Origin of the sequence: Streptomyces olivochromogenes, assembly GCF_001514115.1 — a bacterium.
GTDB classification, from domain to species: domain Bacteria; phylum Actinomycetota; class Actinomycetes; order Streptomycetales; family Streptomycetaceae; genus Streptomyces; species Streptomyces olivochromogenes.
This window is the reverse complement of the sequence record NZ_KQ948483.1, coordinates 28,831-78,091: the sequence shown is the minus strand read 5'-3', so window position 1 is coordinate 78,091 and position 49,261 is coordinate 28,831. Positions and strand designations below refer to the sequence as shown.

General features: G+C 66.6%; 47 protein-coding genes and 6 pseudogenes. 25 read left to right on the top strand and 28 right to left on the bottom strand.

Annotated elements, in window-relative coordinates:
• Window positions 1–134 precede the first annotated feature (134 nt).
• Window positions 135–647, bottom strand: coding sequence for a hypothetical protein (locus tag AQJ27_RS57660; protein WP_162489374.1), 513 nt, complete (start codon window positions 645–647; stop codon window positions 135–137).
• A 121-nt stretch (window positions 648–768) separates the two neighbouring features.
• Between AQJ27_RS57660 and AQJ27_RS46715 the strand changes: the two genes are divergently transcribed.
• Window positions 769–1,728, top strand: a complete 960-nt coding sequence (locus tag AQJ27_RS46715) for a DUF1152 domain-containing protein (RefSeq protein ID WP_067383953.1) — start codon at window positions 769–771, stop codon at window positions 1,726–1,728.
• A 286-nt stretch (window positions 1,729–2,014) separates the two neighbouring features.
• On the opposite strand, the gene AQJ27_RS57035 is transcribed toward AQJ27_RS46715, so the two are convergent.
• Both AQJ27_RS57035 and AQJ27_RS46710 read right to left on the bottom strand, forming a co-directional pair.
• Complete coding sequence (locus AQJ27_RS57035; RefSeq protein WP_159064612.1) at window positions 2,015–2,167, bottom strand: hypothetical protein; 153 nt, start codon at window positions 2,165–2,167, stop codon at window positions 2,015–2,017.
• Window positions 2,168–2,204: 37 nt separating this feature from the next.
• A complete protein-coding gene (locus tag AQJ27_RS46710; protein WP_067383927.1) occupies window positions 2,205–2,825 on the bottom strand; it encodes an SMI1/KNR4 family protein in 621 nt (206 codons plus the stop codon).
• Between the two features lie 95 nt (window positions 2,826–2,920).
• Here AQJ27_RS46710 and AQJ27_RS59655 point away from each other — a divergent pair.
• Window positions 2,921–3,031, top strand: a pseudogene (locus AQJ27_RS59655) (IS5 family transposase); the annotation flags it as partial.
• Window positions 3,032–3,801: 770 nt separating this feature from the next.
• On the opposite strand, the gene AQJ27_RS60395 reads toward AQJ27_RS59655, so the two are convergent.
• Complete coding sequence (locus AQJ27_RS60395; protein ID WP_268814644.1) at window positions 3,802–3,996, bottom strand: HNH endonuclease; 195 nt, start codon at window positions 3,994–3,996, stop codon at window positions 3,802–3,804.
• 98 nt (window positions 3,997–4,094) lie between these two features.
• On the opposite strand from AQJ27_RS60395, the gene AQJ27_RS60390 reads away from it, so the two are divergent.
• The 3 genes and pseudogenes from AQJ27_RS60390 (at window position 4,095) to AQJ27_RS46690 (ending at window position 6,663) form a co-directional block, all read left to right on the top strand.
• Window positions 4,095–4,223, top strand: a complete 129-nt coding sequence (locus AQJ27_RS60390; RefSeq protein ID WP_268814643.1) for a hypothetical protein — start codon at window positions 4,095–4,097, stop codon at window positions 4,221–4,223.
• 642 nt (window positions 4,224–4,865) lie between these two features.
• Window positions 4,866–5,318: a hypothetical protein gene (locus tag AQJ27_RS46695; protein ID WP_067383921.1), complete on the top strand. Its 453-nt coding sequence runs from the start codon at window positions 4,866–4,868 to the stop codon at window positions 5,316–5,318.
• Between the two features lie 105 nt (window positions 5,319–5,423).
• Window positions 5,424–6,663: pseudogene (locus tag AQJ27_RS46690) on the top strand (IS701 family transposase).
• A 3-nt stretch (window positions 6,664–6,666) separates the two neighbouring features.
• On the opposite strand, the gene AQJ27_RS57030 reads toward AQJ27_RS46690, so the two are convergent.
• Complete coding sequence (locus AQJ27_RS57030; protein WP_159064611.1) at window positions 6,667–6,957, bottom strand: hypothetical protein; 291 nt, start codon at window positions 6,955–6,957, stop codon at window positions 6,667–6,669.
• A gap of 115 nt (window positions 6,958–7,072) precedes the next feature.
• Between AQJ27_RS57030 and AQJ27_RS59645 the strand changes: the two are divergent.
• The 3 genes and pseudogenes from AQJ27_RS59645 to AQJ27_RS57020 all read left to right on the top strand — a co-directional run.
• A pseudogene (locus tag AQJ27_RS59645) lies at window positions 7,073–7,266 on the top strand (hypothetical protein); the annotation flags it as partial.
• Between the two features lie 132 nt (window positions 7,267–7,398).
• The gene (locus AQJ27_RS57025) at window positions 7,399–7,632 is read left to right on the top strand and encodes a hypothetical protein (RefSeq protein ID WP_159064610.1); all 234 of its coding nucleotides are present in this window, start codon (window positions 7,399–7,401) and stop codon (window positions 7,630–7,632) included.
• Entirely contained in the window at window positions 7,629–7,928 is a 300-nt protein-coding gene (locus AQJ27_RS57020; protein ID WP_159064609.1) for a hypothetical protein, read from the top strand. The genes AQJ27_RS57025 and AQJ27_RS57020 overlap by 4 nt, the downstream gene beginning before the upstream one ends.
• Window positions 7,929–8,414: 486 nt before the next feature.
• On the opposite strand, the gene AQJ27_RS46670 is transcribed toward AQJ27_RS57020, so the two are convergent.
• The 9 genes from AQJ27_RS46670 to AQJ27_RS46630 form a co-directional block, all read right to left on the bottom strand.
• Window positions 8,415–9,329: an RNA polymerase subunit sigma-70 gene (locus AQJ27_RS46670; RefSeq protein WP_067383950.1), complete on the bottom strand. Its 915-nt coding sequence runs from the start codon at window positions 9,327–9,329 to the stop codon at window positions 8,415–8,417.
• Window positions 9,330–9,340: 11 nt separating this feature from the next.
• Complete coding sequence (locus tag AQJ27_RS46665) at window positions 9,341–9,895, bottom strand: dihydrofolate reductase family protein (RefSeq protein WP_067383910.1); 555 nt, start codon at window positions 9,893–9,895, stop codon at window positions 9,341–9,343.
• A gap of 164 nt (window positions 9,896–10,059) precedes the next feature.
• Entirely contained in the window at window positions 10,060–10,377 is a 318-nt protein-coding gene (locus AQJ27_RS46660; RefSeq protein WP_067383907.1) for a DUF4387 domain-containing protein, read from the bottom strand.
• A gap of 2 nt (window positions 10,378–10,379) precedes the next feature.
• Window positions 10,380–11,741, bottom strand: coding sequence for an acyclic terpene utilization AtuA family protein (locus AQJ27_RS46655; protein ID WP_067383904.1), 1,362 nt, complete (start codon window positions 11,739–11,741; stop codon window positions 10,380–10,382).
• 31 nt (window positions 11,742–11,772) lie between these two features.
• Window positions 11,773–13,089: an MFS transporter gene (locus tag AQJ27_RS46650; protein WP_079065813.1), complete on the bottom strand. Its 1,317-nt coding sequence runs from the start codon at window positions 13,087–13,089 to the stop codon at window positions 11,773–11,775.
• Window positions 13,090–13,183: 94 nt separating this feature from the next.
• A complete protein-coding gene (locus AQJ27_RS46645; protein ID WP_067383901.1) occupies window positions 13,184–13,900 on the bottom strand; it encodes a GntR family transcriptional regulator in 717 nt (238 codons plus the stop codon).
• Window positions 13,901–14,006: 106 nt separating this feature from the next.
• Window positions 14,007–15,434 (bottom strand): sensor histidine kinase, encoded by a 1,428-nt coding sequence (locus tag AQJ27_RS46640; protein ID WP_067383898.1) that lies wholly within the window; start codon window positions 15,432–15,434, stop codon window positions 14,007–14,009.
• Entirely contained in the window at window positions 15,431–16,132 is a 702-nt protein-coding gene (locus AQJ27_RS46635; RefSeq protein ID WP_067383896.1) for a response regulator transcription factor, read from the bottom strand. The genes AQJ27_RS46640 and AQJ27_RS46635 overlap by 4 nt, the downstream gene beginning before the upstream one ends.
• A complete protein-coding gene (locus AQJ27_RS46630; protein ID WP_067383944.1) occupies window positions 16,129–18,354 on the bottom strand; it encodes an MMPL family transporter in 2,226 nt (741 codons plus the stop codon). Before AQJ27_RS46630 ends, AQJ27_RS46635 begins: the two co-directional genes overlap by 4 nt.
• A 427-nt stretch (window positions 18,355–18,781) precedes the next feature.
• Here AQJ27_RS46630 and AQJ27_RS46625 point away from each other — a divergent pair, with 427 nt between their 5' ends.
• From AQJ27_RS46625 to AQJ27_RS59640, 3 genes are all read left to right on the top strand, one after another.
• On the top strand, window positions 18,782–19,147 hold the full coding sequence (locus tag AQJ27_RS46625; protein WP_235613928.1) for a hypothetical protein: 366 nt from the start codon (window positions 18,782–18,784) through the stop codon (window positions 19,145–19,147).
• A gap of 311 nt (window positions 19,148–19,458) precedes the next feature.
• Window positions 19,459–20,649, top strand: a complete 1,191-nt coding sequence (locus tag AQJ27_RS46620) for an IS110 family RNA-guided transposase (protein ID WP_067383941.1) — start codon at window positions 19,459–19,461, stop codon at window positions 20,647–20,649.
• Between the two features lie 356 nt (window positions 20,650–21,005).
• Window positions 21,006–21,194 carry a hypothetical protein gene (locus AQJ27_RS59640; RefSeq protein ID WP_067383890.1) on the top strand — a complete coding sequence of 63 codons (189 nt, stop codon included), beginning with the start codon at window positions 21,006–21,008 and terminating at the stop codon, window positions 21,192–21,194.
• 212 nt (window positions 21,195–21,406) lie between these two features.
• Here AQJ27_RS59640 and AQJ27_RS46610 read toward each other — a convergent pair whose 3' ends face one another.
• On the bottom strand, window positions 21,407–21,835 hold the full coding sequence (locus tag AQJ27_RS46610; protein WP_067383938.1) for a VOC family protein: 429 nt from the start codon (window positions 21,833–21,835) through the stop codon (window positions 21,407–21,409).
• 194 nt (window positions 21,836–22,029) lie between these two features.
• On the opposite strand from AQJ27_RS46610, the gene AQJ27_RS46605 reads away from it, so the two are divergent.
• A complete protein-coding gene (locus AQJ27_RS46605) occupies window positions 22,030–22,746 on the top strand; it encodes a transposase family protein (RefSeq protein WP_235613927.1) in 717 nt (238 codons plus the stop codon).
• A gap of 76 nt (window positions 22,747–22,822) precedes the next feature.
• Window positions 22,823–23,203: an Imm32 family immunity protein gene (locus AQJ27_RS46600; RefSeq protein ID WP_067383887.1), complete on the top strand. Its 381-nt coding sequence runs from the start codon at window positions 22,823–22,825 to the stop codon at window positions 23,201–23,203.
• Here AQJ27_RS46600 and AQJ27_RS46595 read toward each other — a convergent pair.
• Window positions 23,193–24,129, bottom strand: a pseudogene (locus AQJ27_RS46595) (IS5 family transposase). The gene AQJ27_RS46600 and the pseudogene AQJ27_RS46595 sit on opposite strands and share 11 nt — an antisense overlap.
• Window positions 24,130–24,166: 37 nt before the next feature.
• Window positions 24,167–24,340: a hypothetical protein gene (locus AQJ27_RS57010; protein ID WP_159064608.1), complete on the bottom strand. Its 174-nt coding sequence runs from the start codon at window positions 24,338–24,340 to the stop codon at window positions 24,167–24,169.
• A gap of 272 nt (window positions 24,341–24,612) precedes the next feature.
• Here AQJ27_RS57010 and AQJ27_RS46585 point away from each other — a divergent pair, with 272 nt between their 5' ends.
• From AQJ27_RS46585 to AQJ27_RS46580, 3 genes are all read left to right on the top strand, one after another.
• The gene (locus tag AQJ27_RS46585; RefSeq protein ID WP_067383935.1) at window positions 24,613–25,362 is read left to right on the top strand and encodes an SDR family NAD(P)-dependent oxidoreductase; all 750 of its coding nucleotides are present in this window, start codon (window positions 24,613–24,615) and stop codon (window positions 25,360–25,362) included.
• A 588-nt stretch (window positions 25,363–25,950) separates the two neighbouring features.
• A complete protein-coding gene (locus AQJ27_RS53810) occupies window positions 25,951–27,633 on the top strand; it encodes an FAD-dependent oxidoreductase (RefSeq protein ID WP_079065816.1) in 1,683 nt (560 codons plus the stop codon).
• Between the two features lie 123 nt (window positions 27,634–27,756).
• Complete coding sequence (locus tag AQJ27_RS46580; RefSeq protein WP_067383882.1) at window positions 27,757–28,392, top strand: TetR/AcrR family transcriptional regulator; 636 nt, start codon at window positions 27,757–27,759, stop codon at window positions 28,390–28,392.
• 151 nt (window positions 28,393–28,543) lie between these two features.
• Here the strand turns inward: AQJ27_RS46580 and AQJ27_RS57005 are convergent, their stop codons facing one another.
• From AQJ27_RS57005 to AQJ27_RS46555, 6 genes are all read right to left on the bottom strand, one after another.
• On the bottom strand, window positions 28,544–28,687 hold the full coding sequence (locus AQJ27_RS57005; protein WP_159064607.1) for a hypothetical protein: 144 nt from the start codon (window positions 28,685–28,687) through the stop codon (window positions 28,544–28,546).
• Between the two features lie 61 nt (window positions 28,688–28,748).
• A complete protein-coding gene (locus tag AQJ27_RS46575) occupies window positions 28,749–29,075 on the bottom strand; it encodes an MmcQ/YjbR family DNA-binding protein (RefSeq protein ID WP_067383880.1) in 327 nt (108 codons plus the stop codon).
• 57 nt (window positions 29,076–29,132) lie between these two features.
• On the bottom strand, window positions 29,133–30,137 hold the full coding sequence (locus AQJ27_RS46570; RefSeq protein ID WP_067383878.1) for a zinc-binding dehydrogenase: 1,005 nt from the start codon (window positions 30,135–30,137) through the stop codon (window positions 29,133–29,135).
• A gap of 45 nt (window positions 30,138–30,182) precedes the next feature.
• Entirely contained in the window at window positions 30,183–30,887 is a 705-nt protein-coding gene (locus tag AQJ27_RS46565; RefSeq protein WP_341866161.1) for an NADPH-dependent F420 reductase, read from the bottom strand.
• 32 nt (window positions 30,888–30,919) lie between these two features.
• Window positions 30,920–31,894: a zinc-dependent alcohol dehydrogenase family protein gene (locus tag AQJ27_RS46560; protein ID WP_067383871.1), complete on the bottom strand. Its 975-nt coding sequence runs from the start codon at window positions 31,892–31,894 to the stop codon at window positions 30,920–30,922.
• Between the two features lie 1,430 nt (window positions 31,895–33,324).
• Entirely contained in the window at window positions 33,325–34,497 is a 1,173-nt protein-coding gene (locus AQJ27_RS46555) for an IS4 family transposase (protein ID WP_235613926.1), read from the bottom strand.
• 294 nt (window positions 34,498–34,791) lie between these two features.
• On the opposite strand from AQJ27_RS46555, the gene AQJ27_RS46550 reads away from it, so the two are divergent.
• From AQJ27_RS46550 to AQJ27_RS46540, 3 genes are read left to right on the top strand one after another with little or no spacing between them, the layout of a single operon-like run.
• Window positions 34,792–35,190 carry an RICIN domain-containing protein gene (locus AQJ27_RS46550; RefSeq protein ID WP_067383866.1) on the top strand — a complete coding sequence of 133 codons (399 nt, stop codon included), beginning with the start codon at window positions 34,792–34,794 and terminating at the stop codon, window positions 35,188–35,190.
• A gap of 40 nt (window positions 35,191–35,230) precedes the next feature.
• Complete coding sequence (locus tag AQJ27_RS46545; protein WP_067383863.1) at window positions 35,231–35,809, top strand: IS607 family transposase; 579 nt, start codon at window positions 35,231–35,233, stop codon at window positions 35,807–35,809.
• Entirely contained in the window at window positions 35,802–37,442 is a 1,641-nt protein-coding gene (locus tag AQJ27_RS46540) for an IS200/IS605 family element transposase accessory protein TnpB (protein ID WP_067383855.1), read from the top strand. The genes AQJ27_RS46545 and AQJ27_RS46540 overlap by 8 nt, the downstream gene beginning before the upstream one ends.
• 1,097 nt (window positions 37,443–38,539) lie before the next feature.
• On the opposite strand, the gene AQJ27_RS46530 is transcribed toward AQJ27_RS46540, so the two are convergent.
• Window positions 38,540–39,043, bottom strand: coding sequence for a hypothetical protein (locus tag AQJ27_RS46530; RefSeq protein WP_159064606.1), 504 nt, complete (start codon window positions 39,041–39,043; stop codon window positions 38,540–38,542).
• Window positions 39,044–39,170: 127 nt separating this feature from the next.
• On the opposite strand from AQJ27_RS46530, the pseudogene AQJ27_RS53805 reads away from it, so the two are divergent.
• From AQJ27_RS53805 to AQJ27_RS46515, 4 genes and pseudogenes are all read left to right on the top strand, one after another.
• Window positions 39,171–39,314: pseudogene (locus AQJ27_RS53805) on the top strand (ATP-binding protein); the annotation flags it as partial.
• Between the two features lie 145 nt (window positions 39,315–39,459).
• Window positions 39,460–40,215 carry an AAA family ATPase gene (locus AQJ27_RS46525; protein ID WP_067383845.1) on the top strand — a complete coding sequence of 252 codons (756 nt, stop codon included), beginning with the start codon at window positions 39,460–39,462 and terminating at the stop codon, window positions 40,213–40,215.
• Window positions 40,216–40,422: 207 nt separating this feature from the next.
• Window positions 40,423–40,913: pseudogene (locus AQJ27_RS46520) on the top strand (transposase); the annotation flags it as partial.
• Between the two features lie 551 nt (window positions 40,914–41,464).
• Window positions 41,465–42,064 carry a hypothetical protein gene (locus AQJ27_RS46515; protein WP_067383842.1) on the top strand — a complete coding sequence of 200 codons (600 nt, stop codon included), beginning with the start codon at window positions 41,465–41,467 and terminating at the stop codon, window positions 42,062–42,064.
• Between the two features lie 332 nt (window positions 42,065–42,396).
• On the opposite strand, the gene AQJ27_RS57000 is transcribed toward AQJ27_RS46515, so the two are convergent.
• Together AQJ27_RS57000 and ltrA are read right to left on the bottom strand one after the other, a co-directional pair.
• Window positions 42,397–42,552 carry a hypothetical protein gene (locus AQJ27_RS57000; RefSeq protein ID WP_159064605.1) on the bottom strand — a complete coding sequence of 52 codons (156 nt, stop codon included), beginning with the start codon at window positions 42,550–42,552 and terminating at the stop codon, window positions 42,397–42,399.
• Between the two features lie 840 nt (window positions 42,553–43,392).
• Window positions 43,393–45,132, bottom strand: a complete 1,740-nt coding sequence (gene ltrA, locus AQJ27_RS46505; protein WP_235613925.1) for a group II intron reverse transcriptase/maturase — start codon at window positions 45,130–45,132, stop codon at window positions 43,393–43,395.
• A 943-nt stretch (window positions 45,133–46,075) separates the two neighbouring features.
• Here ltrA and AQJ27_RS46500 point away from each other — a divergent pair.
• Window positions 46,076–46,426 (top strand): hypothetical protein, encoded by a 351-nt coding sequence (locus AQJ27_RS46500; RefSeq protein WP_067383834.1) that lies wholly within the window; start codon window positions 46,076–46,078, stop codon window positions 46,424–46,426.
• A gap of 415 nt (window positions 46,427–46,841) precedes the next feature.
• The gene (locus AQJ27_RS56995) at window positions 46,842–47,123 is read left to right on the top strand and encodes a hypothetical protein (protein ID WP_159064604.1); all 282 of its coding nucleotides are present in this window, start codon (window positions 46,842–46,844) and stop codon (window positions 47,121–47,123) included.
• Here AQJ27_RS56995 and AQJ27_RS46495 read toward each other — a convergent pair.
• Both AQJ27_RS46495 and AQJ27_RS46490 read right to left on the bottom strand, forming a co-directional pair.
• Entirely contained in the window at window positions 47,041–47,871 is an 831-nt protein-coding gene (locus tag AQJ27_RS46495; protein ID WP_067383831.1) for an IS5 family transposase, read from the bottom strand. The two genes, AQJ27_RS56995 and AQJ27_RS46495, sit on opposite strands and share 83 nt — an antisense overlap.
• A gap of 389 nt (window positions 47,872–48,260) precedes the next feature.
• The coding region (locus AQJ27_RS46490) for a PP2C family protein-serine/threonine phosphatase (protein WP_079065808.1) at window positions 48,261–49,261 on the bottom strand (1,001 nt) is incomplete at its 5' end.

The following is a 49,261-nucleotide window of genomic DNA, read 5'->3' as shown; positions in this document are numbered from 1 at the left end:
AAAAGCCGATACAGCGGGCTCACCCTCTACCAGATCCTCGACGCCATCCAAGACCTGCTGAACTGCTGGACCGGCAGCTGCACCACCTGCCACCAACCCCTGCCCAGCAGGACAACACCAAGATCAAGAACGACCTAACGGAGTCCTACTAGCTCGGGTCGCACCAGCGTGAGGTTCAGCGTCTCCCTGGTGTCCCACCCGGCGGAGAAAGACCAGCCCGTCCAGGGATGGCCGCGCTGGGCCGGAGCGAGAGATCCGCCCACCGCAGCACCCGTTGCCCGGGCGAGAGTGGTGGTGCGGCCGACGTACTGAAGGCGGCCCTGGTCGTCGTACCTGCCGAGCAGCAGCGCGCGGGGAGCTGCCGGGGAACCGGAGACGGCGCCGACGATCGCCTCGCTCGTCTCGAGGACCTTGTATTTCTGCCAGCCCCTCACCGAGGGCCGGTAGGCGTCGTCCAGCCTCTTGAAGACCACGTCCTCCATCCCGACCGACGCCCACGTCAGGCACTCGCGCACGACATCAGCCTCGGTGGTCGACGGGCACAGCGCCCACGGCGTCGACAGTCGGCGGCCGGCGAACACAGACTCCAGCGCGGCCCTGCGCCGCCGGTACGGCCACCCGGTCGTGTCCGTAGTCAGGGCCGTCACCGCAACAGGTTGACTCTGGGCGGTCGAGGGTCGGAGGTCTTGATTCCGGTTACTCCGTGGCTACGTCGTCGCGTAGAGAACTCGGGAGCGCCCGGGGCCGGATCCCCGGACAATGATCGTCATGACGTCCCTCCACTCCAACCCACTCTTCACCCGGCTCGCCGATGCCGAACGGATCCTCGTCGCGGGCGCGGGCGGCGGCTTCGACATCTACTCCGGCCTGCCGTTGGCTCTCTCCCTCCTGCATCAGGGCAAGCAGGTATATCTCGCGAACCTCTCCTTCAGCGCACTCGACGGACTTCCGATCGATGACTGGGTCGCCCCCGACCTGGCCGCCGTCACTCCCGACTCCGCTTTGCACCAGAGCTACTTCCCCGAGCGGACCCTCGCTCAGTGGCTGCGCCAGCACGGCTACCCGTCCACCGTGTACGCCTTCCCCCAGACCGGGGTGCGCCCGCTGCGAGCCGCCTACCAAGCACTGATCGAGCTGCGCTGCGTCGACGCTGTGGTGCTGGTCGACGGCGGTACGGACATTCTGATGCGCGGCGATGAAGCCGGGCTCGGCACTCCAGAGGAAGACCTGACGAGCGTGGCGGCGCTGGCCGCGCTGGACGGCATACCGACGCGGCTCGTCGTGTCAGTCGGCTTCGGTGTAGACGCCTACCACGGCGTAAACCATACGCAGGTATTGGAGAATATCGCCGCGCTTGAGCGCGACGGCGCGTACCTCGGTGCGTTCTCGATACCGCGCGCCACCCGTGAGGGCGCTCTCTACCTTGACGCCGTGACGCACGCTCAGCTCCACACCCCCGAGTACCCCAGCATCGTGAACGGTTCAATCGCGGCAGCCGTGCGCGGCTCGTTCGGCGATGTCCGGTTCACTGACCGCACCCGGGGCAGCGAGTTGTTCGTGAACCCGCTGATGTCCCTGTATTTCGCCTTCGACCTTCCGGGCCTGGCAGCCCGCTGCCTCTACCTGGATCGTATCGAGGACACGCACCTGATGCGCCAAGTCCACTCGCGGATTGCCGAGTTCCGCGAATCCATAGTCACTCGCCCACCCCGCCGCTTCCCGCACTAGTGACCAGGCCGACTGTGCCCTGCCCGGTGCCCTCGCCGCGTCCGCCAGGAACGACGCCACGGTCAGCGGGAATTCAGGGGCACCACCGGTTCTCGGTCGGCTGTGAATCATCTACCCATGCGACCGACAGTGCGGACTCCGCGCGCATACGCGACGTTTCAACATGCGTGTCCGCCGGTACCAAGACTGGAGACCGCGCCCCTTCAACTGGCACTCCGCGGCGTCGCCGATTGACGAAGAAGCCGCACCACGGTGAGACACCAGATGCTTGAGACAACCCGACAGGTCACATAACGCCGTCCAGCGCGGTCGTGTCCGGCAGTTGCGCGGCCCCGGACACCACCTCCGGAAGCGCCGGCGCCATCTCGGTGCCCGCGTCGACGGAGAGCAGGGACCGGAACCCGTCGTTCTCCAGACTTCGCCATGTCTCATGAGACAAGGGCGCTGTGAGGATCTCGGGTCCGAGTCCCGTCGCCTCAACACTCTGCCGCTTGCGACCACAGAGTTTTCCAGGCCCTGGCCCGGGGGCCCCAGGGGGCGCTTGCGACGGTCGCCGGGGAGGTGAGCCCCAGAGCGTCGTTGTCCTTGCCGTCCCGCATGTGGTCCAGCCAGCGTTCGTACCAGGAGAGGAAGTCCTGGACCGAGGAGACGTTCGGGGGCCAGAAGCCGTCCGCGTTACCGGTGAGCATGCGGCCGGCGAGGGGGCCAGTCACGCTGATGAGGCATAGGTCGGTGCAGCCCATCTCGATGATGTGGAGGAACAGGTCTCCTTGCAGCGCGTCCGGGTGGTTCACGTGATGGAATCCCCGCGGGGTGCCGTCCGGCGGCTGCCGGTCCATGGTGAACAGCCTGCACTCCCCAAGCGGAAGCAGACCGTAGAAGGGGCCGGCACCGCTGCCCCCAAGTTCGACAAGGAACTTTCGGTAGGCCGACGGCAATTCGATGTGATGTTCGCCCTCGAAGACGTCCGCCTGCGCGGAACTGATGCGCGGGCCAACGCGAAACGCGTGACGCTCGGCGCCCATCGAGTGGCTGCGCCGCACCTGGTACGGGACCTTCGCCAGCTTGGAGCGTATGCGCGATATGCGGGAGTCCATCGGAGGATCTCTTCTCTCGTCCGCCGCCACTTTACCGGCCCGCCCGGATGAGACATCTCCGAATGTTTTGAGAACCGTCCAGTTTCAGCTCGTAGCTCCAGTTCGACGTCGAGGTCGTGCAGCGTCCGCAAGCAAAGGGGTTCCAGTCGTTGCCCAAGCGGTGGGTCATCGAGCGGACCTTCGGCTGGCTGATGCCGCACCGCCGCACGGGGGGCGGGGCTTGCACGGCATGGGGGATCACCTCCGCAACGGTGGCTGTACGCCCCCTCGTAAGAACGTGGGCTCCCCGTGGGCCCTCCCGCACCAACTCATGAGCTGATCGGATGGCACGAGAGGGCCCCAGCAGCCACAACTATCAAGGTTGATTGTCCATCACTGTGTGTAATAGCCCCTGTTAGGGCGGCCCTTCTGTTGCCTCACCACACGGGGGTTCACAGCGGTGAGCTGCGCCTGCCGTTTCCCTGCTGTCCTTTGCATCAGTCCACGAGAGGCGTAGAGATGTCGAAGAACCACGAGCACCGCCCCGGCTGCGAACTCCGCTGCGGCGGGCTGTACTTGGCGATTCAGTACATCCCCCGATGGCTGGTGGCGGCTCTCGCCGCGGCCTCGGGGCGCGGGCTCGCGGCTTGGCTCACGTCCCGATGATGTCCCGCCGGGCAGTTGGAGACAGAACACGGGCGCGGCGGTCTACGAGGCCAGCGAGGGTACAGGGAGAGGGGGAGGGATATGGCGTCCCTTTCGTTTTTGATCGTTTGGACGCCTTGGTATCTGTAATTCCGACAGTAGATTTGACGGATTCTCGAAGAGGCTGTTTTCATGCCCAAGAACACGAGCGGCAGCGCCGCACCCCCCAGTTCAGCCTCTCCCTTCGAAGTCCGGGGTGACGGCTTCCACTTGAAGGTGGATCACATCCCCGACCGATTCCAGGATCGGGTCACCCTGATTCTTCGGATCGTTGGGAATCTGGCAGTGAACGTCATGTGGCCGGGCTCGGAAATGGGAAGTCCTCAGCGGTCTTGACCAAGTGGCAGTCACGGCACAACGGCTGAACGTTGCCGTCCGTGTCCTCGCTCCCAAGCGCGAGCGGCTGCACATGGTCCACGTCCACCACATTCGCCAGGACAAGCGACCCGCACCGTGCACACCGGGCACCACCACGGGCACCGACCAGAGCACGGAGCCGAGCGGCCCCCTGCTGCCACCCCAGAACATCCGGGCAACAGGTAGCGGGCAGCAGGGACTTATGCCGTGTCGTGGTCGTCTGGAGGGATGAGCGCCCGGCACTGGATCGGCTGCCTCGCCCAACACGTCAACCAGCTCGAAAGCCCCGACCTGGCATGGTGGCGCCTGGGCACCACCATGAACCGTTTCTCCGCATGGCTGTGGTCGGGCTCCTGATCGCTGTGGTTGTCGGGGTTGCAACCGGGCTCGGGAACATCGCCGTGGCCTTGATCGCGACGTCGCATGGGGTCGGGTACGTCCTCAAGCGTGGACTCATGGTCGGGCTGTCGCTCGGGCTTGTGACCGGGTTCGGCTCCGGCATCGTCTGTGGGGCGGTCGGTGGTCGGAGAGCGGCAGTGCCAAGGCGTCTACGCGTCCGAATCTTCGGCAGCCCCCGAGCTGTTCACGCGAGGTTCCTGGCCAGCTTCCTGCTCGGACTCGTCCTCGGGCTCCTGGCCGCTCTGGTGCTGCACTCCTGGATCAGCTCGCGCTCACGGGGCTTGTACTAGACAGCGCGCTCGTGTTCGTGCCGGGGGTGGGGCTTGGGACCGGGCTGATATTCGGGCTCATTGCCTGGCTGGAGGCCCCGATCAATATCGAGTCTGCCGTCAGCCCCGCCGACCTGTTGAACGCAGACCGTCGGCACGTGGTCTTCTCTCTACTCGCCTGGGGGCCTGTGTTCGGGCTCGTGGCCGGACTGATTAACATGTTCACGAGTGGGTCTGGGTTCGGACTCACGGCCGGGCTTCAGAGTGCCTTTTACTCCAGCCGTAGATCGTGATCATGGATGCCGAGGCCGCTCGTCGGTAGCCTGCGCGTGTGGCTGAGACCTGGGATGAAGTGCAGCTGATCGCTGACGGCTTCGAGCGTGTGTACGTCGAGTTGGAGTGGTACAGCGGGCCGCGCGCCGGCCTCGCCGATGTCGATGGCAAGCCCCACTACTTCCAGGGCCTCGACTGGGATGACGCCGACGAGGCCGACGAGTACAGCGTCTGGCCCGCGAGCGACGCGGCGGTGGAGCTTGAGCGCGAGCAGTGGGCGATCTTCGCCAGGTGGAACGAGCGCCATGAGGCAGGGACGGTGGGTCCGGAGACCCACCCGGGCCAGGGCGGGATCGACGCCCGTTACGACGAGCTGGCCCTGCTACTGGCGCCATACCGTCAGGCGCCAGACAACGCGAAGCTACTGGTGGGCGAGGTGCGATTTGACGCCGGTGCCCGCTACCGGGCCGAGGGTCTGGACTACTGGTTCCGGTGGCGTCCGAGCAGGTGAGGCCGCCGGTGATCATTAGGTGTTGTGTGGACAATCAATGATCACGCGGCGACCTCGGACGCCAGCGAAGTGCCTGCCCACTGGCAGGATGCATTCGAGGGCCTGATGAACCGGATCGCGGGCCGGTTCGCCCGAGTTGAACCCCGCCGCCGGGTGCGGCGGTTCGTCCTTGGGCTGTTGTCAGACCTGCCGCGCAAGAACTGCTGGACCCTGGCCGAGCACGCGGGGGACGCCACTCCGGACGGCATGCAGCACCTGCTCCACCGGGCGAAATGGGACGCCGAAGCGATCCGAGACGACATACGTGGCTACGTGGTCGAGCACCTGCACGACACGGAGGCCGTGCTCGTGGTCGACGAGACAGGCGATCTGAAGAAGGGTACGGCAACCGTCGGCGTGCAGCGCCAGTACACCGGCACGGCCGGCCGCATAGAGAACGCCCAGGTCGCCGTATATCTTGTGTACTCAGCCGCCCGCGGACACGCTGCCATCGACCGAGCCCTGTACGTGCCGCGCTCATGGACGGAGGACCCGGACCGCTGCCGGAGCGCGGGTATCCCCGGCGGTCTGTCCTTCGCCGCCAAGCCCCAGCTCGCGGCACGCATGGTCGAGCGGGCCTTGGACGCGGGAACACCGGCCCGCTGGGTCGCGGGAGACGAGGTCTACGGCGACAACCCGCACCTTCGGACCGCCCTGGAACACCGCCGGACCGGCTACGTCCTGGCCATCTCCAGCACCCACCCTGTCGTCACGCACGCCGGGAAGTTCCAGGCGAAGACCTTGGCCGCGCGGATCCCGAAGCGGGCCTGGCAGCGGCTGTCGGCCGGGGTGGGGGCGAAGGGCGATCGATACTACGACTGGGCACAGGTCGAGGTTCAAGGTCCGGCCGGTCGGCTCGGACAGTGGTGCCTGATGGTCCGCCGCAACCGGCGCACCGGCGAACTCGCCTTCTATCGTTGCTTCTCACCCGCCCGGTGCCGATGTCCGAGCTGGTGCGGGTCGCCGGCCGGCGCTGGACGGTCGAGGAGACGTTCCAGGCCAGCAAGGGCCTGACCGGCCTGGACGAGCACAGGTCCGCCGCTGGACCTCGTGGCACCGCTGGGTCACCCTCGCCATGCTCGCTCACGCCTTCCTCGCCGTCACCGCAGCTACCGAACGCCGCGACCGACCCACCCCGAATGGCTTGATCCCCTTGACCGGCAATGAGATCCAGCACCTGTTCGCCGCACTGATCAGCCCCGTCCACGACCTCGCACACCGCCTGCGTTGGTCACACTGGCGACGCTGGCACCAAGCCCGCGCACGCCTGTGTCATTACCGCAGGCAAGCCGCCACCCGGCCGTGAAAACTAGCTCGTCAGGCCTTCGCGCCATCGTCGAGCGGCTTCAGGCTGGTCTTCACGCGCATGAGGAGCCGTCTCGATGAGATGCAGGAGAACCCAGCCCACGCCGAAGCACTCGTCCTCGCCGAAGCACTCCGCCAGAGCGTGCGCCTCCTCATCGCTCACGGGGCGTGCGATGCGATCCAGAAGATCTGCGGCATGGTCGATGGCAGCTTCAAGAGCTTCGTCCGGCCCATCATCGTCCTCGGACGGGAGTTTACCCAGAGCAATGAAGTCGGCAAGCTCCGGACGGATCACGACGCACCCTTTCTGCTATCGGGGTGAAGCCGACGTGGCGGCCTCACCCCAGGCTAGCGGGATGGGAGACCTTCCCATCTGTGATCACGATCTACGGCTGGAGTACTTTGCCCTTGCGCTCGGTTCTTGGCTCAGCTTGACGGCCTGGGGGCAGTGGGTTGCCCCGGCACGTGTCTGGTTGCCGCTCACGGGGCGTTTGCCCTGGGCGCTGATCGAATTTCTTGACGATGCCCAGCGCCGAGGCGCCTGCGCCAGTCCGGTGCGGTCTACCAATTCCGTGATGCTCGACTCCAACACCACCTTGGCCGACGCGAGCCAGATGTCCTAACCGTCTCCGGTGACGTCCTCTCGAACTCTTCTGTTGGATCCGTTCCGTCGAGGGGCGAGGGAGCCCGTGATGTGCGGGCCCTTGATGATCTCCTTGCTTCTCACGCTGCCCTTGTGGCCCGGATCATGGACGATGCTGCAAACGAGTTTGAAGAGGTTGATCTGACTTCCTTGAGCCAGAGTGGCACCTTGGATCCAGATGAGGCGCAACACCTCGCGCGCGAGGCGCGGGAGGCCGTCAACAACGACCTCATCGCACTGTTCCTGAAGCTTGGGCCGCCTCCGGAAGCGGCTGGTAGGGATGACTACGAGCCCAGCAACAGTGGCGGTGCAGGGACCCGGGAGTGAGTACGGACGATGCAGAGTTCCTCCCTGATCCGCTCGAAATCTCCATGACAGCCGAGGCACATCGGCTTGCTGCGCAATGGGCTGATGTACCTTCAGACGTACTCCGGTCGGCTCTCTCCGCAGCGAAGGCTGAGCGGGCTCTGATATCGGACGAGACCAGGCTCCGGCTGCAACTGCAGCACGAGCGTGAGATGCAGCGCATCGAGCAGGAAGCCGCCACGCAGGTGGAGAGGTTGCGTCATCGTCGACATTTCGTGAACGTGAGCGTCGGCGCAGTCATTCCATCACCCTTCTGACCGCGGGCGTTGCTGTCGTTGACTCAACGCCTCGGTTGTCTGTCATCCTGTGTGGCCCGAGTCTGCTCGCGCTCGCGAAGGTCTTCGTGCTGCACCGGAGCGACCCAAACGACATGAAGCTTCTGCCACGCGCCTCGAACAACGCAACAAGCGCCGCCTCTCAGCCTCAGCCGCAACAGCCGCCTCCCGCACCCTAACCGGCTGGTAAAAACGGCTGAGCAGGACTCACGAACAGGCGTGCGCCTGGATGGTGGATGTGGTGCCGTGACCGCATTGGTTTGCCGTGGTGGTGGTCCTAACTTGTATGGGCCGACGAGGAAGGTCATTGACGGTGACGGCACTGGACTTTGGGTTTCGTGTGTCTGAAAGCTGTGGCACGATGCCGCGATGATCTCCAGCTCGCTCCCGGTGGTCCAGTACTCCAGCGGTAGATCATGATCTTTCGGCGTGGTGGTCCAACCCCGAAAGACCTGCGGGTCTTCGCGCTCACACGGACGTAGGAAAGCCGAACCGCTTGACAAGCCCCGGATCCCCGAACGCGTTGATTCTCGCGATGCCCGCCGAGGTCACGGTGAGCAGGAGGATGCCGTAGGCCTGACCACCGTGGTAGCCGACCGCCGCCGGCTGACCGTTCGCGCTGGTCGGCAGCAACCGCCACGTGCCCGGCGAGCCCAGGACCTGCTGCACGAGATAGGGCACGCAGGCGGCACGGCCGGAGAACCACGTACGCCAAGGCGTCGCCTCGACCCTGGCATCGACACGCAGCAACTGTTCAAGCGCCGCGCCGTCGGCCTCCTCGACTGCCGCGATGTAGTGGGCGAGGACGGCGCTCAGCTCGCCGGGCTCGACCGCTTGCTCGACGTCAGGAGGCGCCTGTTCCAACCGCGCACGCGCGCGCTGCAGCGTGCTCTTGACCGCTGCCGTGCTGCTGCCCATCACCTGCGCGACGTCCGACGCCGGCCACGCCAGGACGTCGCGCAAGATGAACACCGCCCGCTGGCGGCCCGGCAACTCCTGGAGCGTGGCGATCAGCGCGATCCGCAGGCTGTCGCGCGACGCGACGATCGCCGCCGGGTCGAGCATCGAGTCGGGAATGGGCTGAACCCACTGCGCTCCCGCCGCCAGCGGCGGAGTCATGGGGTCGTCGGCGGGTCCGCCGAGTCCCGACGGCAGGAAACGTCTACTGCGGTGCGACAACGCGGAAAGGCATGCGTTGGTGGCGATCCGGTGGAGCCAGGTGCGCACCGACGACCTGCCCTGGAACGCCTCATACGAACGCCACGCACGCAGGTAAGTCTCCTGGACCACGTCCTCGGCGTCGTCCACCGATCCCAGCATGCGATAGCAGTGCGCCAGCAGCTCACGCCGGTAGGGTTCCGTGTCTGTCGTGAAATCTCCCATCCCGATCGACACTACGGGGCGTAGGTGAGCGTGACGACTCCTGTCGCACTCGGCGTCGCGGCCACGAACCGCAGCGAGCCCGGCAGCGCACTGTCGAAGAGCCGCTTTCCCTCGCCGACGACAAGGGGGTGGACGCCGAGGTTCAGCTCGTCGATCAGATTGTGCTGGAGCAGAGTTCGCATCAGCGTGGAGCTGCCGTACATGACGATGTTGCCGCCGGGCTCCTGCTTGAGCTTCGCAACCGTCTGCGCCGCTTCGCCGGTGAGGGCGATGGCGTTCCAGGGCAACGGGCCGCGCAGCGTCCTCGTCACGACGAGCTTGGGAATGTTGTTCATCGCCTCGGCATACGGCCCGGTGTTGCCCGACCAGGCCTTCTCGATGATCTCAAAGGTCGCCCGCCCCAGCAGAAAGGTGTCGCTCGCCAAGAGAACGCTGGTGGCCCGCTGGCGCGAGGTGTCGTCGAAATAGTCCAGTGCCCAGCCGCCGCGTTCGATCTCGCTGAATCCGCCCGGATCCTGGACCACGCCGTCAAGCGTGACGAATGCCCCCGCGATGAGCTTGCGCATGATGGTCTCCGTCCTCGGGGTCGGACGTTCCGGCCCTCGAATATGAAGACTCGGGTCAGCTCCGAAAGGAATCGGTCGGTGTGTCGGGACCGGTCGGGGATTCGCAGCAGCTGCCGTCAGGCTGCCTGCTCGCTCGCACGCGCCTGTTCGCACGATGCACAGGCTCACGGGAGTTCTGGCAGTTGGAGTTCCATCAGTGGGGCGTACTGCTGGCCGGCGTAGCAGTCGCTGTCGTGCAGGTCCCCCTGGATTGAGGGGCGTGGCAGGGAGACTTTGACCGCGAGGGCGCGGGGGTGGTTGACCACCAGGATCTCGTTCTCGGTGGTGTTGAACAGTCCGGCGAACAGGGTCCTGTTGAGGATTCCGGTGTTGGTGAGTGCCTGATAGGTGTGCTGGTCGTGGCACATGAAGTCGAAGGTGAGGGTGAAGGGTCCGGCGTTCTTGGATCGGACGAGGGAGCAGTAGTCGAGCAGGGTGGCCATGGTCAGACCTCTTCGGTGGTGGTGCGGAACAGTTCGGTGGGGGTGATGCCGGTGGCGACGTGGTTGAGGGTGAAGCGGTAGAGCGGGCCGCGGTCCATTTCGGGCGGCGAGTAGGGGTAGGCGAGGGTGGAGACCAGGCCGTCGTACTCGGGGATGGGCAGGTGCGAGGAGGCGTGGGCGACGAACGTGGAGATGGCGTGGGCGGTTGCCTGGTCGGGCGCGGTGATGGTGATCAGTACGCCGAGTTCCTGGGGTTGCAGGGGGGTGGGTTCGGGGCTGGCCAGGATCGTCCCGGTGCCGTAGAGGCGGTAGTTGATGTCGATGGTGTCCGGGTCGACCTGGCCGTCGAACACGTCGAGGATCTTGGTGTCGAAGTACTTCTTGGCCATGGGCAGGAGCTCGGGGAGGCGCTCGATGACGACCTTGTCGCGGACTCCGCCGATGATGACGGTCTGGTAGCCGACGAGTTCGGCGCCTTCGAGTTTATTGGTGTAGCCGTCGGCCTTGATGTAGCGGGAGCCGCGGACGCGCACGGTCCGTTCGTCGACAGCCTCGTAGGTGGCGTGGGTGGTGTCGAGGGTGCCGGAGGGCTCGGTGATGTGGAACGGGTCGGCGTTCTCGTACAGCGTGTGGGCGGCGACTGAGCGCGGGGTGAGGCGGCTGCCTTCGGCGAGCGTGGTGACGTCGAAGTGGTCGTCGTGCAGGGTTACCAGGAGTCCGTTGGCCTCGGGCGGGATGGCGCAGGCGGCGCCGCATTCGATGGTCTTGGCCATGTGCCAGGTGAGGCCGGGGTCGGCGCCGTTCAGGTGGGGCAGGGCGGCGAACAGGGCGGTGTCGCTGGCCCGTCCGGCCAGGATGACGTCGCAGCCGTCGCGCAGGAGTTCCTGGATGGGTTCGACGCCCATCATGGCGACGGTGTGGCTGCGTTCGAACAACTTCCGTTCGATGACGGGGGCGTTGGCGAGCGGTCGGATGCGGCCCTGGTCGTACAGGTGCTGGAGTCGCTCGGCCGGTTGGTCGCTGTAGATGAGGCCGAATTTGAAGTGCAGGTTGTCCTCGGCGGCGATGGTTCGGGCCAGGCCGGCGACCCAGTCGACGCCGTCGTCGCGTCCGCTGGTGCCGCAGGAGCCGATGATCAGTGGCACTTGGAGGGTTTCGCGGGCCTGGAGGAGCAGGCGCAGATCGCGCGTGACGGCCTGGGCGGAGAGCTTGGGGGTGCCGGAGCCCAGCGCTGCGGGGCCGGAGTCGGTGGAGCCGGCGTCGCAGGCGATCACGTGCGGGCCGGCGGCGACACCGCGATCCAGGGCGGCGGTGTCGAATCCGGCGCCGAGCGCTCCGGTCGGGGCGAGGATACGCATGTCCATGAGGGCGGCTTTCTTGTTGTACGGGTGAGGGTCAGGAAGCAGTTGTGCGAGGCCGCTTGGCACGGCGGGCCACGAGGGTGAAGACGGCGAAGGTGACGGCGCCGAAGGCGGCGGCGTTCAAGAGCATGTAGCGCCAGCCGGTGAGGTCGACGGTGGCGCCGAGCAGAGCGGGGCCCAGTGCCATGCCGGAGGCGGAGGCCACTGTGTACAGGCCCGTGTAGGCGCCCAGGACACGGTTGTTGGGGGCCAGGCTCCACAGGGCGACCAGGCCGTTGACGGAGAAGACGGCGTAGCCGATCGAGGCGATGGCCACGGAGACGGCGGTGAAGGCCGGGGTGGGATCGGCGAAGCCGACGAGCAACCCCGCGACGAACAGGGCGATGCCGTAACGGATCATGCGGAGTTCGCCGAGCCGGTGCGAGAGGTAGGCCAGCGGAACGACGCAGATGAGGAAGGCGATCGCGCCGGGCAGCGCGATGCCGCCGGCCGCGCCCCGGGACATGCCCAGGACCTCGGTGCCGTACGGAGTGGTCAGCGAGCGCAGCGCCGCCCACATGCCGGCGAAGCAGAAGATGCCGGCCATGAGCAGCAGCCGGGTCCGGCTGGGTTCCCGTATCAGGTCGTTGAGGACCGCCCATGGCGAGGAGAACGTGTCAGTTTCTTCGTCGCCGGTGTCTTCGCGGCGCAGCGCTGCGGGGTGGCGCCGGCCCAGGAAGCGGTAGGACAGGGCCACCATGACGATCATCAGGATGGGTGGGATGGCGAAGGCGGCTTTGAGGCTGTGGTCCACCACCAGCAGGCTGATGAGGGCCGAGACGATGATGGTGAGACTGACGCCGGCCTTGATGAACCCCTGGGCCTTGCCGCGCTGCCCGGGCACGACGTAGTCGGAGACCAGGGTCTCGGTGACGCCTTTGAAGGAGTTGGCGGTCAGGCCGAACGCGAAGATGCAGAGCATGAGCATCGGCAGGCTGGTGGCCCACGGGATCAGTGCGAAGGGCACGGCCGCCACGCACGCCCCGGCCACCACGATGGGCCAGCGTCCCAGGCGCCGGCGGGCCAGCCGGTCGGAGATCAGGCCCATCCAGGGCTGGATGATGACACCGAGCCCGGTGTCCAGGCCCATGATCAGGCCGATCACGGTGGCGGACGACACGAAGTGGCGTAGCTGGGCGGGGACTTGGGCGTCGTAGAAGTTCCACACCGACTCCTGGGCGAAGATCGCGAGGGCGACCCACAGAACGGCGCTGCCGCTCATGCGCTCCGGCCGTACGGCCGCGGGGGCGGATTCGAACGCGGCAGGTGGCGCGGGTGTGGCGGAGGGCTGGGGTGGTTTGGCGTGCAGCATGGCGGCTCCTATGCCATATGCTATAGCAAAAAGGTGATGTCTGCGCGTCGGCGACCTCCCGAGGGGCCGACGCGCAGACACTGAAGGAAGGGGGTCAGGTGGTGGACAGCTCGACGAGTGCGGCGCGGTGGTGGGCGGCGGCGAGCTGTTCGGCGCGGTCCTCGTCGCGCTCCAGCAGGGCGTCGAGCAGCGCGCGGTGCTCGCGGTAGCGGGCGCGGAAGCTCTCGGCGCGGTCCGGGGCCAGCTTCATGGTGAGGTCGAGACGTTCCTCGTCGCTGAACGCACGGGCCTGGGTCAGCAGGCCCTCCAGTACCGGGTTGGCCACGCAGGCTTCGATGTGGTGGTGGAATTCGCGCAGCAGCCGGAACACGGCGGTGACCTGGTCGGCCACCGGAGCGTTGACCCCCTGGTCGGCCAGCGTCCGCTCGATCCCGGCAACCAGATGGTCGGCGCGGTCCAGGAGGCCGACGAGCTCGGTCAGCTGGGCGGCTGTGGCGTGGCGGGCCGCGAGGCGGGCCATCAGGGCGGACAGGCGCACCTCGGCCTCGACGATCTCGCTGCGGGCGGCAGCAGAGTGGTCGGCGATCCGCAGCGAGCGCGGGCCGACCCGCTCGACGACCTTCTCGTGGACCAGTTGGCGCAGCGCTTCCCGGATCGGGGTGGGGCTCACTCCCAAGCGAGCCGCGAGGTCCCGCTCGGTGATCTTCTCGCCCGGCCGCAGGGCGCCCTCGCGGATCGCCTCGCGCAGCCGCCGGTAGGCCTGGTCGGCCAGCGACGTCGTCTCCATGGGGCCGAGGGTGTCCTTCGTCATGCCGCCCAGACTGACTCCTGCTATAGCAAACAGTCAATGGGTTGATTGCTGATTCCTTTCCGGAGGTTGCCTCGACGCGTCCCTGGCCACCCTGTGCTCCACGTGGTCAGCGTGGTGGTGGCAGGGCGGGGAGCGTGACGGTGACGGTGGTCCCTGAGCGGGTGTGCGAGGTGATGCGCACGGTGCCGTGGTGGGCGTGGACAACCGCCTGGACGATGGCCAGGCCGAGTCCAGAGCCGCCGCGGGCCCGGCTGCGGCTGGCCTCGGCCCGCCAGAACCGGTCGAACACGCGGGAGAGGTCTTGCTGCGCGATCCCGGGCCCCTGGTCGGTCACCCGGATGACGGCCTCGCCGCCGGACGACTCGAGGAAGACGTCGATCGCGGTGCCGGCCGGGGTGTGCTGGATGGCGTTGCCGACGAGGTTGTTGAGGACCTGCTGGAGTCGTGACGCGTCTCCCTGTACATGGACGGGCGCGCCGGCGTGCAGCCGGATACTGCGGTCGGGGGCGACGACGCCGGCGTCTTCGACGACATCGGTGGCCAGGCGCAGCAGGTCGACCCGTTCGGATTCCAGGGGGCGTCCGGCGTCCAGGCGGGCGAGCAGGGAGAGTTCCTCGACGAGCAGGCGCATGCGGCCGGCCTCGCCGTCAACCCGTTCCAGGGCCCGGTCGAGTTCGGCGGGAGTGGTGAGGCCGCCCTGGTGGTAGAGGTCGAGCCAGCCGGAGATGGTCGCAAGGGGGGTGCGTAGTTCATGGGAGGCGTCCGCGGCGAAGGCCCGGATGTTGTCCTCCGCGCGGGCCTGGGCGTCGAAGGCGTGGTTGACGGCGGCGGCCAGGCGGTCGGTCTCGCTGCGGTCCCCGTACGTGGGCAGGCGCTCCTCGCGGGCGCCGGAGGCGATGGCGTCGGCGGCATTGGCCATACGGCCCAGCGGCCGCAGACCGATCTTCAGGATCAGGAGCGCGGTGGCGAAGGCCATGAGGAGAGTGATGCCGACGATGGCGGCTTGGCTGGAGATGAAGTCGGTGACGGTGACGCGGTCGATGTCGGTGCGCACAGTGAGGATGACCGCTGAGGCGGTCACCTCCCCCTCGGAGGTCTTCACGGTCAGACCGCTGGTGGGGATGCGCAGTGCGATCAGGTCGGGCACCGCTGGGTCGTCATTGATGGTGACGACCTGGTCGAGCCGGCCGGCGGTCAGGCTGTTGATCGCCTTCGGTACGCCGTCTCCCGCTTGGTCGGCGACGGTGCCGTCGGGGCCGATGACGGTCATGCCGAGGATGGGTGAGATCAGAGCGGACAGCTGGGTTCCGTTGACCGTCTGAGGGCCGGCGGAGAGCATCTGGTGAACGCGGTCGCCGGATGCTCGCAGGGATACCTCTGCCCGGTGATCCAGGTAGTTGCGCAAGGTCACGGCGCTGGCGACGGAGTTCCCGATGAGGCCGGCGGCCAGCAGCAGGAGGACGCCGATGAGGATCCGCCCGCGGATGGTGGTGAGCCGGCGGGGTCTGAGCGACGAAAGGCGCGGCCTTCTCATGAGGCGGGCCGGCGCAGGCTGTAGCCGATGCCGCGGACGGTGTGGATGAGGGGTTCGCGGCCGTGGTCGAGTTTGCGGCGCAGGTTGGACACGAAGCGTTCCACCACGACGGAGTCACCGCCGAAGTCGTACTGCCAGACCGCTTCCAGGATCTGGGAGCGGGTCATGACATGGCCGGGATGGGAGAGCAGGTAGCGCAGGAGCCGGAACTCGGTGGGTGACAGGTCGACCGTGTCCCCGCCGCGGTGGACGGTGTGGCGTTTGTCGTCGAGTTCGAGGTCGGCGTAGCGCAGGATGCCATCATCGGCCGCGGTACCCGCACTGCCGCGGGAGCGGCGGATCAGGGCCTGCAGGCGGGCGGTGACTTCGATGACGCTGAAGGGCTTGGTGACGTAGTCGTCGCCGCCGAGCTGGAATCCCCGGACACGGTCCTCGACGGCGTCCCTGGAGGTCAGGAACAGCACCGGCACTGTGACGCCGCGCGAGCGGATCAGCTGCAGGACCTCGAAGCCATCGCCTCCGGGCAGGCCCACGTCCAGGACGATGACGTCCGGGGTGTGCTGCGCGAGACGGGTGAGGGCCTGCGGTACGTCCTCGGCGAGCTGGACGTCGAAGCCCGCGAAGTGCAGGGCTGAGGCCATCAAGTCGCGGATACCGGCGTCGTCTTCGACGACGAGGACCGTGTCCGGGGAGTTCATGAAGTGACGTCCTGCCGGGGACTGTGGAGGTATGCCACGGGGGCGGGTGCTGGTCCATTCTCCTTCAGGCGTGCGCCTTCGACATCCAGGTCGGGCAGCCACTTGTCCAGCCGGCGTGGCAGCCACCAGGCGCGATGGCCCAGCAGCGACATGACGGCCGGCACCAGCGTCATCCGGACAGCGAAGGCGTCGATGAGGACGCCGATCGCCAGGGCCAGCGCGATCGGCATGATCGCCGGATCGTGGCCGAACAGGAAGCTCGCGAACACGGCCACCATGATCAGTGCGGCGGCGGTGACGACCCGGGCGGCGTGCCGGGCACCGCCGATGATCGAAGCGTGGGGCCGTTTCGTCTGCACGTACTCCTCGCGCATGGCCGAGACCATGAAGACCTCGTAGTCCATGGCCAGGCCGAACAGGACGGCCATCACGATGATGGGCACGAAGCTGGCGATCGGCCCGGTAGAGGGCACACCGAGCGGCCCGGCGAGCCAACCCCACTGGAACACCGCGACGATCGCGCCGAAGGACGCGCCGACGGACAGCAGGAAGCCGACGGTGGCCTTGATGGGGATGGCGATGGAACGGAATGCGGCCATCAGCAGCAGGAGCGAGAGTCCGACGACGACGAGAGCGAAGGGCAGCAGGGAGGCACTGAGCTTGTTGGAGACCTCGATGCTGACGGCGGTCTGGCCCGTGACGGCGATATCGCTGCCGCTCTGCTTGGCCAGCGATGCCACACGATCCTGCAAACGCGTGACCAGGGTGCTGGTCGCCGGATCTCGGGGTCCCGTCGTCGGGATGACCTGCACCCGGGCGGCGCCTCCGTCCGGGGAGTAGTCGACAGGGCTGATGCGCGCGATGCCGCTCATCCCGGACAGATCCTTGGTGATTTTCTGGCCGGTGTCCTTCAGAGCACTCTTCGGCGCGCCGGTGACCAGGACGACCAGGGGGCCGTTGGCGCCGGGACCGAAGGCGTCACCGATCTTGTCGTAGACCTGGCGCGCGGCGGTCGACGTGGGTTCGCTGCCGTCGTCGCTGAGGGCGAGCTGGAGCTGGCCGGCAGGCAGGGCAAGTGCGGCCAGCGCCAGGGTGACGGTGATGACCGCCCGCCACGGACGGCGCACGACGGCCCCGACCCAGCGCGCCCCCATCGAAGGTTTCGCGGCCGGATCCTGGGACCTGCGCATCCGTTGTGCGGCTCGCGAACCGGGCTTGGGGCGCAGCCTCTCCCCGGCGACTGCCAGGAGGGCAGGCAGCAGACCCAGAGACATGGCGACCGCAACGGTCACCGCTGCCGCGGCGCTCAGGCCCATCGAGGTGAGCACCGGAACCCCCGCCACCGTCAGACCGGCCAGCGCGATGACCACGGTCAGTCCGGCGAACGCCACCGCGCTCCCTGCGGTCGCGGTCGCGCGGGCCGCGGCGTCCTTCACGCTGCGGCCCTGTGCCAGCTCGGCCCGGTGGCGCGAGACGATGAACAGGGCGTAGTCGATGCCCACCGCGAGGCCCAGCATGATGGCGAGCGTCGGCGCATTGTCGGAGATGCTCAGGACCGAGGACAGGCCCATCAGCCCCGTCATGCTCGCCACCACCGCGAGCAGGGAGGTGACAAGGGGCATTCCCGCGGACAGCAGAGAACCGAAGGTGATCGCCAGAACGGCAAGTGCCACGAGTACGCCGAGCCCCTCCGTCGGCCCCACCGGGGCCTTGGACTGCTTGTAGGCGTCGCCGCCGAAGAGCACGTCTACGCCCGCCGCGCGACTGCTGGCTCCGGTGTCCTTGAGGGCATCAAGGACGGCCTGGGGAACATCCTGGTCCTTGGCCGTGGAGAACTCCACCTGGGCGACAGCCGTCTTCCCGTCCGGCGACACGGTCTGGCTGCGTGTAGGGTCACTGACCGACGTGACGCCGGGCACGGTGGCCGCAGCGGTCAGGGACTGCTTCAGCGCGGTGGCCTTGGCCCGGTCTTTGAACGAGGTGCCCGCCGGCGCCTCGAAGACGATCTCCGCGCTCTGGTGGTCGGACGACCCGAAATGCCGGTCCATCTTGGTCAGGGCGCTCTGGGCAGCCGATCCGGGGATGTCCGACCTGGAGTCGAAGCTCCCCGCGCAACTGATTCCCAGCGCGGCAATCGCGGCGACGATGAGCAGCCATACGGCCAAGACCGTACGGCGACGGCGTACCGCGAACACCCCCCATCGATGAAGCAACACAGCCATGATCACAGTCCATTTCCGTAAGAGACGTCAGCGAAGCCCTCAGCAAAGCTCTGCCGCTTGACGGCTCTGCCCCGCACAACCTGACGGTTTCTTGACGGTTCCGGCTTCGCTGATCACCTCGCGCTCACGCCCATCGGGCTGCTGCACCGCTGAGGCGGTCATGATGGTTGGGCCGCGACAATCGCTCAGGTCCTTGCAGTGCGCGGCGAGGAAATAGGTGACGCCGACAGCGACGTCAAGACCTGGCTCCGCACCCTCGGGCTCACCAGCTCGTAACAAAGGGGCGCGGCCCTCAAAGAGCGTTTTGACCTGCCAGGGGTGTTTGGTAAATCCCGGCAGGCCAGGGGGTTGGTGGCCGTGCGCGTGAGCGTGTCAGGATCCGCTCGTGGAGTGTGATGTGTGTGGAAGGGCGATGTGGCAATGGCCCGTGCCGCCGACTGAGTGGCACGAGGAGATCTGGTCCTGCTCCTGGTGCTACGCCGCTACGCATGTAGGCGGTGAGTGGTTCGAGATCGCGCGGCCGCCGTACCTGCCGATGGAGCTGCGCTGGGAGAGGGCCGTTGCGAACGGCCTTCCCGCTGACGTCGCCCACGCCTTCGGAATCTTCGACAGGACCCTGTGCGGAATCCAGGAAGTCGGCATGTCGCCGTCTGACTACGGGTGGCTGCTGGAGCGGGAGAACGCCTGCGACGCCTGCCATGAAGCGGCGATGGTCATCGATGAGCGCTGGCCGCAGACCATGAGCAGCGATGACGCGCGGGTGAGTGTGGCTCGGCGACCGGCCACTGGATAGGAGTGCCCGCGCTCCGCCTGCGTCAACCGGCAGCTACGAGTACTTCCAGTTCGGGGTGGATTCGCGGGTGAGTCGTCGGCTTATGAGGTCCTACCTTCTTGACCGGGCTGAGCGAGCCATTCGTAGGGTTGGCTCACCCAGGGTGGTGGGTGTGGCTGTTATGAGGTTGCCGCTGGTGGCTCGATCGACTTGGCCGCCCGTCACCCCGCGACGACGCGGCCGCTGATTGGGAGTTGCGAGCAGATCGCTGTGTAGGACAACGCCGGCGACGTCGTTGCAGGACAGCTGTCACGACGATGCTCGGGAGCATGATGAACCGAATATGGGCCGGGGTCGACGCCGGGAAGTCGCATCACCACTGCGTGGTCCTTGACGCCGAAGGCGTCAAGCTTCTGTCTCGCAGAGTCGGCAATGACGAGGCCGAGATTCTCCAGCTCCTCACCGATGTTCTGGACTTGGCGGATGAGGTGACCTGGGCGGTCGATCTGGCTGACGGCGGCGCGGCTCTGCTGATCGCCTTACTCGTCAACCACGACCAGGCCTTGCTCTATATCCCTGGCCGCGTCGTCAATCGGGCCTCCGGTGGTTACCGGGGCGAAGGTAAGACCGATGCCCGCGACGCGCTCGTGATCGCAGACCAGGCTCGTATGCGCCATGACCTGAACCCCTTGCGTCCACGGGACGAGGCCACGGTGGAGCTGAAGCTGTTCACCGCCCGCCGCACCGACCTGGTCTGCGACCGTACCCGTGTCATCAACCGGCTCCGCGGAACACTGACGGCTATCTTTCCCGCACTCGAACGCGCTCTGGAATTGACCAACGCCGGCCCGTTGGTGCTGCTGACCGGATACCAGGCCCCGGCGGCGATCCGCCGGGTGGGCGCGAACCGTCTGGAGTCGTGGCTGCGTAACCGTAAGGTCCGCGGTGCCGCCACACTGGCGCGTTCCGCGTTCGCGGCCGCCGAGCGGCAGCACACCGCAGTCGTCGGAGAGAAGGCTATCGCCCAGATGGTGCACACCTTGGCGAAGGAAGTGATGACCCTCAACGAGAAGATTGCCGAGGTCGACAAGCTCATCGAAAGCCGGTTTCGCGAGCACGAACTCGCCCCAGTGATTGCCAGCCTGCCCGGAATCGGTCCCCTGCTCGGAGCGGAATTTCTGGCGGCCACCAGCGGGGACATGAGCTTCTTCGCCACTCCGGACCGGCTGGCGGGTTTCGCCGGCCTCGCTCCCGCGCCACGAGACTCCGGCCGTGTCAGCGGCAACCTCCACCGCCCGAAGCACTATCACCGCGGACTCCAACGCGTCTTCTACACGTCCGCCCTCATCAGCATCCGCACCTGCGCGGAGTCCCGCAGGTTCTACGATCGCAAAAGAACGGAAGGCAAACGGCACACCCAGGCCGTGCTGGCCCTCGCCCGCCGCCGCGTGAACGTCCTCTGGGCACTCCTGCGTGACGGACGGTGCTACCAAGCCATACCACCTGTCACAGCACTACCTTGACAACGTCATTGGGAAGTCGATCATCGCGATGTGGCTTATGGCTTCGGAGCGGTGCGGATGGGCCTCGTAGTCGCGCGCCAGACGGCGGTGGTGCATCAGCCAGCCGAAGGTCCGCTCGACCACCCCGCGCCCTGTCCGCAGGCAGGCCCGACGTCGCCGAGCAGCTGCTCGCGCCGTGGCGGGAGCCGGCCGGGCCGCGCCCGAGGCGACGCGCAGATGAGTAAATCCACGGCTTCGCACCTCCCGCCTTCCGCCTGCCCCTCCCTGAGCTGTGCCCCTCGCACGGCCGCCGGCACCTTCTCCTGCCGGGCGCCGTACCCGGCCGCCCCCGTAACCCAGTCGGTCTGGCAGACCAGATGAGGCAACACGATCTCCCCGTACGGGCCGCACGCAACACCGCGCTGTTGGAGGCCATAACCGACCTGCCGCCCATCGTCGTCGCCGACCTCTTCGGCATCAGCCCCGCGACCGCCCACCGCTGGTCCCAGCTCGCCGGGAACAGCTGGGCGCCCTACCTTGCCGCCCGGAAGCGATCACGGCCATAGACCCCGAACACAATCAGCTCTTTCCAACCTGGCCCGGTTGTTGGCCAGTTGGCCTGGCAGTGCAGCGAAACTGCCGGTAGATGGGTCTTCTTGAGGTGGGCCGACGTAGTGCGCAGGTCGGAGTGGTGAACACGACCGTCAAGGTGGCGCGGCGATGGAGTCGCGCTCGCGCGGTGGCGGACCGGGTGATCAGTGCTCCTGGTCTTCGCACGTTATCCCGGCTCTCTCCGCCCCAATCGATCGGCGACGAACGCCGCGAGCGCCTCCCGGGACGGGTGTCCCCAGCCGATGCAAAACGGATGCCCGGCCGGATCCGCGTACACCTGGTGACCCTCGGCAGCATCGAGATCAGGAGCCGGCTGGAGCAGCCGGGCGCCGAGGGCGACTGCCTCTTCGTGCGCCGCTCGCGGGTCATCGACGTGGAGATCGAGATGCACTTGCTGGGGGTTTCCATGAGGCCAGTCGGGCGGAACATGGTCCGGTGCCAGTTGCACGCCGATCCGCCACTGTCCAGCAGCGTCGATGACGCTGTGCCAGTCGTCGTCCTCGAAGACGTGCCCGCCCAGAATGCCGGCCCAGAACGTGCTCTCCGCATGCAGGTCGGCTGCGTCGAAGACGATCACCTGACGCACCATGTCCATAACGCTCACGCTACGGGAATCAGTGAGCCCTTTCCAACCTCCTGCGTCGGCTGGGTAGTTGGCCTGACAGACGGATGAAGCCCCTGGTAGATGGGTTTTCGACCAAGAGAACCGTCTCCACCAGAGGCTTCGCATGCTTGTTTACCCGTCCGGCGTCGACGTGTGCGGCTCTGCCCTCCGCTTCCTCGCCGCCCGTGAGGGAACGTCGGCGCGCCCTCGGCACTCGGTGGCGGCGCCTGAGCGCGGACCGACAGGCCCTGCTCGCTCTCGCTCACCTCCGCAACGGTCAGCCCTATGCCCAGCTCGCGGCCGGTTTCGGGATCGGCACCACCACCGTCTACCGGTATGTCACCGAGGCCGTCGAGCTCCTGGCCGCCCTTGCCCCCACCCTCGCCGAAGCCGTACAGGCCGCGTCGATCAAGGCGTATCTGATCCTGGACGGGACGCTTCTGCCGATCGACCGGATCGCCGCCGACCGTCCCTTCTACTCGGGCAATCACAAGAAGCACGGCATGAACGTGCAGGTCATAGCCGACCCGAAGGGTCGCCTCCTGTGGGCTTCACCGGCCCTTGCCGGTGCCGTCCTTGACGCGCGGGCCGCGCGTCAAGGACGGCATCATCGGCGCTCTCACCGAGGCTGGCATCAACTGCTGGGCGGGCAAGGGGTACCAGGGCGCAGGATTTCCGTTCGAGCTCCCTTACCGCGGCCGAAGGGGCAGCCTCTCCACCGGTCCCACACGAAAGTCCGGGCACTGGTCGAACAAGCCATCGCCAGCCTCAAATCCTGGCTGCTCTTGCGCAAGCTCCGCTGCTCGACGACCCGGATCACGAGCCTCGTCCAAGCCGTCCTCACCCTACATCTGGCTTCTGGCCGGCTCAGACCGCGTTTGAGATCTGCCGTGGAGTCGTAAGCCCGACTGAGGCCGAAGCACGGGGAGGATGATCCACCTTGGTGATCGGTAGGGTCGGCAGACCGGAGGCAATGAGATGTTGCAGGTTCTGTACAGCGGGGAGACCAGAGAGCTCGAGCTCTCTGGGGCACGTCCAGAGCTCTTGGCGCTCGGACAGCTGCTGCGGGGGAAGGCTGGAAGCTACGATCTCTCTGAGAACCGGCACCCTTTTCCTTACGAAAGGTCGTTGTCCGAGATCGCGTTCCGGGAGGACCCGGAGGGCGACACCGCGTCGATCGTTGCGGAGGACGAGATCCTGAGGATCCAGGGAGGGCGGGAAGCTCTCGACCTTCTCGCCGACAACATTGAGGGCTTCGCCTCCGAGGCGGATGCGGGCGATCACTGTCACGTCGACTCCCCGACATACGACTACATCGCGCCAGCGTCGGACCCGCTGGTGATTGCATTCATGAAGTAAGCGGAGAGCCTTCGGCCGTAAGGCGGTTGAGCCCGCAGCCATCGGTGCGAGAGAGCGGTCGTGCGCCTGGTCGGGTTGCCGGTCGGCCTCGGGTGAGGCGGCGGACCATGGTGCCGATCATCGCCCAGCGGATCACCGTCTCCGAATGGGCGGGACTGGTCTCGTAGTCCCGGGCGAGGCGGCGGTGGGCAGTGAGCCACGAGAAGGTGCGCTCCACCGCCCACCGCTCGGGCTGGACCTGGAAGCCGCGCTGGTCGGGGGCCTCGCGGACGATCTCCAGCTCGTGGCCGAGGATCTGAGCGGTCCACTCGGCCAGGCGGCCGGCGAAGCCCCGGTCGGCCCAGACCTTCCGGACCCCAGGGTGGTCGAGTCTGGTCCACAGCAGCGGCCGTTTCATGCCGTCGCGGTCCTGAGTGCTCGCCGCGACGACGTGGACGGCCAGGAGCAGGCCGAGGGTGTCGGTGATGATGAATCGCTTGCGGCCCTTCACCTTCCTGCCCGCATCGAAACCCCTGGTGGCAGCGGGAACGGTGTCGGCGGTGCGGACGGACTGCGAGTCGATCAAACCCGCGCTCGGCTCCGCGTCGCGGCCCTCAGCTTCACGGACCTTGCCGCAAGGCGTCATGGATGCGCTCAACAGTTCCGTCGTCGTGCCACCAGGTGAAATACCAGTACACCGTCGGCCACGGAGCGAAGTCCTTTGGCAGTTGCCGCCATGCACATCCGGTCCGTACTACGTAGAAGATCGCGTTCACGATCCGCCGCCGCGGATGCTTCTCCCGCCGACCGCCCTTCGGGCCTACCCGCGCCGGAGGAAGCAACGGCTCCACCCGCGTCCACTGCTCATCCGTCAGGTCCGACGGATGCCCACCCCCAACACCGCTCACTGTGAGCCCAACGAACGCCTCAGCAACGTGACACGGCAGATCTCAAACGCGGTCTCAGACTGAGCATGGAAAAGGCTCACTGAGTATGGAAAAGGTTCAATGTCTGCACTTCATCTTGGCGGGGTGGGCATGGGAACTCTCGCTTTTCACACTCGACAGGCTGAGCAACCAGTTCGGCAGTTTCGGCAGCGCCGAGATCGCCGCGATCGGACAAGAACTCCACGTCGAACTCACGGATCTGCTCGACCACCCGGGGCTCCAGGCACCGCTCGGCTTGAAACGCTGCCAGAGCCCTCCCGTTGGCTGATCCAGAGGTCGACACTCCGCAGGCGAGTACGCCTCCGGTTGCAGCGCGCCGCTTAGGGTTTTTTACTAATAGGTACAAATCGAACTAACTATGCAGTCCGTGAGGTAGGACGGCGGGGGACTCCGCCGTCGGTGAGGGGGGTAGTTGCCGCGTGCCGGCGCGCTGGGCCTTCAGCCGGTCTCTGGCCGAGTTGCCGCAAGGGAGATGTGGACATCATGGGACAGCTTGATGGAAAGATCAGCCTGGTGACCGGTGGGTCGACCGGGATCGGTCTGGCCATAGCCCGTCGGTTCGTCGCCGAGGGCGCAACCGTGTACCTCACAGGGCGACGCAAAACCGAACTTGATGCGGCTGTGGAAACCCTCGGGGGACGGGCCATCGGCATACAAAGTGATGTCGCGGATCTCGAGGCTCTGGATGAGCTGTTCGCGATCATCCAGAGCGGCAGCGGACGGCTGGATGTCGTCGTCGCCAACGCCGGCGGCGGCGAGCTGGCGCGCCTGGGGGAGATCACCGAGGAGCAATACCGTTCGACCTTCGACATCAACGTCAAGGGGACGATCTTCACGGTCCAGAAGGCACTCCCGTTGCTGCCGGACGGGGCCTCGGTCATCGTGCTCTCGTCCACCAACGCGTCGACGGGCGTCCAGGCCATGACGGTCTACAGCGCCACCAAGGCAGCCATCCGCAACCTGGCCCGCACCTGGGCCGCCGAACTCGCGGGGCGCGGCATCCGGGTCAACGCCCTCAGCCCGGGACCGATAGAGACCCCCGGCATCCGCGGTCTGGGCAGCCCGGCAAAGGGCGAACAGCAGCTCGCGGACCGTCTCGCCGACCAGATTCCCCTCGGCAGGATAGGACGCCCCGACGAAGTCGCCGCCACGGCCGTCTTTCTCGCCTCTGACCAGAGCTCCTTCACCACGGGAGCCGAACTCTTCGTCGACGGCGGCCTCGTCCAGGTCTGAATGCGGCCCTCCTGTTTCGGCGTAGCCGCGAAGCGAGGCCGGAAGACGGCTTGGCCCGCCAGCCGACGGAGAGCTTTTCACGGGTTTTCCTAGGTGACCGATCTAATGCGGCTGCCTGATCCGTAGCCGCAACCAGCTATCTCCTCCACGTCAGGAACGGCTCATGAACCCTGACGAACTATTCGAGAGTGTCGCCAAAAACTCGCCCCTCTGGGAGTCTCGACCGGAATACTGTTCGGTAAATGCGCCCTCAAAGTCCACAGCAAGGCCTTCGCGGGCCTCAGAGGGGACTACCTTGTCTTCAAACTCAACGAGGGCACACCCGCGCACGCGAAAGCCCTGGCCCTTCCCGGCTCCGGGCCCTTCGACGCCTCTGGCAAGAATCTGCCCTTCAAGGACTGGGTCGCAGTACCCCAGCCATGCCGACCAGTGGCTGCGATTGGCCGAGATCGCACTCAAGAGCCTCCTGCCGTGGCCCGGCCTACGTGCAGTGCACGCCGGGGGCGGGTGGCCCCCATTGGATGACCGGCGCGTCCGTACAGGGCGAGGCCGACTGTTGGTCTAATGCCCGATCTATGGGAGATGATCATGCCCTCGCGACAACCAGGACGCCGAATCTGGGGCGATAGAGCCTATCCTCGCCTTGAGAAAGATCAGCTGGCCCGACTTTTTGAGTTCGGCGTTCCGCAGAACATTACCGCAGGGCAATTCATATACCGCCTGGGAGATGAAAAGTATGACCTGGTAGTAATCGAAGAAGGCCAGCTTGAAATCATCAGAGAGGCAGGTCCTGGTTATTCCGAGGAGGTGATTGTCACTTTTGGACCCGGAGAATTTGTCGGTGAACTCAGTATTCTCACCGGGCAGTTCGTGTATCTCCCTGCGCGCGCTGCCACGGATGGCCGCATCTATCGAATTCCACCCGACCGCTTTCGCTTCCTGATGGAAACCGAGACCGCACTCTCCGACATCCTTCTCACCGCTTTCAGGGCTCGACGTGAAATTTTGATGGAGTCTGCCTCGCGCACCATTGAGGTCATCGGAAGCGCTTCCTCTGCCGAGTGCATGGCGCTGCGCTCGTACCTTGAACACATGGCACTTCCGTATCGCTGGATGGACGACGCAACCGCCGACGGATCGCTGCTGATGCGGCTCGCTTCGCTCTCCGCAGGTGATTTGCCCACCGTTCTCCTTCCGGGACGCTCGCTGCGCAACGCCACGCCAGGAAGCCTCGCGACGAATCTGGGACTGTCGCATGAAAGAATTAAGGATGAAGAGATAGACCTCGCTGTCATCGGGGGTGGTCCTGCCGGGCTGGGCGCCGCGGTGTATGGATCGTCAGAAGGGCTCGGAACTGTCCTGTTTGACGCCGTGGGCCCTGGAGGGCAGGCGGCAGCAAGTTCCCGCATCGAGAACTACTTGGGATTCCCCAACGGAATCAGCGGCGCAGAACTGACCCGCCTTGCCGCCGTACAGGCGCTGAAATTCGGATCTCGCCTCTACTCGCCTTCGCGCGCCGTAAGCCTTCAGTCCCTTGCCGACCGGATAAAGATTTCCCTGTCCGACGGCACGGATATTTTTGTGCGCGCGGCAATTATCGCAACTGGCGCCCGCTACCAGTCCCTTCCAATCGCCCGCTGGAAACAATTCGAAGGCGCGGGAATCTATTACGCTGCGACTGATCTAGAAGTCCGTTCGTGCGCAGGCAGACCGGTGGCCGTGCTGGGAGGGGCAAACTCCGCAGGGCAAGCAGCCCTGTTCCTGGCGAGTAAATCAATTGCAGTGAACATCATCCTGCGCCGTGACAACATCGAGGCCCGCATGTCCTCCTATCTTGTTCGCCGCCTGCTCGCGGATCCGCGCGTTTCCGTGCATACGTCGAGCGAGGTGACAGCACTCGAAGGGGAAGGCTCCCTGGAGGCCATCAGGATCAGAAATTCCGCCACTGGCGTCGAATCACTGCTGAGATGCAGCGGACTTTTCTGCTTCATAGGTGCGACACCGGCAACCGACTGGCTAAACGATGCCTGCGCAGCCGACAAGGATGGATTCATATACACCGATGTGCACATTGCTGACGAATATCTGGGGCCGTCCTGGCAGGAGCTGCAACGCGCTCCTCTTCCCTTTGAAACGAGTATTCCGCGAGTCTTTGCCGCAGGTGACGTACGGCATGGGTCAATCAAGCGTGTAGCCGCCGCAGTCGGCGAAGGCGCCTCTGCCGTTTCTTCCGTTCATCGGGTCATAGGAGTGCCCGGAGTGCCCTTCTGAGAGCAAGCGGGTCGGGCAGCACGAGCACGGCCGTTCGGGCGAGTCGGCATCGAAAGCAGCGAACAGGCCCGTACTGTCCTGTCTTCGTCCCGCAATGCCCCATACACGGGGTACAGTTTTCTCATGGCCCGGCCTCGGCAGTTTGACGACGAGGAAGTTGTTCGGGCTGCTCGCGACCAGTTCTGGTCCCACGGTTACGACCGAACCTCCATCGACGATCTGAGCGCCGTCACAGGCTTGGGACGCGGAAGCCTGTACGGGGCCTTCGGAGACAAACACGCCCTATTCCTGCAGGCTCTGGACAGCTACAACACTGACGCGATCGGAGCCTGGCGTTCGGCTCTGCGCGGCCCGGGACCGGCCCTCCCGCAGCTGGAACGCCTTGTATGCGACATCTCCGAAGCGATCAGCAGGGACGTGGAGCGGCGCGGCTGCATGATGGCCAGGAGCGCCACAGAACTCGCCGCAGTCGACAAGACCGTCGCCGAGCGGACCGCTGCCACTGTCCGCGGAATGCACAGCGAACTGTCGGACTGCCTCGCCCGCGCCCAAGGGGAGGGCTCGCTGGATGCCGAAGCGGACACGGACGGGCTCGCAAGCCTTCTCCTTGCTGTGCTGCGGGGACTGGAGGCCCTGGGCAGGGCGGGAGCCGCAGCGGAGGTTGTCATCGGGGCTGCCCAGCAGGCCTTGGCCCTTCTTCCCTGCGCGTCCACGAACGAGCCGGCGCCGGACCGGCTGGAGGACCGTTCAGCGCCGTGACGTGGTCCCAACCTGGACGGCCCTTGGGTTTTCAGTGCCATGGGCCGCACGCCGTGGAGGTCTTACCCCGCCAGGCGTCACGGGCGCCGCCTACGAACAGGACGATCAGCAGCAGCACAGGGGCGCCTACCAGGGCAGATGCGGACGGTGCCTACCTTGCCGGGCCGTTGCGCGTGTTGCACAGCCTCTGCCAGGTCGCCGAGACCGTAGGTGGCGGCTGGTCCTTGGCCGCCATCGCAATCATCTTCGCGGCGGCGACGTCGGATGTCTGCCTGCCGAGGGAGGTGTCTGACATCCAGCGGCCGATGCTCCTGCCGCGCGGCGTCGGCGAATTGTGCACCTGGACGCCCGGGGGCTCATGGTGCGACCAGGTCGTGACTGTCCCCTATCAGCTCCCGAATCAGTTTGTCCGGGACATCGCCGGCCAACGAAATGTTGACCCAGTATCGCTTGTTCAGCTTGTACGCCGGGTGCACTGCCTTGAAGCGGTGCTGCAACTCGGCGACCCGCTCCGGATCGGCCTTGACTGTCACCTGGTCGTCCGGGAACTCATGGCCACTGAGGATGGCAAACACCTTGTTGTTCGCCACTGTCTTGAACACCACGCGGTCCGGGGCGAACGGACGCGACTCACTGACTCCGGCGAAAGAGAGCGCCAGCTCCCGGACGTCGTCCACGTTCATGGCTACCTCGCTTCCATAACTGAAGTTGCAGGACTCCGCCCTTGGCAGCGGCGGCTGCTAGGGGCGGATGAGGACGGTGCCGACCTTGCCGGGCTGCACCGCGTGCTTCACGGCGGTGGCCAGCTCGCCGAGGTCGTACGTAGCGGCCACGTCGAACTGGTCCTGGAACTCCAGCGCGATCAGCGTCGCGGCGACCGCGTCCGATGCCCGCCTCTCGGCGGATGCCTCCAACAGCCACCGGCCGAGGGTCGCGCCCCGCACTGTCAGCGCTTGGTGCAGCAGCGTCGACGCATGCACCGAGATCGGCTCCTCGGCGAGTTCCCCGTAAATGACCAGCCTGCCGCCCGGCGCCAACAGGTCTAGAAGGCTTTCCGTCAGCTTTCCGCCGACAGGGTCGAAGGCCACACTGAGCGGGCGGCCGTCGGCTGCCTTGCGGACCTCGTCGGCCCAGCCCGGATTCTCTGTCGCCACGACCGGGACGTCCGGGAACCGCTTGCGCAGCTCGGCGGCACCGCGGTCACTGCGGACGACGTTGACCAGGCCTACGTTGTGGTACTGCATCACGCCCGTCACCAGCCGCCCGACCGACGAGCCGGCGGCGGCCTGCACCAAATATCCGTCGTATCCCAAGGCCGGGTGCTGCTCCGCCTCACGGCGCAGCATCACCGCGGTGAGCGGGTTCGTCAGCATCTGTGCGGCGACCTCGTCCGACAGCTCATCAGGCACGGGGACGACCATCTCGGCGTCCGCCAGGATCCATTGTGACCATCCCCCCGGCAGGGGAAAGACGGTTACACGGCCGCCGACCTCAACGCCCGGAGCCACGCGCGTATCCGGGCCGATGGCCTCCACCAAGCCGGTCCCTTCCACGCCGATCGGTACCGGCTCTGCAGCGGTCGCGGGGAAGGCATCGAGGCCTAGGAGATCACCAGGGTGGACCGGGAAGGCCGTGGCGCGGATGAGGACCTGACCGTACACGGGTGCTTCCGGTTCGGGCTCCTCGATGACGGTCAGGACGTCGGCGGGTGACCCGCTACGGGTCCAGACGACACGACGGTTCATGATTCGCCTCCTGTGCGCTGGTGCGTATGGGGCTTGGCCGGGGCGTCAGCCGACGTCCATGAGCAGCAGGTGCTTCGCGCTGAGTGCACCGTCGAGCTGCATCAGCCGACCTCCCTCCCGTAGACCGCCGAGGTCCAGGGCGGCGAATCCGAATTCGTCGAGCAAGCCGGCCACGGCCGCCTTCGCGTCGGCGTCGTCGCCCGCGTAGAAGACCACCTGGCGGCCTTCCTCGTGCTGGGGGTCCGCGGCGATGAACGCGGCGAACAGGCTGTTGAACGCCTTCACGATCCGCGCGCCGGGCAGGCGCTGGGCGACCCACTCGCTTCCCGTGAGGTCGCCTACGTCGTACCGGCCCCTCCAGGGGTTGGCCGCCGCGAACTGATTCGTCGTGTCGACGACGATCTTCCCGGACCAGTCGGCAAGGCCGGTCAGGTCCGGCACTGCGGAGAACGGCACCGCGAGGAAGACGAGCTCCGGCTGCGTCGCCTCCTCGGCCGTCACCGCGTGGGCCTTCGGCCCCAACTGCTCCACGACTGCCTTGAGTGTCTCCGGACCCCGGCTGTTGCCGATGAGTACCTCGTGTCCGTGACGGACGGCCTTGTCGGCGACGGCCCGGCCGATTTCTCCCGCGCCGAGAATGCCGATAGTGCTCTGTGCGGCCATGCTGCCCATCCTTGATCGTGTGTCGGGGGTCGTGCCGGCGCCCCGGCAGCGGCTGTGTGATCGGCTCCGGCCGCTTCCTGTCGGGATGGTCCCGGCCTCGGCGGCAGGTGCGTCGGCGCCTACGCGCGACGCGGGTTGAAGTCCAGGAGGACCTTGCCGTTCTCCCGGAAATGCGCGAGCGCCTCGGGAAAGTCCGCCGCCTTGTAGACGGGCGCGGAGGGCAGGACGAGTCTTCCCTCAGAGACCAGCCGCGCGGACTCCGCGTTCAGAGCCGGAAGCCGGGGAAGGAACTCGTCCTGGTACATCCAGAATTCCGTCGTGGTGATGTTCTTCGTCCTCAGCACGTCAGGATCGGGCGTGAACGGCCAGCCGCTCAAATACCCGTAGATCGCCAGCAGCGCGCCGTCGGTCAGTACGTCCAGCAACAGGGCGGTCGCCGCACCGCTGACGCCGTCAAGGCCGAGTAGCACCGGATCGGAGCCGATGGCTTCCCGCACGCGCGCGCCGGCGGCCGCCGAGTCGACAACCGCGATGTCGGCACCGAGATCACGGAGTTCGCTCACGAGTTCCGCGCGGCGCACGATGTTGATCGTGCGCAGCCCTCGTTCCTTGGCGAACACGATGACAGACCGGCCTACCCCGCTGTTGGCCGCGTTCTGCACCACCCAGGAACCGGCCGGAAGGTCACGCAGGCTGACCAGGAGCCCCGCGCTGACGGGATTGATCGTGAGCATCGCTGCCTGTTCAAGACTGATGGACTTGTCCACGACGGTCAGGTCTGCTGCCTCGGCCACGACCCGCTCGGACCAGGAAAAGACGCCGAAGGGAAGCAGGACTCTCTCGCCTGGGCTGACCTCCATGACGCCGGGGCCTACGGATACGACGGTCCCGACGCCCTCGTTTCCGATAGCCGTCGGCAGCTCAGGGCGTACGGGGTAGACACCTTGCGCCAGGAGAAGGTCGTGGTGGTCGAGAGGGGCATACTCGACCTGGACCAGCGCCTGTCCGGCGGTGGGAGCCGGGGGCTCTGGCACGTCCACCACCTGCAGGCTCTTCTCCGGCTCCCCGAACTGGGTGAGGTGAATGGCGAGCATGAGACACGACTCCTAGCTTTGTCGCCGTCGCTTCTCGAAATTCGAGACATCGCGTCGGATGCCGACGGCCCGGTCCCCGAGGGATTCCACCGGTGTATCCGGCTCGGTTCTGCTCCGGCCCGTGAGGTGGACGGTGGAGCCCTCGGCGACGAACCGACGGGCTATAGCCAGACCGATTCCGGTCGAGCAGTCACCAAACCGACCTTGTCATCAAGCTGTCTCAGGATGTCTGCTTCTTCCTCGATGTAGGTCACCCGGAGACCTGCAGAGAGCACAGCACGCCGGCACGCGGCAACCCATGCTCGTCCACCTTGTGACGTCCTCGTCGACGACGGAATACTCCGCCACGCCACCTCACGGTCCGCACGGTTTAATGAGATTTGTACCTACTAGTAAAGAACCCGAACCGGGTCACTGCAACCGGAGAAGCACGCACCCTGCCCGGTCTCCGGCTGGCTGAACAGATCCTGTGGCCCTGTACTCCTTCTGTCGCATCACGCCCCGCCGATTCCATGGGCGCCACAGCCGCCGGTGCACGCGCCGAGTACTCGATCGAGCGCAGTCCGCGGTCTTTGGCGAAGCGATGACGGATCGGCCACCCCCGCTGTTCCCCGCGTTGTGCACCACCCACGGTCCGGTACAGCGGGGGCAGAGCATTCCGGACGAGCCTCCAGGAGCCGGGTAGCGTGCCGACGGCCGGATAGGTTGCCAATCGCTCAGCGACTGATCGAACGGTGCAGGCCCGGTTGGGACCTCGACGTCTCCCAGGAGCGACGGGACTCTCCGCCTTCCTCCGATCGCGAGGGAAGACCATTCGGTCAATGACCGCCCGTGGACAAGGCGTGGTCCTTGGAATACCTCAGCTTTTGAATAACGGCCCTTTACGGCCCTTTACGAGTGGCACGCGGGCACCGTGGACGCCGAGATCGTCGGCTACACCGGACCTGCCGCACGCCCGCGTGCTCTTGACGTCCGGCTCCCCGGCGGCCGCATCGCGCTCACGCAGACACTCAAGGCGCCGCTCGCGGCGCAGGTCTCCGCGCACCTCGTCGCGAGCGGACCGTCCCGGAGCGCCCGCACCCGCGGGGGGCCTACCGCACCACGGGGCCGGGCCCGGCAGTCGAGGTCCTCGCCGGAACGACCCGGCACGCCGTGGTGACAGCAGCCCGGCTGCGTAACTCGTAACGCACCTAGTCCACACCTAGGGCACAATGCCGTTGCTTTATGCAGTCGCGGGGTGGGGCCGTTGGATGCGGACTGCTCGGGTGCCGGTGTGGGTGGGTTGGGGCCAGGTGTGGTGTTCGGCCCGTTTGAGCCGGTAGTTGGACATCTTGCGCTTGATGACGCGGGGCTGGCTGCGCAGGCGTCTGTGCGGCAGGAGGCGTTCGAGCAGGTCATGCTTGAGCAGGACGAGGGTTCTGACCAGCAGCTCAGGGGGAAAAACTGCCCGGCGTGACGGTCACGCTGCGCCGGGCGGAGCGCAGAGTTTCGGTGAAGGAGATCCGGTCGGCGTCCAGGCCCCGGGTGGCGGCGGTTCTGGCCATCAGCTCACGCAGTGCGTGGTGGACGAGCAGGTGGGCCCAGATCTGCTGCACGACACCGTCGGGGGTCTTGCTGCTCAGCACCGTGCGGGCTCCGCGTTGATGGGTCTTGAGCTCGGCAAAGACGGCTTCTGCTTCCCAGCGCTCTTGGTAGAGCGCGGCCAGCTGGCGGGCGGGATAGCGGCGGGCATCGCTCAGGGTGGTCACCAGCCGGTAGTCCTCGGCCGCCCGGCCGGTGCCGTGCAGTTGGTAAGCCACCACCCGGACCGTGACCGGATCGGTGTGAGTGCGGTCGCCGGTAGCGTGGATGCGCGAAAGCCACGATCCATCACGCAGCATCCGGTCGACGGGCAGGACCCGGTTGGCGGGCACCCGCCACAACAGATCGGCACCGCTGTTGGTGAAGGCCCGCCACAACGGCACGCCCAAGAACTCCCGGTCGGCCAGGATGAGTTGGCCGGGTCCGCAGGATCGTGGCAATCGGTTGACCAGGGTGACTTCGCCAGTGCGGCAGCCGGCCAGTTCCGCGTCCAGCACGAGGTGGGTGCCCACCTCGATCAGGCAGGCCATCCGGACCTGCGGAAAGCAGGACTTGTCGTGGCCGCGGCTGTTTCCGGGACGACCGAAGGCGGCCTCGTTCGCCGGGCTGTCGGCCACGTCCCAGCAGGTGGCATCCACCGCCAGCAGCCGCAGTCCGCGCCAGAAGCAGCCCGGAGCAGCCTGGGTGCCCATCGGCTTGGCGGTCGTGGCAAACAGCACCCGTAGCGGCTCCGATCCCAGCCGCTGACGGGCCCTGAACAGCGACGACTTCGCCGGGATGTGCCACTCGCCCAGCAGTCCCCGGCCTCGCAGGCCCTCGACCAAGTGCCGCATCACTTCCAGATACGGCGCCGGTGAGAACAGGGCCAGTGCGAGCACGAAGTACACCACCAGCCGGGCCGGCAGCAGGCGTCTGCGATGCTCCGAACGACCACAGGCGGCCACCACACGATCCACCAAACCCGGCGGATACACCCAGGTCAGCAGGCCTAACCCCGATAACTCACCGACATCTGCAGACACCCGAACCACCCCCGGAAGCACTGCACAGCAGCGTACGCCGACCAGCTAACGCAACGGCATTGACACCTAGGGCGTGTCTCCTTGGTGCTCTGAGGGACCGCGCATTCCGCGAATGGTGTGAATGCGTGGCCGGTACCGATCAGTCCACTTCACCCACGGGGGTGACGGTTTCGCCGGGTATCGGCCGCACCGGGTGGTATGCCCTTTCCTCATGCTGTCGGCAGGGAAGTCTGAGCGGTGCTGACCAGCGGCGAGTGTGAGAGCTGGCGCGTCCCACGAAGGAGAAGAGGTCACGTGATCGGCACCATGATGAGTTTCCTACGACGGCCGACAGTAGCCGTAGCCAGCGCAGCGGCCGTCCTTGCCTCCATGAACGGAGTAGCTCAGCCCGCGCAGGCGTTCCCGGCCTACCACCTCGTTCAGATCAAGACGTCCACGGGCAAGTGCCTGACCATTAGGAACCAGAGCACCAGCGACGGCGCTTCGCTTGAACAGAACCGGTGCCAGAATCTTCCCGCCCAGCGCTTCAAGAGCATGAACGATGGCGTCGCGAACCCGACCCACGAGATCAGGACGTTCGCGGACAAGTGCCTGACCATCTACGGCGCATCCGGGGGTAACGGGATCACTTGGCCGATCATCCAGCAGGAGTGCAGGGAGGGTCTGGAACTGTTGGCGCTTGAGTGTTCATGAGTGACCATTACTGTTCAAGAGTGCTGTATGTTTTTGCATTATGAACCTGACGGAATGGGCGCGAGCGCAAGGGATCGCCCCTCGCACTGCGTACCGCTGGTTCCGTGAGGGCACGTTGCCGGTGCCCGCAGAGCGCGTGGGACCGCGCACGATCCTGGTCAACATCGACGCGAACACCTCACCGTCCGTGACCGGTGGCGTGGGTCTGTATGCCCGCGTCTCCTCGCACGATCAAAAGCCGGATCTGGAACGTCAGACCGCCAGGCTCGCGGAGTGGGCGGCGAAGGCCGGTCACACGGTGGTCCGCATCGAGTCGGAGATCGCCTCCGGAATGAACGGTGGCCGCACCAAGGCCCGTCGACTGCTGGCCGATCCGAAGGTGACCATCGTGGTGGTCGAGCACCGGGACCGGCTCGGCCGGATGAACACCGAACTTGTTGAAGCCGCGTTGGAGGCCGCCGGTCGTCGCCTTGTTGTCCTTGATGCCGGCGAGGTCGAAGATGACCTGGTGCGGGACATGGTTGAGGTGCTGACGTCGTTCTGCGCCCGCCTGTACGGCCGCCGTTCAGCGAAGAACCGGGCGAAGAAGGCTCTGAAAGCGGCTGCCGCCGATGAGTAAGAAGCAGCTGCGCCCCATCGACGCGCCGTTCGTCGCCCTCGGCCCATCCGGCGTCGCGATACGCGATCGCCTCAAGCACCTCACCACCGAGGACGACAAGGTGTTGCGCCTGGTGGGCGAACACCTCGGGAACCTGGCGTTGCTGGACCTCAAAGCGCGGTGCGCGGACGGCAACGAGCACTCCACGGACACGTGGGCGGCTCGTAAGCAGGGCCTGACCGCCGCATCGTCCTCGCGCTGGGCCGGGTCGATCACGAAGGCCACGCACGATCAGTGGGCGCTGTCGCGTCGCTGCCAGCTCGCACACATCCAGTCCCTCGAGGCTGGTGTGCGCACACTGATGCACCGACTGTCCCAGCCTGTCGGCGAGAAGGGCACTAAGCGTGCACCGGGCGGCTACCGCTCCAAGGGCGAGTGGTTCCAGAAGACCCGTCGGCTGCATACGCTGGAACATCGGCTCGACCGGGCGCGCGCTGACCGTGACAACGGCGTCGTGCACGTCGTGCGCGGTGGTCGACGGCTCCTCAACACCCGGCACAACCTGGGGAAAGCCCAGCTCACCGAAGCTGAGTGGCGCAGGCGGTGGGAAACGGAGCGCTGGTTTCTCGCCGCTGACGGCGAGTCGGGGAAGCGATACGGCAACGAGACGATCCGCGTTACGCCCGAAGGTGAAGTTTCGATCAAGCTGCCCGCCCCGTTAGCACACCATGCGAACACCAGGCACGGCCGATACGTCCTGGCGTCGAAGATCGCGTTCGCGCACCGGGGCGCAGAGTGGGCCGACCGCATCACCGCAAACCGGGCCGTCGCGTACCGCATCCACCTGGACGTGCAGCGTGGACGCTGGTACCTCACCGCGTCCTGGCAACGCCCCGCCGTCAAGACCATCCCGCTGGAGACAGCCCGCGCCAAGGGCATGATCGGCGTCGATACGAACGCCGACCACTTCGCCGCCTACCAGCTCGACCGGCACGGTAATCCGGTTGGCGACCCGCACCGCTTCTTCTACGACCTGTCCGGCACCGCGCAGTATCGGGATGCGCAGATCCGGCACGCCATCACCCAGGTCTTGCACTGGGCGAAGCGGTGCGGCGTCGCCGCCATCGCGATTGAAGATCTGGACTTCACCGCCGAGAAGACCCGCGAGAAGCACGGCCGCAAGAAGCGGTTCCGGCAGCTCATCTCCAAAATCCCCACCGGCAAGCTCAAAGGCCGCCTCGTATCCATGGCGGCCGAGCAGGGCCTGAGCATTGTCGCGGTCGATCCGGCCTACACCTCCCAGTGGGGTGCCCAGCACTGGCAAAAGCCACTGGCCGCCCCACGCCGCAAGATGTCCCGTCACGATGCCGCAGGCATCGCGATCGGGCGACGCGCCCTCGGGCACCCGATCCGGCGACGGACGGCACCGCCCCAGCATCACCAGAGTGATGGTGCTGGGCATCGGACCGTCCAGGCCGATCGTGATGTCCGGGGACGTGAGGGAACCCGCCCACCCGTAACGGAGCGTGCACACGATTCGCGTGCCCGAACGGAGACCACACGAGGAACGCGGGCAACCAGTGCATCCAAAACCGTCCGGGATGCGCGCAGTGCCGGGACATGGGTCCAAGACCCACTCCTGATCACTGGTTAGGAACGGTTCCTTTCATCAGCGCTTCACGTACTTCGCCGAGCACGGTCAGCCGGGCATCGGGTTCAGGTCGTTGTCCATCGGGCTCTGGTGGACCGTGACGGGCATCAGCGACGGTGCCAGGATCGAGGGCGATGCGTGCGACGGGTCTGACTCTCAGCGCTTCACACTCGTCGATGTGTGAGGCCGCGCCGCTGCTTACCCGCAGCGGCACGGTCCCCTAGGTTCTAACTCCGTGGTCAGCGTCGGTCCAGATGAGGATGCCGGCCTGGCAAGCGATTCGGTCGAACCCGCAGTGCCCAGGTCGCCGGCGGCCGGAACCTCGGTACTGCGCCTCTTCGTGTGGAGGTACACGGCGACGAAGACGGCCCCCGACACCATGAAGATGACCAGCAGGCCAGGAGTGATAGCGAGCATGGTCATCGGACGGCCGGCGTCTCCACCAGCTCGGCGATGCCGACGACGTCACGCGGCGAAGAAGCCGGCCCGGCGGCAGCGAGGTTCCCAGGACGACGTTCCCGCGGGATGCCGCAGTGCGCAGTGTGGGCCGGCACGACGCCCGGCCCAACAAGTCCGTCGTCCAGGACGGAGTCCCCGCTGCACGATGGAGTGCTGTCTGAACTCCTGACCAAGTAGATTCTGCGCAGCTGCTCGGTCGCCTGGTCGGCTCGTCGTGCTGGCCGGCCCCTGCTCCCGGCGGTGCTTGAGCGCGGCGCGGGCTGCCTGTACGTCGCCGGGAGCGAACTCGGTCCAGTACTGGTGGCACACGAGAACCTCAGCGAGTTCGAGTTCCCTCGCCCGCAGCCGGGCAATCTCCGCGGCGTCCACCGGGTCCCAGCAGGGCGAGGCGAAACAGGACGCTGGCCGCCACGCGTTCTCGTGCGCCTCCCACGCGTCCATCGGCTCCACCGACCACGGCACCGTTTCGACGAGGGCCCGGAGGTCGGCTCGGACCTGACCAAGGAGGCCTGAGGCCGCCGTCGCACCTGCCGCCTGCTGAGGGCAACCGACGAAATGGGGCTCCCCAGGTGATGGAATACGTCGCTGGACGTCGCCCCTGCCCGATGAGCCCTGCGCCAGCTTCGGGCGCGCAGCCTGTTCTACGCCGAGGCCCCCGCGGGCAACCGCCGGGAGTTCCTCCAGCCGCGGTTTGCGGCCACGGTCACCTTGGCGAACAAGCCCGCGAAGGCGAGCGGGATCAGCGGGGAGAGCGCGCGGCCCAGCCGGTTCCAGCCGCCCTGATCCACCGGCACCCAAGACCCCCACGGCTCCTTGGCCACTTCCAGGGGCGCGCCGAAGACGGGCTTGGAGGAGAAACCGGTCGCCGTGATCCAGCGCTTCCCGCCGTCAGAGGCCTGCGCCAGATCCACGAACCCCCTGCAATCGAGGTCGGGATGACCGCCGCCCCGGGATGTCGTGGCCGGCGCGGACACTTCGCAGTCCGTGACCCGCATGGTCAGCTGATGTCCGACCAGCCCCAAGCGCCCGACGGCCGAGACGGCCATGTAGACGGCGACACCGAAGAGGGAAAGGGCGATCACGCCGCAGAAGACACTCCCGAAGACCTGCTTCCGCCCCATGCGCACCGTAGTCTGCTTCGTCACCGTCCGATCGTACGAACCCACCGCTGGGACACCGGCAGCGCCCCTACACCTTCCGGTACCTCCCAGCCGCCGAGACACCGGCCATCAAGTACGCCGGATCTCTCTTTCCGGGAAGCTACAAACCCGCGCGATCGCGTCGGATGAGTCCTTCGGAACGTGGACGAAGACCTTCACCGACCCGAGGCTCGGCGCGGCCATCGTGGACCGCCTCACTTTCGGCGGCAACGTCGTCGAGACCGGAACCGACTCCTACCGGCTAGCCCAGACCAGGCCCGCGCCGAGCTGGACACAGCGGGCTGGGCCTATCGGCTGGGACGGGCACCCGTGGTCGGCACGACTGTCAGTGCCTGGATCTATGGTCAAGGCATGACTCCGACAGACCCCGCTGCATTGGACCGGACCAGAACCGGCAGCCGATGACCCGACACGGCCAGGGCTTTGTCCGCTATGTCGAGCTCGATTCGCGCGTGGACACCGGCCGCTACCCCTTCAGTCTGCCGGTCGTCACCCACCTCGCCAGCTTGGACAGGCTCGATCTGGACCCCGCGGTGACGTTCCTGGTCGGCGACAACGGCTCCGGCAAGTCCACCTTGATCGAGGCGCTGGCCACGGCCGCCGGGTTCAACGCCGAGGGTGGTTCCCGGTCCTTCCGGTTCGCCAGCCGGGCCACCGAGTCCAATCTGGGCGATCACCTGACTTTGTGCTGGAACCGAAGACCTCGCACGGGTTTCTTCCTGCGCGCCGAGAGTTTCTACAACGTGGCCACCGAGATCGAGCGGCTGGACGAAGGCTCGGGGGAATTGATGCGCGCCTACGGCGGTCAGTCCCTACACGAACGCTCCCACGGCCAGTCGTTCCTGGATTTGGTGCACCACCGTTTCGGCCCGAACGGTCTCTACGTGCTGGACGAACCGGAGGCAGCCCTGTCGGTGCAGGGTTGCCTGGCGATGATGGTCCGGATCCGGGAACTCCTGCAGCAAGGGTGCCAGTTCGTGGTGGCCACGCATTCGCCGATCCTGCTGGCCATGCCTGGCGCACGGATCCTGCAGATCGAAAGCGGGGGCACCATCGAGCAGGTGGAATACGAGCAGGCCGAGCCTGTCGCTTTGACCCGCGCGTTCGTCAACCATCCTGACCGCTTCCTGGACCGTATGTTCGCCGAGGATGCATAGATCAGCCGGTTCGACGGCGCTCTCTGCCCGGACATTCAGGACGAGCACACACGCGCCGACACCTCTTCACCAAGGGATTCAGCCGCGAGTACCGATTCCGCACGGCTGTGCGACTTCTTTTCTCGACAACCGTTGCCAGCCCCGAGGCCAGTAGGTGCCTCCCGAAGTGCGCAACAAACGCCTCCGTTGACTCGTGAACAAAGCCAGATGGGTAAGTTGCCGGTCGTGGTGAGGATCGTTGAGCGGCTGGTGCTGGACGAGTTGTGGGAGTTGTTCCAGCGGGTGGTGCCGGAGGCGCCGTCGCGACACCAGGGCGGAGGCCGGCGCCGGCACGGCGACCGTGAAGTGCTGGCGGCGATCGTCTTCGTGGCGACCTCGGGCTGCACGTGGCAGTAATTGCCGATTGCATCGTGCGGCTCGTCCGGCGCGACGACTCACCGACGCTTTGCCGAGTGGACCGAGGCCCGGGTGTGGGCCAAACTCCACGGCCTGGTCCTTGATGAACTCGGATCCCGCGGTGAGCTGGATCGGTCCCGGTGCGCGATCGACTCGGTCAACATGCGGGCCCTGAAAAGGTGGAGCTGACGGGCCCGAATCCTGTAGATCGGGGCAAGTACGGGTCAAAGATCCACTTGATCACGGAGGGGACCGGCTTGCCCCTGTCCGTCGGCATCTCGGGCGCACACACGCGTGGCAGCGCCCGCGACACCCGGTGAAACCGGCAGGTCACCGTCACGGCTGGTCCGGCCGGCACACCTTGCACAGCCGGTACCCCCGCCCACTGCGCGGTCCGATGTTCGCGACGGTCCACGCGTGGGCCTCAGCTGGAGTCATGATGTCGAGCCGCAGGTGGGGGGGGCTGTAACTGTGCTCCGCTTGGGGGCTGTTGTAGTGTGCTGGCCGTGCGCCCCCTTCTGCAGAGCCCGGTCGTACGCGTCCCCTTCCGGCCGCCGACGGTCGGCGGGCATCTCACGGCGAACGTGGGCACAGGTCGTCTGGCGCAGGTAGCTGCCCCTCGGCGGTGACGACTGCACGACCCGAGCGGTTGGCGCGGCGCTGGTGGAACGTCAGGACGGTGCCCGCTTCGAGCAGGCCCGCCTGCATCAGCCCGGCAAGTGGTCCGTGCGCCAGTCGGGAGGGACTGCGGCTGTGCGGTCGCCTCTCGCCGCTGTTTCCCTCGCCGATGCCGGGGCTGGTGTCAGAGGGTGGTGGCACAGTGTCCGAGTCTGATCGTTAGGAGGTGGAGACGATGGGTGACTTCTACGAGCGGATCGTCGACGTCGAGGTGACCGCCCAGGAGGCCGGGCCGCTCGCGGAGCGGATGGTCGCCTGGATGGTCACCGAGGGCCTGATCACGCGTGAGCTGTCCAGCGACGGGGTCTACAGCCTGACCGTGGACGAAGGCTACGTGCCAGGTCCCAACTGGGCGCAGGGCGTTGCCGATTCATCGGACCCGACTTGGCTGCCGGGCCCGGTGGCCGTCATCATCGGGCGCGATTACCACGTCGGCGGTCAGGGAGCGGACGAGGCGGAATACGCCGTCTGCCCGCGGTGCCAAACCAAGACCGTGATCATCAACTACCCCGAGGAGTTCGAGGCGAACGAGGAGGTGTGGCAGCCGTTCAAGGACGGCATCGCCGCATGGAAAGAGATGGGTGAGGGGAGTGCCCCCTGCTCCACCTGCGGTGCCTCGGTCTCGGTCACCGAGTGGCAGTGGGAGCCCAATTTCGCGGTGGGAGCACTCGCCTTCGACTTCTGGGGCTGGCCGCCCCTCTCCACCACCTTCTGCGCGACGTTCAGCCAACAGCTGGGGCACCACCGCACTGTGGAGCATATGGGCAAGTTCTGACGGGAACCCTCATAACTCGGCGCGGGAGGTGCACACAACGCGAGTCGCGTATTCGCAGGTCAAGGCATTCCGTCGGAAGCCCACCATGCGATAGCCGCCCTGACGTGATGGGTGACGGTCTGCTGCGAGTGAAGTGGCCGGAAGCTCCGCCCGCCCCGGAACGGTACTGACACATGGGCGAGGAGGTGCAGGGGGTTCAGCAGGCCCACGACGTGCTAGTACGCCGCGGTGCGACTGCAGTGGGGTCGTCCCCGCATCGCTTTGTGGCTCCAGTACAAAACGAGGCGAGCGGAGACAGAGCGGGGCCCCGCCCGGAGGCCTCGGTTAAGAGGTCAGAGGCGGCGGGCGAGCAGGACGTCGAAGCTCGCATGCTCGATCAGGACGCCCACGTCGGCGTGTTCGGTCAGCAGCGCGAGGGCCCGCCCCTCGAGCACGCTTTCGACCAGGCCGGCAGCCGACTCCTGCCGCTGTCCCCCCATGGCGGTCAAGTCTGATGGTCCTGGCAGATGAAGATCACCGGGAGGCGCCATCGGATCTTCCAGGCTGCACCCGGCTCAATGCCGCAATCGGGAAACAGGGCTTACCCCGACCCACCTGTTCTGCGGAGCCCGCCTCGACTCCATGGCCGCCCAGCCCCCTCAGCCCGAGATCACCCCTTCGCTCTGGCGTCTGCAGAACCGGATCACCGACTTGCTCAGCGAAGCCACCGACCCACTCGAAGCCCGCCGCTACTTCACCGGGCTACGCGTCATGTCGGCCGTCCTCCACGCCACCTGGCCACAGGGCAGACCCTTCCACCCAGACTGTCGGACGCATTCGAAGAGCACATCGATCAGCTGAAACGACGGGCCGGCGAGAGAGGAGACCACGCGGAAAGACCGAGGTGGGACGCCCCACCCCGCTCTGCCGTCGCCACCGCCATCCTCCTGGACGGAGCCGCCACGCTGCTCGCCCTGGAACGAGCGGCGCTTCGGGAGGCTCTGCGCACCATGCTGCCCTCCGCACCAGCGAAGTCGTCCAAGCAGTGGGGACGCACCTGGCTCCACCTCAAGAAGCACGCCTCCGCGCACCTCCGCGATGACGTCGAAGCCGCAGTGGCCAACTATCTCTGGGCGAAATGGCCAACTGTCCTTGAGTGCAGGACCGCCACCAGAGGTCTTGCCACCGCCTCTGGCCAACTATCGCTGACGGTCACAGCCTCGCTGTGACGCTGTTGTGGTCGGGTAGCCGGAGACCATTGCTGATCCCCGGCCCCCTCAGAACCGGACGTGCGAGCTTTCCTCGCATCCGGCTCAAGCAAGCCCCATGGGCTTCGCAGGTCGGCAGGGTTATGTGGCCCGTTTGCCGTCCCCAGCGTGGTGCTGGCGGTGGCATTCGGAGTGCACGAGGCGAAGGTTGTTCCGCTCGTCCGTGCCGCCGTCTCGCCGGTAGGTGAAGTGATGCTTGTGGAGCATCTTCTTCGAGGCCGCGAACCAGTTGATCCACTCTCGTGGGCTGTCCGGTTCGTACTCGGCTCCGACGATCAACGCCTGCTTGCAGAGAGGACAGAGCCCCTGCTGCCGAACCGCCAGGAGAAGACTCGTCTTGTCCATCGGCGGCGGCGCTTTCCTGCGGCGGCGGTCCCGCCAGTACCCGGTCAGCGCGGGGTCGTCCGGGGACGCTCCGCCCTTGACGAGCTGGTGGCGGACGATGCCGGTCCAGGCGAACTTGATGAGGAAGGCACCGCTGTCGCGGTCGCCGAACACCCACCGATCTCGCCGGGACGGGTGGAACCTGCCGAAGTACGGGGCCACGACCCAGTGACTCGACTTGTTGCGGTGACGGCGTTTAGCCCACTTCAGGGTCAACCGCCACATGTAGTGATCCAGCGACGAGAACGTCGTCGTGGATGCCACCGCCCGGTAGTAGGCAGCCCAACCGCGAACGATCGGGATCAGCCTGCGCAACACGGCCTCGGCATTGGACCCGTGCAGGGTCTTCACCTCGGTCCGCAGTCGCGCCCGGAGCCTCGCGCAAGCCGCTGTGCTCGGCTTGATGATCAGCTTTCCGCCCGTGCGGCGGACCGTGAAGCCGAGGAAGTCGAACCCCTTATCGAGGTGGACGACCTGGGTCTTTTCCTCGTTGAAGCGAAGACCCCTCGGCGCCAGCCAGTCCTCCAGCCGAGCCCTGACCTGGTGCACCTGTTCCTCGTCGTGACAGAGCACGACGAAGTCATCGGCATACCTCACCAGCACCGGGGTGCCCGGGGCGGCGCCGGGCTCGCGCCCGGCCCGCACCGCGTATTGGCACCCTGCGGCCTGTTCCAGTCCGTGCAGGGCAACGTTCAGCAACAACGGGCTGATCACACCGCCTTGAGGAGTGCCCTCTTCGGTCGGTGCGAACCGGCCGCGGTCGATCACGCCTGCCTTCAGCCACCCGCGGATCAGGTCCCTGGCGGGGAACTGGCCGAGCATGGTCATGAGGTGGGTGTGGTCGATGCGGTCGAACGCCGCCGACAGGTCCGCATCCAGGACCCACAGACGCTTCGGGTTCTTGCCCTTCACCGTCCAAAAGATCGCAGATATCGCGTCCTGGCAGCTGCGGCCGGGCCGGAAGCCATAGGACCTCGGCTCGAACCGCGCTTCCCACTCGGGCTCCAGCGCGTTCTTCACGCGCGCCTGGAGGACCCGGTCACGGATGACCGGGATGCCGAGTGGTCGCTGTTTCCCGTTGCTCTTCGGGATGAACACTCGCTTGACCGGCCTGGCCTTCCAGGGCTTCGACGACCGATGGATCTCGGCCGCCAAGGTGCCTCTCGCCTTCGGCGTGAGGGCTCGTTCCCCGTCGATGCCAGCGGTCTTGCGACCACTGCTCTGCTGCGTCACCCGCTTCACGCTGACCAGCGTGTTGCTGCGGCTTCTCAGCATGAGCTTCTGCAAGTTGCGGACCTTCTTCAGATCCCCGTTCTGCGTCGCCTTGAAGATCCTCTGCCTCAGCCGCCGTACGTTTTCCTCGCAGGTGGCCCAGTCGATGCCGTGCCAGTCGAGTAAGTCGTCCTCGGGTCCGTTCACCGCAGGCGCGGACGTCACGACAGGTGCCGTGATCTCTATGTTCGCCTCCGGTGTCTAACTTGTCCCTCGGTTCCGGCTTCCTTGCAGTGGTGACTTCAAAGGCTCACCTGATCCACGTGGGCGCCCTTTCGGGCCGGGCCACCAGGACCCGTATCCGGCGAGTTATGTGAGAGCGGGTGAAGGTCCCGATCTCCCGGTTTCCTCCGGCCTTTCGGCCTGCCGGCCTTCGCTTCTTGGATCTTCCTTCTCCCGCCGGGGACTTCAGCCTTCCTCACGGTTGGCCTACCAAGCCGAGACTTGGACCCCGTCGGGGTTCCCACGTTCCGCACCAGTAAGACGCGACTGGGGTGGGCGCCCCCTCTACTCCGGAACCAGCGGTGTCCTCCCTCCGGACTCAGTTACCCGGAGGTCGCTTGGTGCCTCGCAGCACCGGGTCCTGTGACCGTCGCCCAAATGCCATCGCACGGTCCTAAGATCACGGAGCATCATCGGGGGTTCACTTGCGTTCGCCCGTCCAGCCTTCCCCTCACCTGTTGCTCTCCGATGGCCGGAGTGCTCTTGGGCTTGAACGCTCCGCTTCACACCCCGCCGTTACCAGCAACGCATGGGAGCGTGGGGACGAGCCCTGGACACTGGCCCGAAGTCCAGCCTCCTCAACTTCCCTTCATACGGCCGTCCTTACTTACCTGGAGCGACTTCGTGTCGCACACTGAGCGCTTTAGTTGGCCAGTGAGCGCGACACCCGGCAGGTGGTGACCGGCAACCACGCGGCGCCGAGGACCACACACCCCGCGCCTCCGTGTCCCGATCACGACACATAGCATGACGCCGCCGAGCCGCGAAAAGATGGGGGGCCTGACCTGTGGCAGGTGGTGCAGCGATCATCCCGCTCCTGGCGTTCGTTCTAGCCATTCCGCTGGCGATGCTGTCGTACGCGGTCGGTAAAAGGACGTCCCCGAAGATGGGCCTGCTGTTCGCCTCGGTCTTGGTCGGCCTGCCCACTGTGCTGCTGATCGCCCCGCTCATCAGTCGAGGCGGCGCCTCCGAACCATCGCCCCCTATCATCTACGGGAACCCGTACGAGCCCGGCTCGATTGCGGACGCCCAATACAAACGCGGCTACGACTTCGCCGCCGCTCTCGCCAAGCAAGGGGAGGACCCGGGATCCGGCATGGCGGACGACGTCTCTCGCTGGTGCAGGGACCGGCTGACGCCGGCAGCAGGCTTCAAGGACAAGGTCACTACGGCGATGATGCAGGGCTGCATCTGGGGATCCAAGCAGCGCTCCGTACCTCCGCCGAATGCGCCGTAAGGCCAACTAAGTGCGTCGTGGCAAAGGGAGTCCCTGTTCGATGAGCAGGGGCTTCTTCGTGTGCAGGGCGTGATCGCGGAGGGTTAGGGGCAGGCAGCGGACGGCTTGTTGTTGATCGAGGAGGGTGCGATGCCGTCGGTGCTGGGGTTGATGGAACGGCGTGAGTCGCGGGCAAGGCAGGAGCTGGAGTCCTGGACGGAGGTCCTGGAGCAGGCTCAGGCGGAGGTGAATGCCGCGCGAGAGCGAGTCGAGCGAGCCCGGGTGGGGCGTGAGGAGCTCGTGTCGGCGCTGGCCGAGGAGAGCGTGGTGAATACGCCGGTTTCCGTGCCGTCTGGTGGTGAGGCGGCTGCCGCTGGGGGATCGCGCGGCTTCGGCGCGGTGCATGGCGAGCAACCGCCGGTGTGGGGGGGCGGGCATGGGCGAGGAGGTGCTCAGCGGCCTCTATCGGGAGGTGTTCGCCGCGGTGGTGGCTGCTTCGGGGCCGGTGAGCGGGGTGGAGTTGACGCGCGCGGTGGGCCGGGAGGCGGAGATCAAGAACGAGGTGGAGAAGATCCGTCACCGTGCCTACGCGCTGGAGAAGCGGGGCTGGCTGCTGCGGGAGAAGAACGGACGGTTCATGCCCGCGCCCGGGGCCGTCGGCCGGGACGCTTCTCCGGCCAGCGCGGGGCATCGCCGGCCGCCTGGCGCGACAGCCTGATCGTGGCTGCCCACCACACCATCTGCTGGTGGTGATCGGGGCGGCGTTCGTGGTCGCGGTTGAGGCGGCGTGAGCGGGAGAGCCAGCTCAGCGTTCGCTCCACGACCCACCTGCGGGCCAGTACGACAAATCCGCGTTGCCCATCGGATCGGCGCACGACCTCGATCCGGACTCCGTGACGGGCGAACGCCTTCGCCAGCGCCGGACCCTGGTAGGCGCTGTCGACCCACACCAGTTTCAGCAGCCGGCCCGGCTGGTCCATGAACGTCTCCAGCAGTGCGGGGGCGGCCTTGGAGTCGTGGACGTCCGCTGTGGTCACGGTGACCTCCAGGAGCAGGCCCTCGGTATCGGTCAGGATGTGACGCTTGCGCCCGTCGCGTGATTTGCCGCCGTCGTATCCGCGACTGTCCTCGCCGACGGTCTCGGAGGCGTCCACCGACTGACTGTCGATGATCCCGCCACTGGGCTCGGCGTTGCGGCCTGCGCGTTCCCTCACCGTGCGGCGCAGGCGTTCGTACAGCTCACGCACGTAGTCGTAGGACCGCCAGCGGCGAAAGAAGTCGTAGACCGCCCGCCAGTACGGGAAATCGACCGGCAGGGCCATCCACTTCACGCCGTTGTCGACGAGGTAGCGCACCGCGTCAAGTATCTCGCGGTGACAGTAGGTCTCCGGACGCCCGCCACGCCTGAGCAGCCAGGCCGGCACCGGCATCGCGGCGCGGACCTCGGCCCACTCCGCATCCGTCATGTCACTGGGATAGCAGCCCGCCCGCCGTCCCGGAGCGATCGAACCGAACCGGTGCACGTAGCAGTCACACCTAGGGGTGACCGCGGTGGACGCAAGCGCAGAGATACTGCTCAACTGATCAGGCAACGGGCTTCCTTGGTCGTGCTGGTGTCGTAACCGCGTCACTACCAAGGGGCCCGTTCTCTCATGCCCGCGACCGCACCCGAACCCCCGTCCAGATGATCACCCGCTGCCGCTCGAACAAGATCCGGTTTGCCACAACGCATTAAGAAGATCACTGCGGCGCTCGTAGGCTCCTGCGCCCACGCGATTGCGAAGAGATGGGCGCTCCAGAACAGCTGCAGGAATGGGAGGCAGCTGCGCTTGCGTGGGCGGCCAGCGCAGCCGTTTCAGCCGTCGTCCTGCGCGCGTGACGGCGGCCCGACCGCCTGCCGTCCCGCCCTGGAACCCAAAGCGGTGCGGGGCCGGAGAGGGTGGTGCGAGGGGGTGTGTTCGATGACGAGGATGGCGGCGTCGTCAGCGGGAGGCCCGCCGATGTGGGCGAGCAGGTCGCGGTGGATCCGGTCCAGCAGATCGTCGGGGCCTGCTGCGGGGAAGGACGCCACCCGCTCGGCGAGCGGATAGAACGCTCTGGCCGGTGAGCGGGCCTCGATGACACCGTCGGTGTAGAGCACGAGCATGTCACCGGCCTGGAAGGTGAACGGGTCGGTGCGGCGCGCCTCGAAGGGCAGTTCGCCCATGCCCAGCGGCGGCAGGGGGCGGCGGGCGTGCAGAACCATCACCTGCTGATCGGTCACCAGCAGCGGCGGCGGATGCCCGCAGTTGACCATCTCGGCCCCCGGGCCCTCGTCGGGGATCTCCAGGACGAGGCAGGTGATGAAGTGCTCGCCGGGATCGCGCTTGGTGTCTGCCACATCTTCCACGTTCCGGCTGACGCTGTCGTCAAGGGCAGCCACCAGCTCAAGCAGAGAGGCACAGCGGTGAGTGCCCTCGCGGAAAGCACTCAGCACCAGCGATGCCTCACCGATCGCGGCCAGGCCGTGGCCCCGCACATCGCCGATCACCACCCGGGTCGCGGCATGCCCGGCCCGGCCGACCGCAAAGAGATCACCCCCGAGGTCCGTCTCGTCCTCCGCGGACAGATACAGCCACGCCACCCGCAACGGCCCGATCCGGCGCGGCGGAGGCCGCAGCAGGACCCGCTGCGTGGTCGCCGCCACCGAGCGTGCCCGGCTCAGCGCACGCTCACGCCGCTCCGTGACGTATCGCAGGAAAACCGTCAGGGCGCAGAGGACGAGCAGCGCGAGGATCTGCGCCAGGCGGTTGGCCGTGGCCAGTCCGCCTTCGAACGCGGCGACGAGCACCAGGGCCGCCACCGCGAGGGCCCCGA

Coding starts and splice junctions, on each gene's coding strand:
- AQJ27_RS46650 (WP_079065813.1), bottom strand. CDS start 13,089: ATGCTGCACGCCAAACCACCCCAGCCCTCCGCCACACCCGCGCCACCT.
- AQJ27_RS46635 (WP_067383896.1), bottom strand. CDS start 16,132: ATGAACTCCCCGGACACGGTCCTCGTCGTCGAAGACGACGCCGGTATC.
- AQJ27_RS46610 (WP_067383938.1), bottom strand. CDS start 21,835: ATGGACATGGTGCGTCAGGTGATCGTCTTCGACGCAGCCGACCTGCAT.
- AQJ27_RS46545 (WP_067383863.1), top strand. CDS start 35,231: ATGAACCTGACGGAATGGGCGCGAGCGCAAGGGATCGCCCCTCGCACT.
- AQJ27_RS46665 (WP_067383910.1), bottom strand. CDS start 9,895: ATGCGCAAGCTCATCGCGGGGGCATTCGTCACGCTTGACGGCGTGGTC.
- AQJ27_RS53810 (WP_079065816.1), top strand. CDS start 25,951: ATGCCCTCGCGACAACCAGGACGCCGAATCTGGGGCGATAGAGCCTAT.
- AQJ27_RS46670 (WP_067383950.1), bottom strand. CDS start 9,329: ATGGGAGATTTCACGACAGACACGGAACCCTACCGGCGTGAGCTGCTG.
- AQJ27_RS46710 (WP_067383927.1), bottom strand. CDS start 2,825: ATGGACTCCCGCATATCGCGCATACGCTCCAAGCTGGCGAAGGTCCCG.
- AQJ27_RS46645 (WP_067383901.1), bottom strand. CDS start 13,900: ATGACGAAGGACACCCTCGGCCCCATGGAGACGACGTCGCTGGCCGAC.
- AQJ27_RS59640 (WP_067383890.1), top strand. CDS start 21,006: ATGAGGCAACACGATCTCCCCGTACGGGCCGCACGCAACACCGCGCTG.
- AQJ27_RS57005 (WP_159064607.1), bottom strand. CDS start 28,687: ATGTCAGACACCTCCCTCGGCAGGCAGACATCCGACGTCGCCGCCGCG.
- AQJ27_RS46600 (WP_067383887.1), top strand. CDS start 22,823: ATGTTGCAGGTTCTGTACAGCGGGGAGACCAGAGAGCTCGAGCTCTCT.
- AQJ27_RS46630 (WP_067383944.1), bottom strand. CDS start 18,354: ATGGCTGTGTTGCTTCATCGATGGGGGGTGTTCGCGGTACGCCGTCGC.
- AQJ27_RS46655 (WP_067383904.1), bottom strand. CDS start 11,741: ATGGACATGCGTATCCTCGCCCCGACCGGAGCGCTCGGCGCCGGATTC.
- AQJ27_RS46620 (WP_067383941.1), top strand. CDS start 19,459: ATGAACCGAATATGGGCCGGGGTCGACGCCGGGAAGTCGCATCACCAC.
- AQJ27_RS46500 (WP_067383834.1), top strand. CDS start 46,076: ATGGGCCTGCTGTTCGCCTCGGTCTTGGTCGGCCTGCCCACTGTGCTG.
- AQJ27_RS46575 (WP_067383880.1), bottom strand. CDS start 29,075: ATGAACGTGGACGACGTCCGGGAGCTGGCGCTCTCTTTCGCCGGAGTC.
- AQJ27_RS46585 (WP_067383935.1), top strand. CDS start 24,613: ATGGGACAGCTTGATGGAAAGATCAGCCTGGTGACCGGTGGGTCGACC.
- AQJ27_RS46715 (WP_067383953.1), top strand. CDS start 769: ATGACGTCCCTCCACTCCAACCCACTCTTCACCCGGCTCGCCGATGCC.
- AQJ27_RS46515 (WP_067383842.1), top strand. CDS start 41,465: ATGGGTGACTTCTACGAGCGGATCGTCGACGTCGAGGTGACCGCCCAG.
- AQJ27_RS56995 (WP_159064604.1), top strand. CDS start 46,842: ATGGGCGAGGAGGTGCTCAGCGGCCTCTATCGGGAGGTGTTCGCCGCG.
- AQJ27_RS46495 (WP_067383831.1), bottom strand. CDS start 47,871: ATGACGGATGCGGAGTGGGCCGAGGTCCGCGCCGCGATGCCGGTGCCG.
- AQJ27_RS46580 (WP_067383882.1), top strand. CDS start 27,757: ATGGCCCGGCCTCGGCAGTTTGACGACGAGGAAGTTGTTCGGGCTGCT.
- AQJ27_RS60390 (WP_268814643.1), top strand. CDS start 4,095: ATGAGCGCCCGGCACTGGATCGGCTGCCTCGCCCAACACGTCAACCAG.
- AQJ27_RS46525 (WP_067383845.1), top strand. CDS start 39,460: ATGACCCGACACGGCCAGGGCTTTGTCCGCTATGTCGAGCTCGATTCG.
- AQJ27_RS46540 (WP_067383855.1), top strand. CDS start 35,802: ATGAGTAAGAAGCAGCTGCGCCCCATCGACGCGCCGTTCGTCGCCCTC.
- AQJ27_RS46660 (WP_067383907.1), bottom strand. CDS start 10,377: ATGGCCACCCTGCTCGACTACTGCTCCCTCGTCCGATCCAAGAACGCC.
- AQJ27_RS46560 (WP_067383871.1), bottom strand. CDS start 31,894: ATGCTCGCCATTCACCTCACCCAGTTCGGGGAGCCGGAGAAGAGCCTG.
- AQJ27_RS46640 (WP_067383898.1), bottom strand. CDS start 15,434: ATGAGAAGGCCGCGCCTTTCGTCGCTCAGACCCCGCCGGCTCACCACC.
- AQJ27_RS46570 (WP_067383878.1), bottom strand. CDS start 30,137: ATGAACCGTCGTGTCGTCTGGACCCGTAGCGGGTCACCCGCCGACGTC.